The sequence below is a fragment of the Maribacter antarcticus DSM 21422 genome (assembly GCF_000621125.1).
Lineage (GTDB): Bacteria > Bacteroidota > Bacteroidia > Flavobacteriales > Flavobacteriaceae > Maribacter > Maribacter antarcticus.
The window spans coordinates 57,672-115,342 of sequence record NZ_JHZC01000008.1 but is presented as its reverse complement, the minus strand read 5'-3'; the positions used below and the strand labels follow the sequence as shown (position 1 = coordinate 115,342).

Annotated in this window: 56 protein-coding genes and 1 pseudogene (1 of these 57 only partly in view); 24 read left to right on the top strand and 33 right to left on the bottom strand. The window is 37.6% G+C overall.

Annotated elements, in window-relative coordinates:
- The 3 genes from Q360_RS0109000 to uvrC all read right to left on the bottom strand — a co-directional run.
- Positions 1-776 carry the 5' portion of a DUF3108 domain-containing protein gene (locus tag Q360_RS0109000; protein WP_027076794.1) on the bottom strand. The gene continues 4 nt to the left of window position 1, outside the view, so the window shows 776 of its 780 coding nt (coding positions 1-776); the start codon lies at positions 774-776; its stop codon lies beyond the left edge, outside the window.
- 391 nt (positions 777-1,167) lie between these two features.
- Entirely contained in the window at positions 1,168-3,486 is a 2,319-nt protein-coding gene (locus tag Q360_RS0108995; protein WP_245603232.1) for a patatin-like phospholipase family protein, read from the bottom strand.
- The gene (uvrC, locus tag Q360_RS0108990; RefSeq protein ID WP_027076792.1) at positions 3,464-5,257 is read right to left on the bottom strand and encodes an excinuclease ABC subunit UvrC; all 1,794 of its coding nucleotides are present in this window, start codon (positions 5,255-5,257) and stop codon (positions 3,464-3,466) included. Before uvrC ends, Q360_RS0108995 begins: the two co-directional genes overlap by 23 nt.
- Positions 5,258-5,835: 578 nt before the next feature.
- Between uvrC and Q360_RS0108985 the strand changes: the two genes are divergently transcribed.
- Positions 5,836-6,405, top strand: coding sequence for a 5-formyltetrahydrofolate cyclo-ligase (locus tag Q360_RS0108985; protein ID WP_027076791.1), 570 nt, complete (start codon positions 5,836-5,838; stop codon positions 6,403-6,405).
- Here the strand turns inward: Q360_RS0108985 and Q360_RS0108980 are convergent.
- The 8 genes from Q360_RS0108980 to Q360_RS0108940 all read right to left on the bottom strand — a co-directional run bounded on the left by Q360_RS0108980 (position 6,384) and on the right by Q360_RS0108940 (position 18,326).
- A complete protein-coding gene (locus Q360_RS0108980) occupies positions 6,384-7,055 on the bottom strand; it encodes a lipoprotein signal peptidase (protein WP_027076790.1) in 672 nt (223 codons plus the stop codon). The genes Q360_RS0108985 and Q360_RS0108980 overlap by 22 nt on opposite strands.
- 31 nt (positions 7,056-7,086) lie before the next feature.
- Positions 7,087-7,674 carry a DUF4097 family beta strand repeat-containing protein gene (locus Q360_RS0108975; protein WP_051554646.1) on the bottom strand — a complete coding sequence of 196 codons (588 nt, stop codon included), beginning with the start codon at positions 7,672-7,674 and terminating at the stop codon, positions 7,087-7,089.
- Positions 7,675-7,744: 70 nt separating this feature from the next.
- Positions 7,745-8,128: a TraR/DksA family transcriptional regulator gene (locus Q360_RS0108970; RefSeq protein WP_027076788.1), complete on the bottom strand. Its 384-nt coding sequence runs from the start codon at positions 8,126-8,128 to the stop codon at positions 7,745-7,747.
- Between the two features lie 3 nt (positions 8,129-8,131).
- Complete coding sequence (ileS, locus tag Q360_RS0108965) at positions 8,132-11,530, bottom strand: isoleucine--tRNA ligase (protein ID WP_027076787.1); 3,399 nt, start codon at positions 11,528-11,530, stop codon at positions 8,132-8,134.
- A gap of 842 nt (positions 11,531-12,372) precedes the next feature.
- Positions 12,373-14,784: a TonB-dependent receptor gene (locus tag Q360_RS0108955; RefSeq protein ID WP_027076786.1), complete on the bottom strand. Its 2,412-nt coding sequence runs from the start codon at positions 14,782-14,784 to the stop codon at positions 12,373-12,375.
- A 1-nt stretch (position 14,785) separates the two neighbouring features.
- The gene (gene recO, locus Q360_RS0108950) at positions 14,786-15,505 is read right to left on the bottom strand and encodes a DNA repair protein RecO (RefSeq protein WP_027076785.1); all 720 of its coding nucleotides are present in this window, start codon (positions 15,503-15,505) and stop codon (positions 14,786-14,788) included.
- Positions 15,506-15,641: 136 nt separating this feature from the next.
- Complete coding sequence (gene gdhA, locus Q360_RS0108945; RefSeq protein ID WP_027076784.1) at positions 15,642-16,985, bottom strand: NADP-specific glutamate dehydrogenase; 1,344 nt, start codon at positions 16,983-16,985, stop codon at positions 15,642-15,644.
- A 186-nt stretch (positions 16,986-17,171) separates the two neighbouring features.
- Complete coding sequence (locus tag Q360_RS0108940) at positions 17,172-18,326, bottom strand: cystathionine gamma-synthase (RefSeq protein WP_027076783.1); 1,155 nt, start codon at positions 18,324-18,326, stop codon at positions 17,172-17,174.
- Between the two features lie 83 nt (positions 18,327-18,409).
- On the opposite strand from Q360_RS0108940, the gene Q360_RS0108935 reads away from it, so the two are divergent.
- Entirely contained in the window at positions 18,410-19,156 is a 747-nt protein-coding gene (locus tag Q360_RS0108935; RefSeq protein WP_027076782.1) for a DUF3298 and DUF4163 domain-containing protein, read from the top strand.
- Between the two features lie 2 nt (positions 19,157-19,158).
- Here the strand turns inward: Q360_RS0108935 and Q360_RS0108930 are convergent, their stop codons facing one another.
- Positions 19,159-19,614: a DinB family protein gene (locus tag Q360_RS0108930; protein ID WP_027076781.1), complete on the bottom strand. Its 456-nt coding sequence runs from the start codon at positions 19,612-19,614 to the stop codon at positions 19,159-19,161.
- Between the two features lie 85 nt (positions 19,615-19,699).
- Between Q360_RS0108930 and Q360_RS0108925 the strand changes: the two genes are divergently transcribed.
- Positions 19,700-20,053, top strand: a complete 354-nt coding sequence (locus Q360_RS0108925) for an arsenate reductase family protein (RefSeq protein WP_027076780.1) — start codon at positions 19,700-19,702, stop codon at positions 20,051-20,053.
- On the top strand, positions 20,050-20,952 hold the full coding sequence (locus Q360_RS0108920) for a DMT family transporter (protein ID WP_027076779.1): 903 nt from the start codon (positions 20,050-20,052) through the stop codon (positions 20,950-20,952). Before Q360_RS0108925 ends, Q360_RS0108920 begins: the two co-directional genes overlap by 4 nt.
- Here Q360_RS0108920 and Q360_RS0108915 read toward each other — a convergent pair.
- Together Q360_RS0108915 and Q360_RS0108910 are read right to left on the bottom strand one after the other, a co-directional pair.
- Entirely contained in the window at positions 20,949-21,551 is a 603-nt protein-coding gene (locus Q360_RS0108915; RefSeq protein WP_027076778.1) for a GntR family transcriptional regulator, read from the bottom strand. The genes Q360_RS0108920 and Q360_RS0108915 overlap by 4 nt on opposite strands.
- A gap of 57 nt (positions 21,552-21,608) precedes the next feature.
- On the bottom strand, positions 21,609-22,082 hold the full coding sequence (locus Q360_RS0108910) for an acyl-CoA thioesterase (protein ID WP_027076777.1): 474 nt from the start codon (positions 22,080-22,082) through the stop codon (positions 21,609-21,611).
- A 110-nt stretch (positions 22,083-22,192) separates the two neighbouring features.
- On the opposite strand from Q360_RS0108910, the gene Q360_RS0108905 reads away from it, so the two are divergent.
- Both Q360_RS0108905 and Q360_RS0108900 read left to right on the top strand, forming a co-directional pair.
- Complete coding sequence (locus tag Q360_RS0108905; RefSeq protein ID WP_027076776.1) at positions 22,193-23,170, top strand: NAD(P)H-dependent flavin oxidoreductase; 978 nt, start codon at positions 22,193-22,195, stop codon at positions 23,168-23,170.
- Between the two features lie 135 nt (positions 23,171-23,305).
- The gene (locus Q360_RS0108900) at positions 23,306-24,268 is read left to right on the top strand and encodes a YheT family hydrolase (protein WP_027076775.1); all 963 of its coding nucleotides are present in this window, start codon (positions 23,306-23,308) and stop codon (positions 24,266-24,268) included.
- 18 nt (positions 24,269-24,286) lie between these two features.
- Here the strand turns inward: Q360_RS0108900 and Q360_RS0108895 are convergent, their stop codons facing one another.
- Positions 24,287-25,330 carry a lactonase family protein gene (locus Q360_RS0108895; protein WP_245603231.1) on the bottom strand — a complete coding sequence of 348 codons (1,044 nt, stop codon included), beginning with the start codon at positions 25,328-25,330 and terminating at the stop codon, positions 24,287-24,289.
- 588 nt (positions 25,331-25,918) lie between these two features.
- Between Q360_RS0108895 and Q360_RS0108890 the strand changes: the two genes are divergently transcribed.
- The gene (locus tag Q360_RS0108890; protein WP_027076773.1) at positions 25,919-26,791 is read left to right on the top strand and encodes an Ig-like domain-containing protein; all 873 of its coding nucleotides are present in this window, start codon (positions 25,919-25,921) and stop codon (positions 26,789-26,791) included.
- 178 nt (positions 26,792-26,969) lie between these two features.
- Here Q360_RS0108890 and Q360_RS0108885 read toward each other — a convergent pair whose 3' ends face one another.
- The 5 genes from Q360_RS0108885 to Q360_RS0108865 form a co-directional block, all read right to left on the bottom strand.
- Complete coding sequence (locus Q360_RS0108885; RefSeq protein ID WP_027076772.1) at positions 26,970-28,547, bottom strand: SulP family inorganic anion transporter; 1,578 nt, start codon at positions 28,545-28,547, stop codon at positions 26,970-26,972.
- A gap of 248 nt (positions 28,548-28,795) precedes the next feature.
- On the bottom strand, positions 28,796-29,128 hold the full coding sequence (locus tag Q360_RS0108880) for a Dabb family protein (RefSeq protein ID WP_051554645.1): 333 nt from the start codon (positions 29,126-29,128) through the stop codon (positions 28,796-28,798).
- 150 nt (positions 29,129-29,278) lie between these two features.
- On the bottom strand, positions 29,279-30,073 hold the full coding sequence (locus Q360_RS0108875; RefSeq protein WP_027076770.1) for an SDR family NAD(P)-dependent oxidoreductase: 795 nt from the start codon (positions 30,071-30,073) through the stop codon (positions 29,279-29,281).
- Between the two features lie 18 nt (positions 30,074-30,091).
- A complete protein-coding gene (locus tag Q360_RS0108870) occupies positions 30,092-31,771 on the bottom strand; it encodes a sodium:solute symporter (RefSeq protein ID WP_027076769.1) in 1,680 nt (559 codons plus the stop codon).
- Between the two features lie 36 nt (positions 31,772-31,807).
- A complete protein-coding gene (locus Q360_RS0108865) occupies positions 31,808-32,782 on the bottom strand; it encodes a phytanoyl-CoA dioxygenase family protein (protein WP_027076768.1) in 975 nt (324 codons plus the stop codon).
- Positions 32,783-32,960: 178 nt separating this feature from the next.
- Between Q360_RS0108865 and Q360_RS0108860 the strand changes: the two genes are divergently transcribed.
- Positions 32,961-33,815: a helix-turn-helix domain-containing protein gene (locus tag Q360_RS0108860; RefSeq protein WP_027076767.1), complete on the top strand. Its 855-nt coding sequence runs from the start codon at positions 32,961-32,963 to the stop codon at positions 33,813-33,815.
- A 110-nt stretch (positions 33,816-33,925) separates the two neighbouring features.
- A complete protein-coding gene (gene pafA / locus Q360_RS0108855) occupies positions 33,926-35,605 on the top strand; it encodes an alkaline phosphatase PafA (protein WP_027076766.1) in 1,680 nt (559 codons plus the stop codon).
- Between the two features lie 14 nt (positions 35,606-35,619).
- Here the strand turns inward: pafA and Q360_RS0108850 are convergent, their stop codons facing one another.
- Positions 35,620-36,684: a hypothetical protein gene (locus tag Q360_RS0108850; RefSeq protein WP_027076765.1), complete on the bottom strand. Its 1,065-nt coding sequence runs from the start codon at positions 36,682-36,684 to the stop codon at positions 35,620-35,622.
- Between the two features lie 85 nt (positions 36,685-36,769).
- Here Q360_RS0108850 and Q360_RS0108845 point away from each other — a divergent pair, with 85 nt between their 5' ends.
- Positions 36,770-37,459 (top strand): hypothetical protein, encoded by a 690-nt coding sequence (locus Q360_RS0108845; RefSeq protein ID WP_245603230.1) that lies wholly within the window; start codon positions 36,770-36,772, stop codon positions 37,457-37,459.
- 63 nt (positions 37,460-37,522) lie between these two features.
- Here the strand turns inward: Q360_RS0108845 and Q360_RS0108840 are convergent, their stop codons facing one another.
- On the bottom strand, positions 37,523-38,434 hold the full coding sequence (locus Q360_RS0108840; protein WP_027076763.1) for a hypothetical protein: 912 nt from the start codon (positions 38,432-38,434) through the stop codon (positions 37,523-37,525).
- 125 nt (positions 38,435-38,559) lie between these two features.
- On the opposite strand from Q360_RS0108840, the gene Q360_RS0108835 reads away from it, so the two are divergent.
- The 4 genes from Q360_RS0108835 (at position 38,560) to Q360_RS25745 (ending at position 40,815) form a co-directional block, all read left to right on the top strand.
- On the top strand, positions 38,560-39,561 hold the full coding sequence (locus Q360_RS0108835) for an NAD(P)H-dependent glycerol-3-phosphate dehydrogenase (protein WP_027076762.1): 1,002 nt from the start codon (positions 38,560-38,562) through the stop codon (positions 39,559-39,561).
- A 276-nt stretch (positions 39,562-39,837) separates the two neighbouring features.
- On the top strand, positions 39,838-40,386 hold the full coding sequence (locus Q360_RS0108830; protein WP_394331945.1) for an alpha/beta fold hydrolase: 549 nt from the start codon (positions 39,838-39,840) through the stop codon (positions 40,384-40,386).
- A gap of 93 nt (positions 40,387-40,479) precedes the next feature.
- Complete coding sequence (locus Q360_RS25750) at positions 40,480-40,617, top strand: hypothetical protein (RefSeq protein ID WP_156950067.1); 138 nt, start codon at positions 40,480-40,482, stop codon at positions 40,615-40,617.
- Positions 40,618-40,662: 45 nt separating this feature from the next.
- Complete coding sequence (locus Q360_RS25745) at positions 40,663-40,815, top strand: hypothetical protein (protein ID WP_156950066.1); 153 nt, start codon at positions 40,663-40,665, stop codon at positions 40,813-40,815.
- Between the two features lie 179 nt (positions 40,816-40,994).
- Here Q360_RS25745 and Q360_RS0108820 read toward each other — a convergent pair whose 3' ends face one another.
- The 4 genes from Q360_RS0108820 to Q360_RS0108800 all read right to left on the bottom strand — a co-directional run bounded on the left by Q360_RS0108820 (position 40,995) and on the right by Q360_RS0108800 (position 45,188).
- A complete protein-coding gene (locus Q360_RS0108820; protein ID WP_027076760.1) occupies positions 40,995-42,659 on the bottom strand; it encodes a glycerol-3-phosphate dehydrogenase/oxidase in 1,665 nt (554 codons plus the stop codon).
- 67 nt (positions 42,660-42,726) lie between these two features.
- Positions 42,727-44,214 (bottom strand): glycerol kinase GlpK, encoded by a 1,488-nt coding sequence (glpK, locus tag Q360_RS0108815; RefSeq protein WP_027076759.1) that lies wholly within the window; start codon positions 44,212-44,214, stop codon positions 42,727-42,729.
- Between the two features lie 308 nt (positions 44,215-44,522).
- A complete protein-coding gene (locus Q360_RS0108805) occupies positions 44,523-44,759 on the bottom strand; it encodes an antibiotic biosynthesis monooxygenase family protein (RefSeq protein WP_156950065.1) in 237 nt (78 codons plus the stop codon).
- 72 nt (positions 44,760-44,831) lie between these two features.
- On the bottom strand, positions 44,832-45,188 hold the full coding sequence (locus Q360_RS0108800; protein WP_027076757.1) for a hypothetical protein: 357 nt from the start codon (positions 45,186-45,188) through the stop codon (positions 44,832-44,834).
- An 82-nt stretch (positions 45,189-45,270) separates the two neighbouring features.
- On the opposite strand from Q360_RS0108800, the gene Q360_RS0108795 reads away from it, so the two are divergent.
- The 9 genes from Q360_RS0108795 (at position 45,271) to Q360_RS0108755 (ending at position 52,349) form a co-directional block, all read left to right on the top strand.
- Positions 45,271-45,780 carry a CvpA family protein gene (locus Q360_RS0108795; RefSeq protein ID WP_027076756.1) on the top strand — a complete coding sequence of 170 codons (510 nt, stop codon included), beginning with the start codon at positions 45,271-45,273 and terminating at the stop codon, positions 45,778-45,780.
- Positions 45,781-45,994: 214 nt separating this feature from the next.
- Positions 45,995-46,468 (top strand): CAP domain-containing protein, encoded by a 474-nt coding sequence (locus Q360_RS0108790; protein WP_245603229.1) that lies wholly within the window; start codon positions 45,995-45,997, stop codon positions 46,466-46,468.
- A 428-nt stretch (positions 46,469-46,896) separates the two neighbouring features.
- The gene (locus Q360_RS22865; RefSeq protein WP_051554644.1) at positions 46,897-47,265 is read left to right on the top strand and encodes a CAP domain-containing protein; all 369 of its coding nucleotides are present in this window, start codon (positions 46,897-46,899) and stop codon (positions 47,263-47,265) included.
- Positions 47,266-47,364: 99 nt separating this feature from the next.
- On the top strand, positions 47,365-47,904 hold the full coding sequence (locus tag Q360_RS0108780) for a 3-hydroxyanthranilate 3,4-dioxygenase (protein WP_027076754.1): 540 nt from the start codon (positions 47,365-47,367) through the stop codon (positions 47,902-47,904).
- Positions 47,905-48,201 (top strand): DUF1304 domain-containing protein, encoded by a 297-nt coding sequence (locus tag Q360_RS22860; protein ID WP_394331944.1) that lies wholly within the window; start codon positions 47,905-47,907, stop codon positions 48,199-48,201.
- Between the two features lie 59 nt (positions 48,202-48,260).
- Entirely contained in the window at positions 48,261-48,683 is a 423-nt protein-coding gene (locus Q360_RS0108770) for a nuclear transport factor 2 family protein (RefSeq protein ID WP_027076753.1), read from the top strand.
- Positions 48,684-48,743: 60 nt separating this feature from the next.
- Positions 48,744-50,297, top strand: coding sequence for an L-piperidine-6-carboxylate dehydrogenase (gene amaB, locus Q360_RS0108765; protein ID WP_027076752.1), 1,554 nt, complete (start codon positions 48,744-48,746; stop codon positions 50,295-50,297).
- A 576-nt stretch (positions 50,298-50,873) separates the two neighbouring features.
- Positions 50,874-51,764: an OmpA family protein gene (locus tag Q360_RS0108760; RefSeq protein ID WP_027076751.1), complete on the top strand. Its 891-nt coding sequence runs from the start codon at positions 50,874-50,876 to the stop codon at positions 51,762-51,764.
- Positions 51,765-51,794: 30 nt separating this feature from the next.
- The gene (locus Q360_RS0108755; RefSeq protein WP_027076750.1) at positions 51,795-52,349 is read left to right on the top strand and encodes a hypothetical protein; all 555 of its coding nucleotides are present in this window, start codon (positions 51,795-51,797) and stop codon (positions 52,347-52,349) included.
- A gap of 76 nt (positions 52,350-52,425) precedes the next feature.
- On the opposite strand, the gene Q360_RS0108750 is transcribed toward Q360_RS0108755, so the two are convergent.
- The 7 genes and pseudogenes from Q360_RS0108750 to Q360_RS27120 form a co-directional block, all read right to left on the bottom strand.
- The gene (locus tag Q360_RS0108750; RefSeq protein ID WP_027076749.1) at positions 52,426-53,424 is read right to left on the bottom strand and encodes an acyl-ACP desaturase; all 999 of its coding nucleotides are present in this window, start codon (positions 53,422-53,424) and stop codon (positions 52,426-52,428) included.
- A gap of 63 nt (positions 53,425-53,487) precedes the next feature.
- Entirely contained in the window at positions 53,488-54,222 is a 735-nt protein-coding gene (locus Q360_RS0108745) for a metallophosphoesterase family protein (protein WP_027076748.1), read from the bottom strand.
- An 87-nt stretch (positions 54,223-54,309) separates the two neighbouring features.
- On the bottom strand, positions 54,310-54,552 hold the full coding sequence (locus Q360_RS26600; protein WP_245603228.1) for a hypothetical protein: 243 nt from the start codon (positions 54,550-54,552) through the stop codon (positions 54,310-54,312).
- 828 nt (positions 54,553-55,380) lie between these two features.
- A complete protein-coding gene (locus Q360_RS27135) occupies positions 55,381-55,560 on the bottom strand; it encodes a DUF4339 domain-containing protein (RefSeq protein ID WP_316931506.1) in 180 nt (59 codons plus the stop codon).
- Complete coding sequence (locus Q360_RS27130) at positions 55,503-55,724, bottom strand: hypothetical protein (protein ID WP_316931514.1); 222 nt, start codon at positions 55,722-55,724, stop codon at positions 55,503-55,505. The genes Q360_RS27135 and Q360_RS27130 overlap by 58 nt, the downstream gene beginning before the upstream one ends.
- A gap of 33 nt (positions 55,725-55,757) precedes the next feature.
- Positions 55,758-56,087 carry an SPFH domain-containing protein gene (locus Q360_RS27125; RefSeq protein ID WP_027076744.1) on the bottom strand — a complete coding sequence of 110 codons (330 nt, stop codon included), beginning with the start codon at positions 56,085-56,087 and terminating at the stop codon, positions 55,758-55,760.
- A gap of 11 nt (positions 56,088-56,098) precedes the next feature.
- A pseudogene (locus tag Q360_RS27120) lies at positions 56,099-56,305 on the bottom strand (SPFH domain-containing protein).
- A gap of 336 nt (positions 56,306-56,641) precedes the next feature.
- Here Q360_RS27120 and Q360_RS0108720 point away from each other — a divergent pair.
- Positions 56,642-57,586: a carbohydrate kinase family protein gene (locus tag Q360_RS0108720; protein ID WP_027076743.1), complete on the top strand. Its 945-nt coding sequence runs from the start codon at positions 56,642-56,644 to the stop codon at positions 57,584-57,586.
- The last annotated feature ends 85 nt before the right edge of the window (positions 57,587-57,671 follow it).

Sequence of the window (57,671 nt, the reverse complement as noted above, 5' to 3'; positions counted from 1 at the left end):
TCCATTATTATTTTAAACTGATGCTTCAGGCCATTATAGCCGTCCAAGTCTGCCTTTATGGAACCTACCGTCAAATCTGCCTTTATCCTAATAGGAATTCTATTATCATCATTAGAAACCCAGAGCGATAGACTTTCCTCCTCTTTAAAAACTCTGCCAGATTGCACCAAAGGCCTAAACTTATGACATTCTACCTTACCGAATTTGGTGCGTAATACCTCTTTCCCTAAATATTTCAGTTTGAAATTAAAAGCACCATCATCATCATACAACAATTTCATTTCTATACTTTCTCCTTTTACTAGATCATTTGAGTCATAATTATTCCGCAAAAAGTAAAAGGCCGAAATTAAGTCATGAATATCTTCCTCTAGTTCAAAATTAAGCTTTTTCTTGTTTTTCTTATCATTTAGAACGGCTTTGTCTTTCCTGTGATCAAAATTAATTTCGATATCCTTGGTATAACCTCCCTCATCTATTCTCCTAACAAACCTGTATGGCTTGCCATCCTCTTTATCAAAATAACTTTCATAATTATCGTCTACCTTAAAGAAGATACTCGCGAAACCCGTAGTTTCTCCATGGCCCACTACGTGATAAACAGGTTTCCCTCCAATACTTGCGTTTTTAACATGTAATGTTGCGTAGCTGGCATTCAGAAATCCATAGTGCATTCTAAATTTTAACCATTCCCCTGCCTGAAACGCAGGTTTACTTTCCTGTCCAGTCACACCAAAACAAGCAATAAAAAAAACAAGTATATAAACTCTCTTCATAATCTACATTTTAAACTAAAGTTGGAAATATGTGAGCTATCACGTATCCCTTTAACAATAATGTAAACAAATTTTATTCCAAAGTATTGTATAAAAAAAAGCCCGGTTTAAAAACCGGGCTTTTCCTAAATAACCAACCAAACTTTAAATTATGAAAAACCAATACTTAAAGTTGTGAGGGAACCACCCCTCGCTCCCACAAAATTAGAGCATAGGTTAGTAACTAAAGTAGCCTTTAACGTACTTTAACGCTTACGTTAACACTAATTTATAATTCCCATGGATTATTGTGAATTCGTTAAGAAAAAAGAGCGAAAACAAAGTGAATTTAAGATGCCTAAAGTAAGGTCAATGATATTAAACTAGAGGAATTATGTCTTGGAATCCTGATTCAAAACCAGTAACCGATACTAAAAAAAACATTGGAGCGGTCGATTTCTGGAGACCAAGAATAAACAAGTTGTACAGGGCCCAAAAAAGACTCCCAACCATAGCCTAGTCCGTAACCAGAAAAATTAGGAGCGGAAAACCATTCCCCTGTCCTAAAGATATCGTCATCTACATTAGCAAAGTTCGCTGCACCTAGAAAGTGATGCTTTGGAACAAATTCGTAATCCAACCTACCATATGCCTTTACAAAACTATTGCCGGGCAAACTAAGAAAATCATAGCCATAAAAAGGAACAAGGTTATTGATTAGATTGGTTCCAAAGCCGCCAAGCACAAAGTCAAATGAAGCTACGCTAGAGGTTCCCAATTTAAAACCTCCCTCGGTCTCTACGTTTAAAGAAAGATTATCAAGAATAGAAAAAGCTCCGCCCATTCTGGCCTTGGAAACAGAGAAATCCTTGAAATTTTTATTGAAGTCAGAGGAGAGAAGATAATAATGGAAATCACCTTCGAAAAACAATCCACTAGTAGGAAAGTATTTGTCATCATAAGTGTCCAGCTTTAATCCTGTAAATACACTAAAAAAATTACTCCTCTCAAAAAAAGTTCTACCTTTTGCATCATTTAATAGAACTACGGTATTAGTATTTAAAGCATTGGCTTGCGTTAAATCGCCTAAGGTTCTGGTGCTAAATTTTAAAAATTTATATTCCGCACCCAAGGTAAAAGCAAATTCTTCTTGTAAAACGGTCTGAACATATACCTGATTTGTAATATCGGTTACATCTAAGTTTATGGTATTAATGTTTAATCCTGATGGCACCTCAAAATTATTCGATATTAAACTAAAGGCAATTTCTTTTTCAAAATCGTTGTAGCGTGAATTGATTCCAAAACTCCAATAACTTCCTTTGTCTATATAATATTCAAAATTGTACCTTGGATTGTCTCCCAATATAAAATCCATAGAAACTCTATCATCCCTGAACAATAAATTTTTCTTTGTGAAATTTAAGATGGCAGCACTTTTGTACAAATCATCGTAATGAGCTCCTATCCTAAAGAAAGAAGTATTCGCTGCTTCATCTAAACTCAAAATTAAAACGTCAGCTTCACCGTTGGAAACTAGTTTGTAGCGATTTGTTTGGAAATTACCAGTAGCACTTAAGTTTCCCATTCCTTGTTTTAGTTTGCTAAATGTAACAGGCTTTCCTAATTTAAAGCGGAGTTTACCTTTAACATAGCCTCTCGTATGAATATTATCACCTTTAATCAAAAGTCTATTGACGGTAATAGAGTCGCTTTCTTTAAAGGGCTCTACAAAGGGCTTTGCATTCTCTGTGCTTGACGAAATTTGCTGTAGTTCATTAAACCTAGCTATAGCTGCAAGTTCTCCGGCCTTGATGATTTCGTCTGCCTTGTTAAAATCGATTACCGAATATTCTTCGATTTTTGGTTTTATATATATGTCCGTATCGGCAGATTTTTCTACCATATCCGCTACGGTTTGATAATTGTTTATCTGTAAAAGTATTTCTGTTGCGGAGCGCAGCGATTCCCTATCAGACAGTCCATGCTGTACATCTACACCAATAATTATATCGGCCCCCATAGCCCTCACCTTTTCTATAGGATAATTATTGACCACACCTCCATCAATAAGAACTTTATCGTCTAAGATTATTGGCTCAAAAAGTGAAGGAAATGTGCCACTTGCCATAATTACTTCGGGCAAGTATCCGGAATTCAAGATTACTTCATTTCCTGTTTCAATATCTGTAGCAATACACACAAATGGTATGGGCAGTTTGGAAAAATCCTTTATGTCTTTTACATGATATAATATGCGCACCAACTCGTTATAGATGTTTTGTCCGCCAGAGTATGCGGGAGGAACAGAGACCTTAAACCCATCGAAGGGGAGTGTTAAGGCATAGCGTTCAGAATCTTCCTTTTCATAAAAGGTCTTTGCACTTCTAGGTAGGTTGTCCCTTATGAGCCTGGTAAAATCCGTTGCTTGGAATATAGAGTCTAACTGGTGTACCGTATACCCAGAGGCATACAATGCACCAATGATCGCACCCATACTTGTACCTCCAATATAATCTATTTTTACGCCAGCTTCCTCTATTACTTTTAGCGCACCAATGTGGGCCAAGCCTTTGGCTCCACCGCCACTTAAAACAAGTCCAATTTTTTTGTCTCCTGTTTCAATTGTATCCTGTGCTTGCACCGCAGCTACAAAGCATAGCAAAACAATGCAAACCATCCTTACCCCAATGGAAAGTCTATCGCCATTATGTTCTATTAAAAGACCCATATATTAACTTTGCTTTTGAATCTCCTACCACCTCTTTCAAGTTTTCTATGGTAGCTTCCTTTATTCTTTTGACCGATTTAAACCGTTTTAAAAGTTCCTTTGCCGTCTTTTCCCCTACCCCATCAATTTCCTCCAATTCTGAACTAATAGCACTTTTACTTCTCTTATTTCTATGGAGGGTTATCCCAAACCGGTGGGCTTCATTTCTTAGTTGCTGTATGATTTTTAAACTTTCAGACTTTTTATCCAAATATAATGGAATAGGATCCTCTGGGAAATAAATTTCCTCTAGTCGTTTGGCAATACCAATAATCGCTATCTTTCCTCTTAACCCAAGCATATCCAAACTCTTTAATGCAGATGACAATTGCCCTTTACCACCGTCTATCACGATAAGTTGCGGTAGCGGAATTTCTTCTTCCAGTAGGCGTTTATACCTTCTAAAAACAACCTCTTCCATAGAGGCAAAATCGTCAGGGCCAACTACAGTCTTTATATTGTAATGTCTATATTCCTTTTTAGATGGCTTACCATCCCTAAAAACGACACATGCGGCTACTGGATGTGTCCCTTGTATGTTACTGTTATCAAAACACTCTACATGCCTTGGTTCAGAAGAAAGGCGTAAATCTTTCTTCATTTGCCCCATAATCCTATTGGTATGCCTGTCTGGATCAATAATCCTAATTTGATTAAAACGTTCTTGTCTAAAAAATTTAGCGTTACGCTCAGACATTTCTAGAATGCGCTTTTTATCCCCCAATTTAGGAATAGAAACCAGAAGACCCTGCGGTACAGAAACTCTAAAGGGTAAATATATTTCTTTAGACTGGGAGTTAAAGCGCTGTCTTATTTCAACTATAGCCAATTGCAATAATTCCTCATCCTTTTCCGATAATTTCTTTTTTAGCTCCATGGTATGTGACCTTACTATAGAACCATGGGAAAGCTGAAGAAAATTCACGTAAGCGAAAGCCTCATCCGAAATTATGGAGAACACATCAACATTACTTATTTTTGGGTTTACCACTGTAGATTTGACCTGATAGTTCTCCAAAATATCTATTTTCTCTTTTATTTGTTGGGCCTCCTCAAACCGCATCTCATCCGCCAGTTGTTTCATTTGCCCTTTGAAGTAAAGCAGGGATGATCTAAAATTTCCCTTTACGATGTCTCTTATATCTGCTATCTGGCGATCATACTCCTCATTGGACTGCAAGTCTTCACAAGGTCCTTTACAGTTTCCTAGGTGATATTCCAAACACACCTTATATTTTCCACTCTGAATTTTCTCCTTAGAAAGATCGTATTTACAGGTACGCAAAGGGTAAACGCTCTTTATAAGATCTAGTAGGGTTCTGACAGTTTTCATACTAGTGTAAGGGCCATAATATTCAGAGCCGTCCTTAATAACTCGTCTTGTTGGGAAAAGCCTTGGAAAACGTTCATTTTTCAAACATATCCAAGGGTAGGACTTATCATCTTTTAGAAGTACATTATAGCGAGGACGGTATTCCTTTATCAAATTATTCTCTAACAGCAGCGCATCGGACTCTGTAGACACAACGATATGTTTTATTGTGTCGATTTTCTTCACCATCACCCGGGTCTTCCCATACTCGTGGTTTTTGGTAAAATAGGACGTCACCCGTTTTTTTAAATTCTTTGCCTTCCCTACATACAAGATAACATCGTTTGTATCGTAAAATTGATAAACGCCAGGGCCTGTGGGCAGTGATTTTAACTGAATTTCGATAGGAATTTGAGACATACTGAAAACTATACAATGATGATTCAAGAATTTAGCTCAAATTACTTTCTTTTTATAAAATGCGGACTGATTTTATCGATTTTAACGCAAGAAAAGTTCGTTTTCGTCAAAGTCTTACTTAATATCATAAAACCAAAAATAATAACCCTAGTAAAATCGAATGATTTCTAATCAAGATATTCTGATTTTGTTACATTTTAATTACTTAAACTGCAAAAAAGAGGTCTATTCTTATTCAATTTGTTAATTTTTGCATATTGAAGAAAATTTCAATAATTCAGAATAAAACACAATACATTGATTATCAGTATTTTATATTTTTTTATGCAAAGCCACTATTCGCTCAATTGTTAATTTTTTATCAAAATTGTGCATTTAATCGATAAAACTCGACACTTCAAGGATAATTAATAATAATTTTTCTTACATTTAGCATATTGAGAAACCCCTCGTATATGGAAAGTTATATAATCACATTAGGTACGTATCTTATATTAATGCTTTTTTTTAAAGTTTTTTTTGCAGTTGCAGGTAAAGAGTAAAATCCTAGCGGCATCAGTAGAATTAATTCTCCAACTATGTTGAAGAAAGTATTACGCACAACGTACATTTTAAGACGCAATTCACTTAGCCAATCCCAAGGCATCGACCAAAGTATTTCTATTGCCAACAGACTTTTAACGTTACCTGTTTGGAAATTGGATTATTATCATATTTTTTTACCGATAATAGAAAAAAAAGAGATAGACACTTCCGTTATACTCTCTATTTTACAAGGCAAGGATAAACACATATTAATTCCTAAAGTATTAGGTCAAAATAATTTACAACACTTCCTGTTGACCGATAACACTAAATTTGTAGTTAGTAGTTGGGGCGTACCCGAACCTTTAGACGGAATCTCTATTTCAGTAGATAAAATCGATGTAGTTTTTGTTCCTCTTTTGGCCTTTGATAAGAAAGGGCATCGCGTGGGGTATGGAAAAGGATTTTATGACACTTTTTTATCTCAGTGTCGTAAAAACGTTATAAAAATTGGGCTCTCTTTTTTTGAGGCCGAAGAAACAATCACAGATGTTCGCAACGCTGATGTAAGGTTAGACTACTGCGTCACCCCCAATACAATTTATTCCTTTAATACTTTTTGAGCAGCTGTTTCTATTAAGTCGCCTTTATCTGTTTCAATCTCTTCTTTAAAAGCCCTCTTATTGAAGGCTAACAAAATACCCACCCCAGTACTAATGGCAGTATCTGCTATGTTAAAAACTGGTTCAAAAAATCTAAAGTTACGACCTCCTAGGTACGGCACCCAATTGGGCCAAGTAGAGTCTATCATTGGAAAATAGAGCATATCTACCACTTTTCCGTAAAAAACACCACCGTAGGGCTCGTCTGAAAATAAGGAAGCTAGTTCATTATAACTTTCGTTGAAAATCATACCATAAAAAACAGAGTCTATGATATTCCCTAGGGCTCCGGCAAAAATTAATGAGACAGCCACTATTAAGGTCTTCGATGTTTTTTTAAGAATTACATCATACAACCAATAGCCAATACCACAAATCGCAAAGAGTCTAAAAATTGTGAGCACCAACTTTCCTATTCTATCAGAAATCGGAAAAAGATCACTGAGTTTTGCTCCCCATGCAGCACCCTCATTTTCTATAAAGAGAATTTTGAACCAATTAAAAACGTCAATAGACTCTCCTAATATAAAATGGGTCTTAATATAAATTTTACTCCACTGATCTATAACAAGAATCAATAAAATAAGCAGGGCGGACTTTTTTAAACTCATGAAATTTTAATAAAGGACAAAAATAGAAATATTATTTGGGTTTCTTTAGTTCTATATTACCCGTCACTGTAGATAAGTTATAATGGCTTTCTCCAGCAGGTAGAACAACAGGACTCACTAGCCCGTATTTACTGGAAGCCGTTACACTGCCATTTTTTGCCTTTAAAACAATGTTTCCACTCTGTGTCTTAACGGTAACGTTTTGGGAAACCTCATTCAACTCACAGTTCCCGTCTGCCAAAATAATACTTAAATCGGAATAACTACCCGTAGCCATAACCCTAGTATTGGTGCCGTACACCTGAACGTTTTTCCACTTAGGCAAAAATACATGTAAGGCTATAGAAACTACTTTATGGGCACTAAGCTTGTCATTGGGGATAACAAAATTAGACATAAAACCAGCTTCTACACCCAAGGTGCCTCCGTCTTGGTAAACGGCTATCTCAAGGTCTTTGGTGTATTCACCCTCGAATCTAGCTTGTATTACTATTTTATCGGTATTTCCCGTTTCTAACATTACCTCAAAGCAGTTTGCTACATCAATCTGTAGGAGCGTAATGGACGATGCTTTAATCGTTCTTTTTAGCTCTTTCTGGGCTAAAACAAATGAACCCATAAAACATAGTAGAAAAAACAAAAATACTTTCAATACCTATAATTAAAAAACGCCCCGAAAGGCGTTTTAGTTACGATTGTATGTTTTTTGCTTCTATACTCAGGGTAGCGTGAGGAACAAGTTTTAAGCGCTCTTTGTTGATAAGCTTGCCTGTTACTCGACAAACACCATAGGTTTTATTATTTATGCGCAACAAGGCATTTTTTAAATCCCTTATAAATTTTTCCTGACGTATGGCTAGTTGTGTATTCGCTTCCTTACTCATAGTTTCCGAACCTTCTTCAAAAGCCTTAAACGTAGGCGATGTATCATCGGTGCCATTATTGCCATCGTTCATGTACGAACTTTTGAGTAATTCTAAATGCCTATTCGCCTTTACTATCTTTTCTTCGATAAGGATTTTGAACTCAGCCAAATCCTTATTTGCATATCTAATATTTAAATCTTGTGCCATTTTTTAATGTTTTACAATAAACAATTTAGTGTTCACTTCATCAAAAGCAACTTCAGTGCCATTTTCTACGCTATCCTGCAGATTCAGTTCCGCAGTTAGCGTTTCCGTTTTAATATATGCTAAATTACGCGCAACGGCTTGTTCTACAAAACCATCTTTCTGTAAATTAACTACAATTTTATCGGTTACCTCAAAACCGGACTCCTTTCGTAGGTTCTGAATTCTATTTACGAGCTCCCTAGCTATACCTTCTTTTCTAAGGTCTTCGTTAATCGTAATATCAAGTGCTACCGTTATTTTACCAGAACTTGCTACCAGCCAGCCTTCAATATCCTGCGAACTTATTTCTACATCCTGTAACTGTAAAATACTACTTTTATTTTCTATCTGTATGGATATTTCGCCCTCCTTTTCAATTTTTTGGATATCCTCCTGTGAGAATTTGTTTACTGTTGTGGCGACCAACTTCATATCCTTCCCGTATTTAGGTCCTAAAGTCTTAAAATTAGGTTTGATGCGCTTTACCAAGACACCCGACGCATCATCCAATAATTGAATTTCCTTAACGTTTACCTCTGATTTTATAAGATCTGAAACTGCAAGAATGTCTATTCTATCCTGTTCATCCAAAACTGGAATCATTATCTTTTGCAAAGGCTGTCTAACCTTTATTTTCTCTTTTTGACGGATTGAAAGAACTAAGGATGAGATGATTTGCGCCTTGTTCATCTTGGCTTCAAGACCCTTATCAATCAAGCTTATATCCGCTATCGGAAAATCTGCCAAATGCACGCTTTCAAAGGGTTCTGCTTCTGTGGTACCTATCAAGTCTCGATACAACTGATCCATAAAGAACGGGGCTACAGGAGCGGATAATTTCGCCACTGTTACCAAACAAGCGTAAAGTGTTTGATAGGCAGCTATCTTATCCTTTTCATACTCGCCCTTCCAGAAGCGTCTTCTACACAATCGAACATACCAATTACTTAAGTTTTCCTGCACAAAATTAGAAATTGCCCTGGTAGCGCGAGTAGGTTCATAATCTCCATAAGCGTCATCAACTTCCTGTATTAAAGAATTTAATGCTGACAAAACCCATCGATCTATCTCCGTCCGCTCCATAACAGGAACCTTTTCTTCACTAAATGCAAAGGAATCTATATTGGCATATAGTGCAAAAAATGAATAGGTGTTGTACAGGGTACCAAAAAATTTCCGCTTGACCTCAACAATACCCTCCGTATCAAATTTTAAGTTGTCCCAAGGATTGGCGTTACTAATCATGTACCAACGTGTGGCATCCGCTCCATGCTGATTCATAGTTTCAAAAGGATCAGCTGCATTCCCTAAACGTTTGGACATTTTTTTGCCTTCTTTATCCAAAACAAGTCCGTTGGAAACTACATTTTTATAAGCAACGGAATCAAATACCATCGTACCTATTGCATGTAGTGTATAAAACCAACCTCGGGTCTGATCAACGCCTTCAGCGATAAAATCTGCTGGAAAGGATTCTCCTTTGTCAATTAGGTCCTTATTCTCAAAAGGATAGTGCCATTGTGCGTAGGGCATGGAGCCACTATCGAACCAGACATCGATTAAATCGGCCTCTCGTTTCATGGGGTTACCTGATGGGGATACCAAGGTAATCTGATCTACTATATTTTTATGTAAGTCAATTTTATCATAGTTGTCCTCAGACATATCGCCCACTACAAATTCCTCGAAAATATCTTTTCCCAAAACTCCAGCAGCAACTGCTTTTTGCATCTCCGCTTTTAACTCCGCCACAGAACCAATCATAATTTGCTCCATACCATCCTCGGTCCTCCAAATAGGCAAAGGTATTCCCCAATATCTAGACCGGGATAAGTTCCAATCATTTGCATTCGCCAACCAATTACCAAACCTACCCTCACCAGTAGATTTTGGCTTCCAGTTAATGGTTTCATTCAACTCGAACATACGGTCCTTGACATCGGTTACTTTAATAAACCAAGAATCCAAAGGATAATATAAGATAGGCTTGTCCGTACGCCAGCAGTTTGGATAACTGTGCACATACTTCTCTACCTTAAAGGCCTTATTTTCTTCTTTTAACTTAATAGCAATTTCAACATCTATCGACCGCTCTGGTGCTTCGCCATCCTCGTAATATTCATTTTTCACGTATTTGCCGCCAAATTCCTTCAACTCAGGTCTAAACTTTCCTTGTAAATCGACTAAAGGAACGGTATTCTCATTTTCGTCCAAGACCAACATGGGCGGTATTTCTGGTACCGCTTGTTTGGCTACTAAAGCATCGTCTGCACCAAAAGTTGGTGCTGTATGAACTATACCTGTACCGTCTTCCGTGGTTACAAAATCCCCAGAAATCACCCTAAAAGCATTTTCCGCATTTTCATAGGGCAATACATAATCTAAAAGTTGTTCGTATCTAATATTTATAAGGTCCTCCCCTCTAAATTCCTTAACAAGATAGAACGGAATTTTCTTGTCACCACCAATATAATCAAGCAACCCAGTTTTGTCATCCACCTCAAAAAACTTGCCTGAAAATTGTTTTCCAACCAATTTTTTGGCAAGAATAGCGTTCATGGGTTCAAAGGTATATTGGTTGTATGTTTCTACTAAAACATAGTCTATTTTTAAACCTACCGTAAGTGCCGTATTCGACGGTAAGGTCCAAGGTGTGGTCGTCCAAGCCAGAAAATAGATTGTCCCCTCGTTCTGTAAAAAATAGGGAAGCGTTTCTTCTACCGCCTTAAATTGAGCAGTAACGGTCGTATCTGTAACATCTTGGTAGGTTCCCGGCTGGTTAAGCTCGTGGGAGCTAAGTCCAGTGCCTGCTTTGGGTGAATAGGGTTGTATGGTGTACCCTTTATATATAAGTCCTTTATCGTAAATCTGTTTCAACAACCACCATACGGACTCCATATATTTGGGCTTGTAGCTAATATACGGGTCCTCCATATCTACCCAATACCCCACTTGTTCAGTCATGGCATTCCACACATCTGTATAGCGCATGACTGCTTTCTTACAAGCAGCATTATATTCCTCAACAGAAATTTTAGTGCCAATATCCTCTTTGGTAATTCCTAGTTCTTTTTCTACACCTAGTTCTATGGGGAGTCCATGTGTATCCCAACCGGCCTTACGTTTTACTTGGTAGCCTTTCATGGTTTTGTACCGAGGAAAAATGTCCTTAATGGTACGTGCCATAACGTGGTGTATCCCAGGCATTCCATTTGCGGAAGGAGGACCTTCAAAAAATACATAACTATCCTTTCCCTCACGTGTGGAAATACTTTTATCAAAAATGGCGTTGGATTTCCAAAAGGCCAATACCTCGGCCGCAACGTTGGGTAAATCCAATCCTTTATACTCTGCAAACTTCATAAGAAAGGCTTATAGGTCAATAATTTAAGGTTGCAAATTTACTAAATTAGCACGTAGTATTGCACATTTGGAATTGGTAAAACAAAAGCTATTAACTGTTCTCCAATTTTCACCTTATTAAACAGACCTTATTATTAATCTACCACACTGTATATTAGCTTTGTAAAAGAAAGAGTTGTTTGCCAAATACCAAACTTTTTTACTATTGGCTTCTGTCTTTTGTTGTTTGCAGTATTAATATAATTGAAATAATAAAATTTCTATAAAATCACACAAAAAACAGCTAGTTATACCAACGTTTATGAATGAATTGGAAGATAAATCAAATACGTTTTTAATTCTTTTAAAGACGAGAGACCTGTTAAGACAACCCCAAAATAATACTAGTTTTTTGAAAGAGGACACATTTACTAGTGCATTAGTAAATAGCGACTAGTGCGTACTTCCTAGTGAAGTGTACCTCTAGTAACAACTCTTTTAATCCAATTAATATTAATTATCAGTTATATACCTATTCAAACCTTTAAACCTTTAAACCTTAAGGTAAACATCCAAGAATAGATTAAGTGCTAATAGCTCTACGACTTGAATAAATACAAATAAAAAAGTAATTTTAAGATCAGTACTTATGTTAGCTTTAAGCCTTTCTTTTGTTTCTTGTAGAGAAACAGCGGACAAACAAAAGATGCCGCAGAACAAGCAAGTGATGCGGTAGGTAAAGATGCAAAATATACAATTAAAGAAGCAGCCAACAAGGTTACCGATAAAGCTAAAGAAGTTAAAAACTAATCGTCATCCAAAACATACAGTTTTGAAGGCCTAATAAAATCGGGTTTTTTTATTTAAAACTTGTATCCTACACCCAAAATAAGGTTAGTGCCAGGTGCAACTATACCTGAAGAGTAGCTGCGGTACCGCTGATTGGTGAAATTTTCCAAGTTTAGTGACGCAACAACCTTAGGGTTTAAGTTATACTGAAATCTAAAGTTTAGCGTGTACCATGATGGCGAATATGGATTTCCGTTCTTGTCAGATGCGTATATAAAGTTCTTAGATATTTCAGACACCGAAAGGTCATTAAAGGCTAGTTCACCATTATAGTTCAGAAATACACTAGTCCTAAGTTTTTGGTTTTTCCATATGATATGAAAATCGCCAAAAGTTGGCGCAGCGTGCCGTGCAGGCGTATCAGTACCATCGGAATCCTCCTCAATACCTTCTGTTATTGTAAGATTAGACGATAGTGACCAATGATCTGATAGAAAAGCATCCAATCCAAACTCAAAACCATATACATAGGCTTTAGCTGCATTTTGAATAGCCTGTACATTACTCAACTCGCCTTGATAGCGTAGTTCTGAATTTCCATTAAAATAGAAGTCACGTCGAACCAATGCATCTACTAAATATGTGTAATAGGTAGCACCTTTGAATACCAGCTTATCGCCAAAATTTTTTTGTATCCCCAATTCGACATTATATGCATATTCGGGTTCTAAATCTGGATTGGGCACCACGACAGCACCTGGTTCAGAATCGAATATCTTTCCTATATCATCTATATTAGGCGCCCTAAACCCAGTGGACCCATTAAATGTTACTTGTAAATCTGCCTTGGGAAACCAGCTAAAGCCTATACTACCCGTTAGTGCGCCAGTACTTAATTTGGCGTCATCAAAAGGAAATAAATAGAAAGTTTGGTCAAAAATAGCATCGATCCACACATGACTATACCGCAAACCGGACATCAAGGTGAAATTAGGCTTTGCTCTATATTCACTATTTACATACCCTGCTAAACTTTGCCATGAAGAACCATTGGGGTATCTTGTAGGAGCATCCACTATTTCGCCTGTAACAATATTGTTGTTTTCGCCTTGAGAGTGTACTTTATTAAAAATATATTCTCCCCCATAATATAATCTGAAATCTCCTATTTTTCTATTTTCCAAATCTATGTTAACGTTGAAAGCATCCACTTTTTCTTTACTGCTATTCAATGTAACATCTTTAAAATCCCTATTCTTCCTGCTTTCCTCAAAACGCTGATAGGCCGCAGATACTTTAAATCCGTCGTAAAATTTACCCTTCCCCTTTTTATTTACCTGCACATTGCCCATAAACCATTTTTGTGGACCATAAAACCATTCAGCCGAACGTAATCCTAAGCCATCCCTAGAAGGACGAATCAATCTATCATATCTTGGATAATCTGTGGTTTCCGAATAAAAAATACCTGAGCGCAAATCCCAATTGGCGTTTGGTTTAAAGCGCAGTTTTTGCATAAGATTTACTTGGCTGTATCCGGTAGAAACCTGTGTTCTGGGATTTTGGTTAGTAACTAATTCGTCTACACCAACAGACGTGCGCACAAACGAATTCCTTAGGTATGAATCTGGACCATGACTACCCATAACCAAATCCTGAAAACTATTATAGGTAAGACTAGTTAAAGCCGCCCATTTCTTTTTTCCTAAGCCTATCTTAGCGTTTATGGTGTTTTCCGTATTAGCCGATGAAAACCTGTAGTTGGCTCCTCCATACACTCGAAGGCTGTCATTTTCACTAAATTCTGGTGTTTCGGTATAAAAATTCATAACGCCTCCAATGGCGTCACTACCATAAATAACGGAACCGGGACCAAAAATAATTTCCGTGTTTTTTATGGTAAAAGGATCTATGGAAATGACGTTTTGTAAATTGCCTCCTCTAAAAATAGCGTTGTTCATACGTACTCCATCCACGGAAAGCACTAACCTGTTAGTTGAAAAGCCTCTTATCATTGGGCTTCCACCGCCTAACTGGCTTTTTTGCACAAATATTTTTCCGCTATTTTGCAATAAATCTGCAGCGGTTTGCGGAGTAGTAAAAGCAATATCCCTAGCCGCTATTGATACAATTTTGTTAGGGATATCTTTCTTCTGCTGCTCCCATTTAGATACGGACATCACCACTTCGTCCAATTGCTCAGGCTTCATTACCAAGAATGCCTTGTTTCCTTGTTTAAGTATTTGAGATTTTGAGGTTTTGAGCAACTCATAACTAAGATGCTTAATTGAAATACGTTCATTTTTAGAGAAAATAGCTATATCAAAAAGACCATCAAAGTCGGTAAGTGCAACTTTAGACTTATCGGAGTTGTAAATAGCTACATTAGAAATAGCGTCCCCTGTATCGGTATCTAAAACCTTTATCTGCTGTGATTTTACGGCCACAGCAAAAAGAAAAAAGAAAAAGAAAATACGGTTGTACATACTAATTAAAAACTTCGTTTAGAACAGCGACTGACTTGGGTTTTCTGAATCCCTGTAAATGTAACTCAAAGTACAGGACAATAGATTTCAGTAATTCTTGACGGTCTTTTTTTTTCATTTTAATAGTAACAAGTGTATCAAAATTTGTGCCTAAAATTTTCTTGAAGAAGACAAGGTTCTGACCGCTAATTATCGGGTTTAAAGAAGGTCTTAGTATAAATTCCCCCTCCAATAAATCAAAATAACTGGTATCTTGGTTATGCGTGTCCGGATAAAAGCCCAAATACTTGGTTAGCACCATTAAAAAATATAAATGAAAATTAGCAACGTCATCATGTATATCTAACCATTGTAAGGTTATTTCCATGTAATTAAAGAGAGGTATGTTTGCCTCTTCCTCATGAATAGCATTACTTAACATTTCAGCTAAAAATAGGGTGAGGGCATTTTTTGCAACTTGGGTATGTAGCGTTTGATAGTGGTAACTAACCTTTGCCTCCCGAATACTTTCTAAAGTTCCTTTATTCCTATGACTAGCTACCAGTTCTAACTGGGTTAGGGGCTGAAAATAAGCAGCTTTTAACTTTCCCTTCTTAGCTGATAAAACTCCTTTTAACAGGTATGATTTAAGCCCATCCGACACTGTAAAAGCCTTAACGATAAGACTCGTATCACCATATTTTAATGACGTAAGAACAATGGCTTTAGTAGTCACTTGCATTTTGAGCAGCTGTTTTTAGCAAATACAAAAATTGTAGGAATAACTCTTATCAAAGATACTCAATAGGATAGTGCATAAACAAAAAATCTGTAAAGGCTTGGGGCCCTTACAGATTTTACTATTATTGATTTAAGTATTAAATAACTCCCTGCGCCAACATTGCATCCGCAACTTTAACGAATCCAGCAATATTTGCCCCTTTTACGTAGTTACAATACCCATCTTCATCTTTTCCATACTCAATACAGGAATTGTGGATATCTTCCATAATATTGCGTAATCGTTCATCTACTTCTTCACGGGTCCAACTTATACGTAAGGAGTTTTGTGACATCTCCAGACCAGAAGTGGCTACACCACCTGCATTAGAGGCTTTTCCTGGAGCAAAAAGAATTTTCGCTTCATGAAATTCGTAAATAGCTTCTGGCGTAGAAGGCATATTGGCACCCTCTGCAACACAGATACAACCATTTTTAATTAATACTTTTGCGTGCTCGCCATCCAATTCGTTTTGCGTGGCACACGGCAAGGCTATATCACATTTTACATCCCAAGGCGTTCCACCTTTATGAAAGGTGGCAGAACTATACGTATCTACATATTCGGAAATACGACCACGCTTATTATTCTTTAAATCCATTACATAAGCTAGCTTCTTCTCATCAATACCGTCTTTGTCAAAAATATAACCTTGAGAATCTGACAAGGTCAATACTTTGGCTCCAAGATGCAATGCTTTCTCCGCTGCAAATTGTGCAACATTACCGGATCCCGATATCGTAACGTTTTTATCCTTAAAATCCATACCATTGGTCTGCATCATGCTTTGTGCAAAATAAACGGTGCCATACCCAGTCGCCTCTGGGCGAATAAGAGAACCACCCCAAGAACGACCCTTTCCGGTGAGTACTCCAGTAAATTCATTTCTAATCTTTTTATACATCCCAAAAAGGAAACCAATTTCTCTAGACCCAACGCCAATATCCCCAGCCGGGACATCTGTATTAGGCCCAATATGTCTATTTAGTTCCAGCATAAAGGCATGGCAAAAACGCATTACCTCATCATTAGATTTTCCCTTAGGATCGAAATCAGAGCCGCCTTTACCACCTCCCATAGGAAGTGTAGTCAAACTGTTTTTGAACACTTGTTCAAATGCTAAAAACTTTAAAATACTTGCATTTACCGTGGGGTGAAAACGAAGTCCTCCTTTGTAAGGGCCTATGGCAGAGTTCATTTGAATACGGTATCCACGGTTTACATGAATATCCCCGTCATCATCTACCCAGGCTACCCTAAAAGAAATAAGCCGTTCTGGCTCTACCATTCTTAGAAGAATATTCTTCCCGTTATATATTTCATTTTTGGCGATATAGGGTATTACCGTTTCTGCAACTTCTTGCACTGCTTGTATGAACTCAGGCTCGTGACCGTTTCTAGTCCTTACCTCATCCATAAATACTTTTATTTTTGCTTCCATAAAACTATTTGATATCTGTTGATGTTGGTGAATTCTAACTATATCGGCGAAATTATGGTATTATTATAATTTATACACTGATTATTTTACAAATTGATAAATTTTACTAAATTAACACTATTGATTTAACTAATTTGAAATAGAAAAGTGCTTTAAACACTGTAATTATCTGTGGCATATTTTTGATTAGTCTATGGCTTGTTCTAAATCGGCAATAAGGTCCGCTTCATCTTCTATACCAACACTAAGTCTAATTAAGGCATCTACCACCCCGCTTTTTTCACGTTCGAATTTTGGGATACTTCCATGGGTCATGCTTGCTGGGTGGCCAGCCAAACTTTCTACGCCACCTAAGGATTCTGCTAGGGTAAACACCTTCAGCTTTTCAATAATAGCTATGGCATCAGCGTAGCTACTTCCTTTACAGACAAAGGAAATCATACCACCAAAATCCTTCATTTGATTTTTGGCAATATCATGGTTTGGATGATTTTCAAACCCTGGCCAATAAACCTTCTCTATCTTAGGATGATTGGCCAAGTATTTCGCTATGACCCTGCCGTTATCACAATGCCTTTGCATCCGTACATGTAGGGTTTTTATGCCACGTAGCACCAAAAAACTATCCATAGGGCCACAAACAGCGCCACTGGCATTTTGTATGAAATAAAGTTTGTCCGCTAGGTCCTTATCCCTTACCACAAGTGCACCCACCACAACATCTGAATGCCCACCAAGATACTTGGTAGCGGAATGCATTACGATATCAGCACCCAAATCTAAGGGAGTCTGTAAATAAGGGGTGGCAAAAGTATTATCCACCGCCAAAAGTATATTGTGCTTCTTGGCCAACTTTGCAACCGCTCGAATATCTATGATATTCATCATAGGGTTCGTAGGCGTTTCTACCCAGATAAGTTTTGTTTTTGAATTAAGGTATTTGGTTACTTTATCCGCGTTATCCATCCCTACAAAATGAAATACAATACCGAACTTCTCAAAAATCTGTTTGAATAAGCGATAACTTCCTCCATACAAATCATTCGTGCAAATTACTTCATCCCCTGGACCCAATAGTTTGATAACGGCATCTATCGCTGCCAAACCACTTCCAAAGGCCAAGCCGAAAGCTCCATTCTCTATGCTCGCCAAGGAATTCTCCAAAGCCGTTCGGGTAGGATTGGCACTTCTGGAATATGCATATCCCATATGACCTCCAGGTGTTGTTTGAGCGTAGGTAGAGGTTTGATAAATAGGCGGCATAACAGCACCGTAGGCCGTATCGGGTTGTTGCCCCCCATGTATTGTTTTACTGTTGAATCTTAAATTTTTATCGCTCATAATCTATTAATATTGCTATAAATATATTGTTATCTATCGAAGAATACAATGAAGGTGTATTTTTGTACGATATAAAATATCCTATGAAAACCCCTACTGTTTGCTTCCTCCTCGTACTCATTTCATTTGGATGTAAAAAAGATGATAAAATTACATTCGAACCTCTTACCTATTTAAGTGATGAATGTGTAGATTGTGCTCAAGTTAAAATTACAGTTCAAAAAGCCTTGACCGATGCTAAGCTCGACAAGGTCATTAATACCGCTTTAAAGGAAGAAGTAATTTACCTACTCAACTTTAATGAAGACAATGATGCTGCCGATATTGAAAGTGCCATCACATCCTTCACAAAAGGATTTACAGATTTAAAAAACCAATTTGCCGAGGAAGCTACGCCTTGGGTAGCGACTGTTAGCACTGTAGTTTCTTATGAGGATACCAAAATAATTACCCTAAAGCTGGATTCCTATTTGTTTACCGGAGGAGCTCATGGGTATAATACGACGCACTATTTAAATTTTGACAAGGGCAAAGGCCTTGAATTGGATACGGACAACCTATTTAAAAACAAGTCCGCCTTTGAGAACTATGCGGAATCCAAATTTAAAATTCAAGAAGAGATTCCTTCCCAAGACGACATAAATAGCACAGGGTTTATGTTTGAAACGGGCAGCTTTTATCTTCCAGAAAACATTGGCTATACAGAACTGGGAGTTCAATTATTTTATGAGCAATACGAGGTAGCCTCCTATGCAGATGGCCCAATCGTACTCACTATCCCTTACACGGAACTCGAAAGATATTTGGTGTACAGTCCCAAACAAAAATAACCCTATAGCATTTTTCTTAGGGCAAAAATAGATCCAAGGTGTATGCCTTCATGGAAATTATTAAAACTGATGGCATCCTGTACATTGCTCAAAGTTACCTTAGCACTTGTGCTGTATGGTTTAAAATCCTTGAAAAGCCCAGAGTTATAGTCCTCCTGCGTTTTTTTTATCGTTGACACCAACACCTCTGAAATCTGTTTTATTTCAGCTGCTGCTGCTTTACCGTCTGGCACGGTACCTTTCATGAACTTTTCCACAAGTTCCGTTGGCACCAGCATGGGTACACCACTCAACTTATATACCAGTATTTGCTGTGTCACCACTACATGCGCAATGTTCCACCAAATGTTATTGCGAAATCCTTCTGGTATTTTTAAAAGGTCCTCTTTGGTGGTTTTCTCTAAGATTGCTAATAGATTTTTTCTGTTTTGTAAGGTAATTTCCAGCTCGTTCTTCAAAGGATATCAATTTAAATGAATACTAAAAATAGCACATTTAATGATATTTAAGTTTCTTTGCAATGTCGATATTTTAAAGATTAAAATGAAAAAAATATACCACCTTAGTACCTGCTCTACTTGCCAACGCATTTTAGAAGAGCTACAGCCTTTGGAAGGATTTACGCTACAGGATATTAAAACAGAGCCAATCACCCCAGAACAACTGGAAGAAATGCGCGGGTTAACAGACAGTTATCTTGCCCTTTTTAGTAAAAGAGCGATGCTTTTCAGGCAACGTGGACTTCATGAGCAAACCTTGGAAGACGAAGATTATAAAAATCTTATCCTAGAGCAGTATACCTTTTTAAAACGACCGGTTATTATCTTTGAAGAATCCATATTTATAGGTAATAGCAAAAAAACGACTGCCACGGCCAAAGAAGCCATTCATTCGTGAACAGAAGAACACTAGCTATTTTTGCCGCCATAGGTGCCACTACCATTTACGGCGTAAACCATACCATTGCAAAGGAGGTCATGCCTACCTATGTGCAACCTTTAGGATTCATTATCCTCAGGGTTTTAGGTGCCACTATCTTATTTTGGTTGATTTCTTTCTGGGGTCCAAAAGAAAAAATAGACAGAAAGGATTACTTACGCATGGTATTATGTGCCTTCTTGGGCATGGGTTTTAATATGCTGGTTTTCTTTAAAGGACTGTCGTTGTCCACTCCTATAAATAGTGCCGTACTCATTACAACCACTCCCATCATTGTACTTATTTTATCCGCAATTGTAATAAAGGAAAAGATTATAGGGCGGAAGGTCCTAGGGATTGGAATAGGGCTTATAGGTGCTTTAGGACTTATTCTTTTTGGTACGGAAATACGGCAAGACGCACCGAATATACCCTTGGGCAATTTTCTAATTTTGTGTAATTCAATTTTTTATGGTTCTTATTTAATCGTAGCGCAAACATTAATTGTGAAATACCATCCGTTTACCTTCATGAAGTGGCTCTTTACCTTGGGTATTCTTATTTGCATGCCTTTTGGCTATCAAGAATTCAGTGAGATAGTTTGGGCCAAACTTCCTATAGAGGCCTTATGGCGCATTGCCTTTGTGATTGTTGGCACAACGTTCTGTACCTACCTTTTTAACATCTTTGCGCTGACTCAATTAAAAGCCTCCACGCTAAGTGCTTTTGTTTACGTGCAACCATTAATAGGGATTAGCTATGCTATCAGTACTGGGCAGGACCGCTTAACAACCGTTAAAATTATTGCTGCCTGTTTTGTATTATTGGGTGTTTATTTAGCGAGTAAAAAGCCTAAAGCTAAGGAAGGAGTATCTTAGGATAGAAATGCCTGTTTGGAGTTTTCTAAATGGTATCGCATCAACAGCGCTGCTCTTGCCGCATCTCTATTATGAATTGCAGATACCATATCCAAATGCTCTTGCAAAATTTCCTTTAGCGGTCGTTTAAGTCCAATAACCTCCATACACAGCCAAAAATTTCCCTTATCAAAGAGTTCATAGCCATATCTATTACCGCTATTGGCCAGTATGATATCGTGGAAGTGATAATTTATTTTTTGAAAAACCTTAGCACTTAAAGGGCCCTTTTCAAAAGGAACTAACAAATTACGTAAATCATCAATTCTTGCTTGGGTGCCATGTAATGCAAACTGTTTTATAGCCATGGTTTCCAAAGCTATTCTACAGTCAAAAATCTCTAATACATCGGTATATGAAAAATTTCTAACGACCAAACCTTCATCGGATACCGCTATTATTAAACCATTGGTCTGTAATTTTATTAAAGCTTTCTTTAGCGTTTTTTTATCTACTAAAAGTTTTTCGAATAAGCGATTGTAAACAATTCTTTCGCCTCCAATAAGTTCTTTGGAGGCAATCATATCTTTTATAGCTAAGTAAGCAGATTGCACTGACATAGTGGGGACGACCTTCATTCCCTAAAGATAGAAAATATATAGCGTATAATATTACCCTTATAAATGCTTAGGGGTTTTGGCAAACTTACGCGTGTCTTCTTTGGTTAGTATTCTAAAACCATCCGCCTTTTCCACCTCCTCAAATCGCTTCAAAAAACCCTCCGCTAATCCTGTCAATTTTCGGGTCTTTAGGTCTATCCATGAGCCCATCATTTCACAATGGGCAAAATTCTCTCCCTTATGATTATAAAAATTATGATGGAACTCAAAAAACTGGGCGTTCTCACTCAGACCCATAATCTCAATAGAAACCCGTACCGGAAGGCCCGGAAACACCTCCTTAAAATAATAGATGTGCTCATAAAATACCACTGGACCTATGTTATGTTCAGATAAGGTTTTTTGGTCGAATCCTATTTCCATTAAAAAAGTCATACGAGTGTGACCCATATAATTTAGATAGGCCGAGTTGGCTAAATGTCGATTCGCATCCACATCACTCCATCTAATTTCAAATTCCTTCAAGTACATTCTCCTAATTTTTTGCTATGCATGCATAATACCACGCAAAAATAATATAGTTTTGAAGGAGAAGGGAATAATTTGTATTATTTTTCTGCTACTATTTAAATCATAAAACTATGTCTACAAAACCTAATTTTATTAAAGAACTTTCTTTACCTGCCATTGCAGCTCCTATGTTTTTAATATCAGCACCTGAGCTAGTAATAGCATGTTGTAAAAACGGTATTGTTGGTACCTTCCCTGCCTTAAATCAGCGCACCAGCGAAGGCTTTGAGGAATGGCTAATCAAGATAAAAACAGCCCTTCAAAAATTTGAGGAAGAAACCGGCAAAAAAGCAGCTCCGTTTGGAGTAAATCTCATCGTACATGCCACCAACCCTAGACTCGAAGCAGATGTAAAACTTTGTATAAAACACAAGGTACCTGTTATCATTACCTCCTTGGGCGCAGTCTCTACCGTGGTGGATGCAATACACAGTTATGGTGGTATCGTTCTTCACGACATCATTAAGAAAAGACATGCGGAGAAAGCAGCCGAGGCTGGTGTAGACGGGCTTATTCTTGTAGCAGCAGGTGCTGGCGGTCATGCGGGCACTATAAATCCGATGACATTAGTAGCAGAAATTAAAAAATTCTTTCACAAGACCATTATTCTATCTGGATGCATAAGTACAGGTCGCGATATTGCATCAGCCCTACAAATGGGAGCTGACCTAGCCTACATGGGTACGCGTTTTATAAATACCGATGAAAGCAAAGCCACACCGGAATATCGTAAAATGATTATTGATGCTGGTGCCAGCGATGTGGTTTATACCGCATCGATATCTGGCGTACATGCTAACTTTTTAGGAGCCAGTTTAAAAGCTGCGGGGATTACGGAGGAAGACCTAAAAAAAGATGTAAAAATAGATTTTGGAAAGGAATTGGATACTGAAGCAAAAGCTTGGAAAACAATCTGGTCTGCTGGTCAGGGCTCTGCACTGATAGATAATAGCTTGCCTGTGGCGAATCTTATAGCCAGTTTAAAAACTGAATTTAAAGCCGCCATAGAGGAGCAGGCTAAACTTTTGGAAACCTATCCTAAAAATTAAGTTCAAGCTCAATTGTCAAGCTTAAACTCAAAACTGAGTTTGATGCTTTGGCTTTTTAAATGATTGAAACGTATATCCTCAGACATAAATAATCAAGTGTTTTTTGTCCAATAATTGTTAATCAAATACCACAAAATGCCCCTTGTAAACTCTAGCTACAATCCACCAAATTTTTTCAAAAATAGTCATTTGGCTACCATCTATGCCGGACTTTTCCGAGAAGTAAAGGGCCTTGTCCAAACGCGAGAAAGAATCCAATTGCCCGATGGGGATTATTTAGATTTGGATTGGAGCCATTCCGCACAACCACCCAAAAAAATAACGGTTTTATTACATGGCTTGGAAGGCAATGCACAGCGCACGTACATACAGGGCAGTGCTAAAGCATTAAACGAAAACGGATATGATGTTTGCGCCATAAACTTTAGAGGGTGCAGTGGCAAACCTAATACTACCTACCGTTCCTACCATTCCGGTGCCACGGAAGATTTAAAAGCAGTGCTAGAACATGTTTTAAACACTAGAGAATACGCTGAAATTTATCTAAAAGGGTTCAGCCTTGGTGGAAATCTACTTTTAAAATACCTTGGCGAAGGGAATACCATCCCTCCTGAACTTAAGGGTGCCGTTGCAGTTTCCGTGCCGTGCCGATTGGACGACTCTTTACACCAATTATTAACCTTCAAAAACACAGCCTACGCCAAACGTTTCAAAAAAAACCTCCTAAGTAAGTTGAAGTCAAAACAAGCGTTATTTCCATCTAAAATAACCGATGCTGACATTCAAAAAATTAACACCTTAAAAGATTTTGACGATGTTTATACCAGTAGGGCTCATGGTTTTACCGATGCCATGGATTATTATACCCAATGTAGTTGTCGTCAGTTTTTGCCCAACATAAATATACCTTCCCTGATTATAAACGCAGAAAATGATTCTTTTTTGGGCGAAGCATGCTACCCAACTACAGAGGCAAAACACAGCAAACATGTTTATTTAGAAGTTCCTAAATATGGTGGTCATGTGGGGTTTTACGGTGCTGATAATTTTACATATACAGAACGTAGGGCGGTATCTTTTTTTGATGGTTTAAATTAAGGTATGTAACCTATCCCGTTAATCCAAAAACTCCAAACATACAGGACTAGGAAGTTCTAGTTCATGGGTAAAGGTCAAGGTTCCGTTATCCTTACCTCTTTTGTAGACGGTGATATTATTACTACGCTGATTGGCGACCAATAAAAAATTACCACTAGGATCTATGTTGAAGTTACGCGGCCAATCGCCTCGAACATCTTCTCTACCAATCATCGATAATTTGCCTGTTGCTTGGTCTACTGCAAAGATTACTATGGTATTCTCACCTCTATTGGAACCATAAAGAAACCTACCGTCTGATGACAAGCGGATATCTGCACAATAACTATCACCTTTAAAGTCCTTGTCCAAAGTGGACTGCGTTTCTAAAACACCGTACGCACCGGTTTCGTTTCTTTTGTAGGCGGTAATGGTAGAATTTAATTCGTTGATAACATATAAAATAGCGTCGTCCTTACTGAATACAAAATGTCTTGGCCCTGCTTTTTCAGGGAATTTGTGGACTTTCGCTTCCGCTGAATCAACTCCTCCACCCAAAAATGGATATATCCTCAACATATCCAAACCTAAATCTGCCACAAAAAGTTTTCCCTGAGAAAACAGAGCAGAATGGGCATGGGAAGTCTTTGTGCTGTCCAATAGGGTATGGTCTACTACTTGTGGAGTGACCAACTTGCCAGTTACATCAGTCTTAAAAACAGCCACATTACCACCCGAATAATTAGAAACGGCCACCATAGCGCCGTCATCCGAAATACCAATGTGGCAAGGATGTGCTCCAAAACTAGACACCGTATTAAGGGTAGTCAATTGTCCATTATCAATCTTGAATGCCGTTACCGAGCCGTTTTCTCCATCATAAGTGTTCGTTTCATTTACGGCGTATAGGTATTCCTTATTCGGGGATATTTTAAGGAAAGAAGGATTGCCGGTAGTGGCAGCGACCGTTTTATTGGTAAGTTGACCCGTCTCTGTATTAAAGGTGTAACGGTAAATACCTTCGCTATCGCCATCTGTATAAGTGCCTACGAACAAGGTATACGTTTCTTGGGTGTTTTTCATTTCGCAACTGGTTAAGCAAATTAATAGCAGTACTACAAAAGCTAGCAATAACCCTATTTGTTTATTCATTATTTTTTTTATTCAAACCCTAAAATAGGAAGATTTTAAACTTATCTCAACATTATTCCTATAACAATAGAAACAATTCCAAGCTGATAGTATAAACAATAAGATTCTGGGATATTCCGGGCAACCGATGAAAGTTATAAAAGCCAACAGGGTATTATTAAGAAAATGACCAAGCTTTAGCAACATTAGAAAGACCTCGTAAGGGAGTGTAGGAGAAATAAAATTGAGTTTTGGGCAACTGACAGACGTTGAACAGGAAAAACTGAAAGACAAAATAAGAGTACAAGTGCGACTAGATAAGCGGTATGAAATTAACCTTTTTATTTTAGCGGCTATTGGAGTATCTATATTATTCTTTGGTATTTATTGGTTGTTCCCATAAGCACGTCAAACTACAAGAATCTGATTTTAGCCAATTGGGTATCGATAAAAATATCTATTTAATGGGTTTAACCCGTATATATACAATTTCACAACATTATTTATGCTAAGATTACATTCATATTCTACTTTTATACTATGAATAAAGTAATAGCAAAAACTACAGTTACTATTTTTATGCTATTTATCATTTGTTTTTTAATCACTACTAAACTTTGTGCCCAAAAATCAGTTCCTGTAGCTACAGACGATAATTATTCCGCACGTTTAAATCGTGTATTAAGTATTGACGCTATAGCCGGTCTTTTATCTAATGACACCGATGCTAACCCAGGAACTATTTTAAGCGTAAACCCTAACCCGGTAATAGGACCAGCAAACGGTGTCGTTTCTATTTCTAGCGATGGAAGTTTTACGTATTCTCCTAATACCGGTTTTGTAGGCGCAGACCTTTTTCAATACCAAGTATGTGACAATGGAGTACCTAACTCTATAGTATCTCAGTTCGATTTTGACACCAGTACTTTAACTGCTGCTACCTTAGGTCCTAATGCAACTTCTGTAAACCCAAATGCCGTGCAGACTAGTTGTGGAATCCGAATAGGTTCTGGTGGTGGGGGTAGTGCAGGCTTGGATTTTGTAGTGCCAAACACAAACAATATTTTCAATTTTACAGGTTTTAGTATCAACTTTGAATACCAAGATCAAGAAGGAACGGCTGACATTATTACTGCCGGCAATTTCAGGATATATCATATATCTGCAAATGCACTTGGAATTAAGATAAATATTACTGACGGTTCAACAGGGTTTCCAGCATCCTATACACAAATCTTAGGTGGTTTTCTTGGTGGAAGTGCATCTTATACGATTGCGTACAATCCAATTACAGGAGCAATCAACTATACGGCAAACGGGACACTTACGGTTTATAACGTGGCTCCGCCTAACTTCTCCGCTCGACCCCTCATTGGCGTCTTCGCTGACAATTGGAAAATACATGGACAATAGTAGTTCCAATACGCCTTCTCTTTGCAGTATCTCTTTTACTGACACCAGCAGATTATGCAACATAGGCAACGTAGCTATAAATATTGGTGCAAGTTTAATTACAAATAAAAGAATCACTTTTAGAGTTAAACCTGACTAAACTCGATACAAAACGAGCCTATTCAAATTAAACCTACCCCTATTTAGAGTCTACCATTACTTTATAGGTGGGATCTTCGATTACATTTACTTCAATAATATCTTCGGCACTTTCCAACAGGCCAATACAATCCTTACTCAGGTATCGCAAATGTACCTTCTTACCTATTTTGGCATAGCGCTCCGTAATTTTGTTCAAAGCTTCTATACCTGACATATCCGCAACACGACTCTCCTTAAAATCGATTATGACCTCATCTGGGTCGTTTGGTACATCAAATTTTTCGGTGAATAGGGTTGTAGAACCAAAGAACAACGGTCCGTAGATTTCGTAGTGCTTTACACCATCCTTATCCACAAACTTTCTAGCGCGTATCCTTTTTGCATTTTCCCAAGAATAGGCCAAGGCAGAAATGATTACGCCTAACAAAACAGCAACAGCAAGGTTATGCGTAATAGCAGTAATCAAGGTAACTAAAACCATAACCACGACATCCGATTTTGGCATTTTACCAAAGGTCTTGAAACTTGCCCATTCAAAAGTGCCAATTGCCACCATGAACATAAGACCTACTAACGCTGCCATGGGTAATTGCTCAATAAGGCTAGATCCGAACATGATAAACACCAAGAGCATAATGGCTGCTGTAATTCCAGACAGTCTTGCCCGTGCACCAGAAGACGTATTGATCAAACTTTGGCCAATCATGGCACAACCGCCCATACCGGATAAAAATCCGGATAGAATATTTGCCGTACCCTGGGCAACACATTCTCTATTACCACTACCACGGGTATCGGTAATTTCATCTATAATATTTAAGGTCAATAAACTTTCTATAAGTCCGACCCCGGCTACGATTCCAGCATACGGAATAATGATTTTAAAGGTCTCCCAAGTAAATGGTAATTGCGGAATAGACAATGGAGGGAAACCTCCTTTTATAGTTTCGCCTTCGCGCATGGTATCGGCAACGGTAAGGGTTTCTATACCAAAACCAATAACAATACCTGAAACTACCACAATAGCAACTAGTGAAGATGGCACTGTTTTAGTAAGTTTTGGAAGACCCCAAATAATCAGCATGGTCAATACCGTAAGTCCCAGCATCACATACATGGCACTACCACTCAATAAATCTTCTGTTCCTTTTTGATAAAAGTTAGGGAACTGCGCCATAAATATGATAATAGCCAAACCGTTAACAAAACCGAACATTACTGGATGTGGCACCAAACGAATAAATTTACCCAAACGCAATACTCCAGCCAATATTTGAAGTACCCCAGCGAGAATTACGGTCGCAAAAACATAATTGAGGATAGTTTCTGGTTCAATCCCTGGAAAATTTCGTTTTAATTCCAATATCAATCCAACAAAAATAACCGCGACTGCACCTGTTGCACCTGATATCATTCCTGGTCGCCCACCTAGTATTGAGGTGACAAGTGCTAGAATAAACGCTGCATATAGTCCTGTTAATGGTGAAAAACCTGGAATTAGAGCAAAGGCAATGGCCTCTGGAACCAAAGCGAGTGCCACGGTAACCCCTGAAAGGATTTCCGTTTTATAGTCTACCTTTTGTTTGAAATCGAATAAATTAAAATACTTGCGCACGCCTTATGTTTTAGAGGGCGCAAAAGTAGTATTATTTGTTGACACTAACAGAAAGGGAGTGATTATTAACGATTTAGCAATATACCTAGTTATTAATACTAACTATTTGTTTACTAAGGGGTTAAATTTGACAATCTTAATATTTAGGTAACGAGGTGTTTGTGCCTGATTTCTAATATAAATTTAAAACCGTGAGATAGTCTTTGGTGGCAATTAACTCATTGTTTACCATTATTGAATATTACAAATCACTTTGTCCAATAATCAACTACGAATACCTTCTCCAAATGAGGTTGCAAGCTGGCCACAAAAGCCTGATGTTTTGGATGTGGTGTATAAATGCTGTCTCGTTCTTCTTCGGAATTAAAGGTTAGCATATAACAATGAGTAAAATCTTGATGTAAATCTTCTGGACTGTCATTTAAACCCCATTCATAATCTTGTATTACAGAAATATAATTTGGTAGTACATTAAAATTATCGCTTATTTTTTGAACTTCTGCTTCGCTTGCCTCCTCCTTAAATTTAAAAATAACTATATGTCTTAATACCTTTTCATTCTTTTTTACCACTGCTTCCATTTTATTATTTTTATTGATTATCTCCCCGCATGAACTAACGAAGCATGTAAAAATTAGCACGGTACATACTAATAAAACTTGTTTCATAATTTTTACTATTAATTAGAGGTTTATAGTGTTTATTTTAATTTCTTACTTGACTACTACCTATCATAAGATTCCGCCCATACTACCACCGTCTACTTTAATAGCAGCACCATTAGTTGCTGATGAAAGTGGACTTACTAAATAGGTAATCGTATGCGCTACCTCTTCTACGCTTGCAAACCGTTGTAATAGTGATGAAGTCCGTTTTTGAGTAAAGAATTCTGCTTCTATTTGGGTTTTAGTCTTCGATTCCTTTTTTGCTGCATTTTCTAAAAATTGCTCAGCACCTTCAGATAATGTAGACCCAGGTACGATTGTATTAACCGTTACACCTGTACCCTTGGTTAATTGCGCCAATCCTCTAGATACGGCAAGTATCGCAGCTTTTGTCATACTATAGGCAATCATATCTGCTGGTACTAGCGTAGCACATTCACTTGAAACAAATAAGATTCTACCCCAGTCTTTGTCTATCATTTTGGGTAAAAGATATTTTGATAAGCGAACGCCACTCATCACATTTACCTCAAACTGTTGTTGCCAATCAGCATTGGTAGATTCAAAAAAATTCCCGGAAGTATAGATGCCCACATTATTAATAAGGATATCTATGGTGGGTAATTCTTTCTGTAAAGCTTTTATTTCATTTAAATAAAGAAAATCTGCAGCCAAGCCAGAAACTTTGCTTTCAGGAAATTCATCTTGTAATTCTTTAACTACTTTGTCCACCTTTTCTTTACTTCTACCGTTAAGAATAACAAAAGCACCTTCTTTTATCAAAGCTCGTGCGGTTGCAAAACCAATACCAGCAGTAGAGCCCGTAATAAAGGCTGTTTTTCCTTCTAATTCTAAATTCATATTGTGCTACTATTTAAATTAACCTGCAATCCCCCAAGGGCTAAAGAACAGCCATAGAAGCAAGACAGCCACTATTAGGATAACGGTTAATATCGCATCTGATGACCATTTAAATTTTACTCCTGCTTCTCGTTTTTGAAACGTAACCAACTCTAAAAACTCTGGTGATTGTGGTTGTCCCATTTTGCTCACTACCATGAGTATGAAAGCACAAAAGAGAAACAAAAACAATGCAAAGTGTAGGAAATTTATTCCTAGAAATAGCCCTAACAGCGACTCCTCTGCCACTACTATTGTACCCTCATTACTTAAAAATTCTGCTACAAGTCTAAAAATACCAATTACAAAGCCAACCCACAAAGAGACAATGGCTCCTGTTGCATTAATCCATTTATAGAATAATCCAAATAGAAAAACGGCAGCAATGGGAGGAGAAATATACGCCTGTACACTTTGTAAGTAATGAAATATCCCACCCCCCATTAATGATTTCATAAACGGAATCCACCCCAAACTTACCAGGACAAGAACAACGGTAGCAATTTGGCCAAAACGTACCAAATCCATTTGGGAAGCTTTAGGTTTATATTTTTGATAAAAATCAATTGTCAACAAGGTAGAACTAGAATTGAATGCTGATGAGAGCGAACTCATTAGGGCAGCTAACAAACCTGCAATTGCTAACCCCTTTAACCCCGTTGGTAGAAAACCATTAATCATCGCTGGTAGTGCTTGATCCGCATTTTCCATAGAAAAACTTATGTCTCCTTTTTGTAAAAGGGCATAGGCTATTACACCAGGTATAAAAAAGATGAAAACAGGTAATAGTTTTAAATACCCTGCAAAAAGTGCTCCTTTCCTGGCATTATTTACATCCTTAGCTGAGAGTGTTCGCTGTACAATATATTGATCCGTACACCAATACCAAACCCCTAGAATAGGCGCTCCAAATAACATTCCCGTCCAAGGGTATTCTGTATCCCCTGCTGGACGCCAAAGGTTAAAAAACCCTTCTACAGCCGGGTTATTGGAATCTTCAGAAGCTATTGTAATAATCTGAATCATCTCATCCCAGCCGCCTACGGCATGCAAACCAAACAAGGTTACCGCAATGGTACCTAGTAATAAAATGAATGCCTGTACCATGTCTGTATAAATGACTGCTTTTAGCCCTCCCAGGACCGTATAAAATCCGGTAGCAACAACGGTAACAATAGCGCCAGTCCAAAACGAAATACCTATAGTTTCAAAAACTAGTGCTCCTGCAAATATGATGAGTGAAATTTTTGTGATAACATATGCTAATATTGAAATCACAGACAAGTAATTCCTACAAGCTTTCGAGTATCTCTTTTCTAAAAATTCTGGCATGGTATATACACCCGTTCTCAAATAAAAAGGGACAAACACCCAGCCTAATAGAATAAGCACTAACGCGGCTATTATTTCAAAATTTGCCATCGGCATATTGCCTCTGGCGCCAGCTCCAGAAACGCCCAAGATAATCTCAGAACCAATATTTGAAGCAAATAAGGACGCACCTATTACCAGCCATCCCGAGTTTTTGCCTGCAAGAAAATAATCCACAGCACTTCCGGATTCCGATTTGCTTTTCGCTGCCCATTGGGCAATCCATAGTATGATACCAAAATAGATTAAAATAATAGCTATATCCCAATTATTTAGGGTTGAAACCATGTGACTGTTCTATGAAAAATTAATATTCTTATTTGTTTACCATTTTTCTAAACCCAAGAGTTTCTTCCCAAGTACCGATAATGCTGCTGTAGCATATTTGGTGCTTTCCCATTTTCTAGGGTCACCCGGGAAAGCATAGCCCTCTGGTGCAACTCGATTTTTCCAAGAGTTAATTCGCCATTTCTTTAGCTCTTGGTTATCCTCTTCTGCCGGCATCATAGAAATATACTGGGCAACACGCACCTTATCTTTAGACTTATTAGGCCGTATACCATGGGGTTCCGTACTGTTGAAAATAAGTAAATCACCAGCATCCATTTTAACCCTAACTATTTCGTCTTCCAAATCTGAAATGTCTGGCTGAAAACGGTCTCTATCTTCTGGTTGCGTTAATTTCCAAGAATCATACTGGCGATAAAGCCAAGGAATACATTGAAATCCACCCATATTTTCATCGTCCTGATTCGCTAATGCCAATACCCCTTGGACGTTTTGTGGTCGTGTTTCAGGATCATAATCCCAATGGATAAAACCCTTTTTATCTACTCCTGTAGGTAACGGGAAATTAAGGTTAGCTCGGTCTATGGTTACCCATAATTTCTCTGTTCCCCATACATCCACAAACGCATCATAAACACGTTGGGTTTGTCTATTATCCCATAAACGCTGATGGTTGTACACCTCTACCATTCCCGTACCTGTTAATTCTTTCATTTGCATTTCTGCTCGTGGTGGTGCATACCACGTCGCTTTATCATTTGGGTCCTTTTCATCAAATTCCCAAAGAAAATCTGCAGTTTGTTTTGCTTGTGCTACCGGTACCGCATTTTTAATAACGATGTAACCATTGTGCAACCAAAATTGCCAATCAGCTTCACTTAACACCCGCAATGGTTTTCGGTTGGAACGATCGTTTAATTGTTGCTTACTACTGGTGGCAGTAGAGGGATTTCCAGGGATTTCTTTATGACCCGTATTGGCCATTTCTATTTTCCTCTCCTTGTTTTCCATAAGTATATGATTTAAAGTTATTATTCATATTGATAAGGCAAAACTAGAATGAACAACGATCCAATACCACCTTGATATTGATATAATTTTGAACAATATTGATATATATAGTAAATATCGTTAGTTTTATGGTGAATTTTGTTTGTGTTGCAACCAAAAACTCTTTACGTATAGTATCATGAAAATAGCATTAGAAACCATATCGCAAGATTCTAAAAGTTCATTTAGACTCATGCACGACCCTAAATTAAATCACCTTTTTTTCTGGCATTTTCATCCAGAGCTAGAACTCGTTTATATAGAAGGTGCCAACGCAAAAAGACATGTGGGTGACCATATTTCTGAATTTAACGAAAGTGACCTTGTACTCATAGGTTCTAATATTCCTCATCTAAATTTTGACCATGGCATTACCACAAACTATAGACAAGAGGTACTACACATAGCACCTTCTTTTAAGGACCAAACATTAGATGCACTTCCAGAACTAAAACAAATAGACCGTTTATTGGAACTATCCAAATATGGCATTGCCTTTTCCGGAGTAACAAAAACAGAAGTAGGTGCATTGTTAAAAGAACTATACACCTTAGAGCCTTTTGCATTTTTTATGAGCGTGATGACTATTCTAAAACGCTTGTCTACGAGCAAGGAGTTTGAGTTGCTACACAAAACCCCATTCATAAATAAGTACAATGAAAAAGAGCAAAAGCGCCTACGCACCATTTACGCTTTTATAGACGAACGTTACCAAGGTAAAATTTCCTTGGATGAAGTTGCTAGTCTCTGCAACCTTACTAAACCTGCCTTTTGCAGGTATTTTAAAAAGAATACGGGAAGTACTTTTATTCAATTTTTGAATCAATATCGTGTAAGTCAAGCGAAACGCTATTTGTTACTAGGTAACAATGTGACTGAAACCTGCTTTGCCTGCGGGTTCGAAAGCCTTTCCTATTTTAATAGAAGTTTTAAAAAGATAGTTGGGGAGAATCCGTCGGCCTTTAAGAAGAACCTGTCTACTTCCAACGTATGAGAATGGACCTTTATTTAGCACCTATACATTTCTTTTTCTATCTTATTGATGATAGTTTTACACTTTGAACAAGACTAAATAAAAACCTTTTCTGTTATAAATATTACGCCATGAAAAAACTATTTTATTTTTTCCTTTTCTCTCTCCTGGGTTTTACATTTAAAAGTGTAGCTCAAACTAATCCTAAACCAAAGCTTGTGGTTGGAATAGTGATAGATCAAATGAGGGCAGACTACCTGTATAAATATCAAAGCCGGTATGGAGAAGACGGATTTAAAAGACTGCTAAGAGAGGGGTTTAACTTTAAAAACACTAACGTAAATTATATACCCTCTGAAACAGCTCCGGGTCATGCATCAATTTATACGGGAACAACACCGGCCTACCACGGTATTATTGGAAATTCTTGGTATGATAGGCAAACAGCATCTATTGTAGGAACTGTTTCGGATACCGATGAACAGATTGTAGGTTCTGTAGCCGAAAACCCTTATGGTGTTTCTCCAAAAAATATGATGAGCTCCACAATTACTGATGAGCTAAAACTAGCCAGCAATTTTAAGGCGAAAGTCATTAGTATTTCTATAAAAGACAGGGGTGCTATTCTCCCTGGTGGAAAAACTGCAGATGCTGCCTATTGGCATGATTGGGAATCTAGTCCGGGTTATTTTGTTAGCAGCAGTTTTTACATGAAAAAAGTTCCAAATTGGGTGCGTAAATTCAACACTCAAGAAAAATCTAATACGTATTTGAACGAAACTTGGACCACACTATATCCCATAGACACCTATACGGCCAGCGCGGCAGATGATAATACTTTTGAGCCGTCAATTGGTGGAAAATCCAGCCCTACATTTCCATATCATCTTAAGTCTATGAGAAAACAGTATAAGGCGAAAGGAAAAGAATTTCAATTGTTATGGATTTCCCCTAAAGGAAATACGCTACTCACAGAATTTGCCATTCTCGCTTTACAGGAAGAGAAAATGGGAATGGACGATGAAACAGATTTTCTAAATATTAGTTACTCCGTACCGGACGTGGTGGGGCATACTTTTGGACCACAATCCGTAGAAATGGAGGATGTTTTTCTAAGACTCGACCAAGACTTGGCCGTACTCTTTGCTGCATTAGACACGAAGGTTGGGAAAGGTAAGTATACCTTATTTCTTACGGCAGATCATGGTGCTATACAAAATGTGTCTTTGCTAAAAGAAAATAAGCTTGACGCAGCCATTGCCCGTACTATTGCGGACGCTCGCCAATTGGAGGCCTTTTTGGATAAAAAATATGGAAATGGTTCCTGGGTAAAAATGGTAAACGGGAATAATCTATATCTCAAAAAATCTACCATTGATGAAAATAAACTAACTATCCCCGTAGTGCAAAAAGAAGCTGTAAACTTTCTAATGACCTTGCCTGAAGTATCGCTGGCTCTTACTGCCAATGACCTCCAAACACAGGTGTACGAAGAGGGAATTCGAAAAATAATTCAGAACGGGTATTACGCTAAAAGGTCTGGAGATGTATTAGTCACCTATACTTCTGGCACCATAATACACCCCAACACTACTATAGCCGTAGAAAAGGTAAATGGAACGGTGCATGGTTCAGGTTATAGCTATGACACGCAAGTGCCTATGGTTTGGATGGGTGCCGGTATTCCCAAAGGGGAATCTGTAAGAGCCGTAAATCTGATAGACATAGCACCTAGTCTTTCGATGTTTTTGAACATTCCCTTGCCGAGTGCATCACAAGGAAAACCACTTATCGAGTTATTTGAAAAATAAGACACGTATCGTATTTACTTTACCCTTCTAGTATCTAAAATTTCAGTTTTAAACTTGGCGGGGCTTTTTAAAATAGAAAAGAACTCCATAAGATATTTTTTACATTTGGCAAACGCTTTGGGATTATCAAAGTAAACTTCATGGGCGTCCACAATCGCCATCATTTTAACTTGGTTTTTCAAAAACTCATTCCTTATAATGCGAATGGTAACATCTGATCTATTAAAACCTCTGTATAAACGATCGGTAACCGACTCTAAAGGCAACCCTTTCCCTGCTATTTTAGGAACAACAGAGTAACTAACATTACAGAAACCAGACATATCAAAATCGTAGGGAATAGGAATCGACGACCGATTTACAAACAAAATTTTCTGATTGTGTTGATAACCGGTGGAAAAGTCGGTATTCCCAATCATGTATTGAAAAAAGGCATTTCGTATCGAATGTAAAGAATCTTGCTGTAAGGGATGTACATTTCTTTTTAGCTTTTTGCCACCAAACCTGTCCTCTAATTCATCTATATCTTCAATAAAAAAGGCTTTAACATTATGCTTCTCTATTTTTTTACCTCTGGCTTCATTGAAGCTTAAGTCCAATAACCGAGTTTTAAAATGATATTCGGAAACTACCTCAAATAGTTTATAGGCTAATAATTCCTTGATAACATTATCATTGGCATTCGTCTCTTTTAAACAAGGAAAGACCAACTTTAATTCCTTATTTCCTTTAAAAAGAGTTTGTTTGGCATCTTTTTTTTTGATTTTAAATTTAGCAGGAGTAAAATAACAGTTCTTACGTCGAAAATTTCCTCTAGCCCTAATTCTTACAGGAAGTGTTGTCGTGGTATCTAAAACATCACTATACCTTAAGTCAGTATCCAAATAGGTACTATCGTTGGTATGTTTTTTAAGATCTCTATTGCTATAAGATAACTCCACCGGAAGCATTGTGTGTGTAGTAAACAACTTTGACACCTTACCAAGCTTTTTACTTTTACTATCCTTTTGACCAAAGGATGTAAGCGATAAAAAAACACAAAGCGTTAGGAGTCTCAGTTTAATTTGCACCTTATTCATTTTCTATTAACTTTACCCTGAAAGTATTAAAAATTAAATTATCAAACTCTATCTCTCTTCCTTAAATTATAGAACGTTAATAGTCGTGGCTATTTCTGTAGCTGCCGTTTTTGTTTGTTATCACTTTGAAATTTATTTTAATGTTGATTTGACCTTACTAAGCATAGCCATTATTTTCCCTCTTGTATTTACGATAAGAGGATCGTTTAGAAGACGAGAAAAAGCCCTTGAACATTTGAGCCAGTACCGGAGTGCCATGAAAACACTCTCTTATTTTATTACAACAAGCAACTTAAAAGCTGAAGAAGAAATAACATTAAAATTATTGATTCAAAACATCGAGGATAAAACCTTGGGACATTTAAAAAGTGATGAAAGTAATATTACACACTTAGATGCAGAAATTGATAAAGTATATGGTTTTATTTTGGAGAAACGAGAGACTATCCCGAAAGGTCTAAAAGATAAATTGTTTAAATACCTATGTGACTTGCATGAAGCCGTTGACAACCTTAATGGAATTCATGTTCATAGAACCCCAGTTAGTTTGAAGGCCTACTGTAAGGTTTTTATCTATATTTTTCCACTCATATATGCTCCTACCATAATATTCAACATAGGACTAACTTATAACCATTTCGCTGTGTATTTTGTAGTGATACTTACAGAATTCATACTTATTTCTTTGTATAATATACAGGATGATTTAGAATACCCTTTTGATGATAAAGGCTTGGACGATATAAAACTTGACCATTTTAAGGTTTTACGATAGGGTCCAAGTAAAATTGCCTTCATCCATTAGGACAAAGGCAACTTCAAATTAAGCTAAAAAATCTTATTTTCTTTTACGTTTTACATCCATAGTCGGATTATCCGATTTTGTTCTTTTTTTGGCTACACTACCTTTTCCTGACTTTAAATACTCCTGGTATCCCCTACCTCTAAATTCATATATAGTGCCGCTATCTGGGTGATACAATTCTATAGTATTGTCATTTATTACGTAAAGTTCAAAATAGTCACTGCCCATAAAATCATAATCCAATGTCAAGGTCTTTAAACTTGTATCTCCTGCCACATCAAACACTTGGTAGTTGCCTTCAAAGTCCCAACTAAGAGCGCCTAAAGAAGTGCCCGGAGTATCTATTGAAGAACGAAAAAAATCGGGTAAGAACTGTAAGAAGTTCTCTTCATCAAAATCGTTCAAAGCACCTTCTTCACTGGTATAGGATTTCTCCCAAGCATCGTACTCCTGCATGAAATAATTGATGTTATCATAAAACACCATATCGTAATCAAACCTGTTACTTTCGTACCCGCGTAATACATAAGAGGTGTTAGATCTTATATCTAATAATTCAATAGTATTATTGTTTAACGCATATACTTCCAACAACCAAAGTCCGTCTACATCATGGTCTATTTCCACTACACCACGCAATGTGTTATAGTATCCTATATCTATCCCTAAACCGTTACCCGTTTTACCGAGACCAACAATATTATTATTGGCGTACACAGCGCCTCTATCAAAAGATATCGTAAAAGCACGTTGTAGAAAAGGAACCTCTCCGTTACCTCTAGTTTCGTTGATATCTACATACCAAAGGTCAAAAGCCTGCAATACTTGATCTGTATTAAATGCAGATTCTTCTATAAACTGGTCTTCAATAATCACATCCGCATAACATGATACTAACAAATTTGCCATTAGGAAATATCCGAAAAGTAGTTTTATTGTTTTCATATCATTCAGTTTTAATCATTCGATATACACAAAACAAGCACCGTGCCAAAATATATATCCTATTGATTATCAGCGTATAACATTCTTATGCTTGTCCGATGGTTTTGAATCCCTATTTTTAACCCATGAAGAACGAAAACACATTTGCCGTTTTAGGTGGAGGCAGTTGGGCAACCGCTATTGTAAAGATGCTGACTGGTAATGGACGTAAAGTAGGTTGGTATATGCGCAATACCGATGCCATTAATCATATTAAAGCCCAAAAGCACAATCCTAACTATTTGAGTTCCGTAGAATTTCCGGTGCCCCTTTTGGACTTATCTCCTGATATCAATAAAACCATAAGCACCTATGAGGTGCTCATTTTTGCTATCCCTTCCGCATTTTTGAATACGGAATTGGAAAAGCTGACAGCTTCCTTTACCGATAAAATCATCTTTTCGGCCATTAAGGGTATTGTTCCAGAAACTGGACTGATTGTAGGAGAACATTTCCATAGAACCTATGATGTCCCGTTTGAAAGCATTGGCGTGCTTACAGGACCATGCCATGCCGAGGAAGTAGCCTTGGAGCGACTTTCCTATTTGACCTTGGCTTGCGCCGACCCAAAGAAAGCAGTATTAGTGGCCAATGCCTTAAAAAGTGACTATATAAAAACGAAGATTTCTGATGATATCATTGGAACCGAATACGCTGCCATGCTCAAAAATATTTACGCCATTGCCGCAGGAATTGCCCACGGATTGGGGTACGGCGATAACTTTCAAAGTGTATTGATGAGTAACGCCATAAGGGAAATGAATCGCTTTATAAAAAAAGTTCACAAAATGAAGCGGAACATAAACAACTCCGCCTATCTAGGCGACCTTTTAGTAACAGGCTACTCTACCTTTAGTCGTAACCGAATGTTCGGAAATATGATTGGAAAAGGATATACCGTTAAAAGCGCACAAATGGAAATGAGTATGGTCGCAGAAGGGTATTATGCCACCAAAAGCGCGCACCAATTAATGGAGAAACTAGAGAAAAAATCAAAAACACCAATTATAAACACGGTGTTTGAAATTCTATACAAGAATGGAAATGCCAAGCTACTTTTTAAGGAATTAACGGATAAGTTGGATTGATCATTCAACAACACCTATAAGACCAAAGTTTAAAAGATAGTCTCAAGACTCGTATCATGTATTGCATTTTTCGTGCTTTTATCTTGTACCCCGCAAGAAAAACACAAAACGATTGATGGAATTCTAGTAGTGCCTGAAAACTGTCAAAACCCAGATTCCCCAAACCCTCAAACTAGTCTATAAAGTTTTAAAGGCAAAAGACACAACCTCTAGCAAAGCGCCTATAGTTTATTTGCAGGGTGGCCCTGGTGGAGCAACTTTGGTCATGGAAGAAATGTGGAAAATCATCCTTTTAGAATGGATAGAGATATCGTACTAATGGACCAACGGGGAACGGGAGAATCAGAAGCCTTATGTAGTAATATGGGTGCTGAATTATTTGAAATATTAAGACAAGATATTAATTATGAAGCAGAATATGACGCAGCTAAATCCCTATTTTTTGACTGTAAGGAAATCCTTGAAAGTAAAAAAGTAAATTTGGCAGGGTACAGCAGTACTGAAAACGCTGTAGATTTTGAGGAGTTACGCACACTGTTCGGGTACAACAAATGGAATCTACTAGGAACCTCATATGGTTCTAGATTAGGATTGACTATAATGCGCAATTTCCCCAACAGCATACGAAGTGCCGTATTTACTGGATTTGTTGCCCCAGAATCGAATTACATAGAAGATTTTGTCCAGAATTTTGAAAACGCTCTATTTGCCGTTTTAGAAAAATGTAAAGAAGATGAAGATTGTAATAGCCGTTACCCGTATATGAAAAATCGGCTTTTGAAAACATTAAAAAATCTAGAAAGCGACCCTATGTGTTTAGCGTAAAAAGAAAAACTGTTAATTCTGAACGTACAGGATGCTCTGTTTTTAGTACATCAGGCGTTATATGGCCGCTACTCCATTGCAAATATTCCACTAATGATAGAAGCACTAGAAAATAGAGCCAGTGCATCCATTATCGATGCCTTAAGACGGGTAGAATTTATCTATGGATTAGTCAATGTGCCTATGAACTATTCGGTAACAGCCTGCGAGGAACTGCCTTTTATTAGTTAGGATAACTTAAAAAAAACGCTAAGAAACTCTAAAACTGGTTTTAACTTGGCTGTTCTAGGGACAGGAGTCGAACTACTTTCCGAATGGCATCCCTTTAGAGCAAGCGATATTGAAAACCAAGCCGTAATCTCAGAAATTTCGACTCTTTTGGCGTCAGGAAATCTTGATTCGGTTACTCCCGTGCACTATGCAAAATAAACTTTAAAGCATTTAAAAAATGGCTATCATCGCATTTTTGCTAATGATAGCCACGGCATTTCTAATCCCTGTTTTTTTTTAACACCACTAGTTATTTTCTTGATAATCCATTAGAAAGACCCCATATGGATTGTGCATTAGAAACACATCCCATAGAATGGAATTGATACTGCCTTATCTCAAACCCGTTCCATAGAAAAATCAGAATGCTCCCTCAGTACTTTATGTAAGGTTTCTTTCCATTTCAAAATTTGAGCATCGTCTGTTTCAAAAATCGTTTTAAATTCATTTAAAATAGGTTCCATATAGGTTCTTACGCTATCAATGTCAAAATATAACCTACCCGTTCTTCTGATAAAGAAATCCATTGGGTCCTGCACCATTTCATATGCAATTCCAAACTGTAGTTCAGCCAGAATTAGCTTGGTAGGGTTATCTGTTTCTTTTCTGTTTTGATATAGCTCTAGAATCGTATCGGTCTGCTTGCCATAATTCGTAACTAAGAACCAAGCGTCATGTTCTGTAAAACCGTTTGTTTTTATACGCTCATATACGGCAGCTATATATTTTTTAACGTGCTTATATTTTTTGAACTCGTTTCCACAAAGCGGAATATCTTGGGTTGTGCATGGTTTCACTTTAGTTTCAAATTCTTCCTCCATGCCTTTAGCAATGCGGTCCACCACACGTTCTGCCATTTTACGATAGCCTGTAAGCTTACCGCCAGCGATACTAATGAGTCCGGTATCTGAGGTAAATATTTCATCCTTTCGAGATAATTCGGAGACGGATTTACCCTCTTCATGAATCAAGGGTCGCAAGCCTGCCCAAGAAGAAACGATATCTTCCATTTCCAAATTAATTTTCGGAAACATATTGTTTACTGCGGACAGAAGATAAATAGCGTCTGCTAAGTCGGTTTGCACCTTGTCTTTGTCATCGTTATAGTTGGTGTCTGTTGTTCCCACATAGGTTACTTTACCACGGGGAATGGCAAACATCATCCTCCCGTCTGGAACATCAAAATAAACGGATTGCTTTACCGGAAGTTTCTCATATGGGAATACCAAATGTACTCCTTTTGTAAGGTGTAATCGCTTTCCTTTTTTGGAATTGTTCATACTGCGTAGTTCATCTACCCAAGGTCCGGCAGCGCTAACCACATATTTACAATTGATATTAAAATTTTCTCCTAAAACTTCATCTTTTACAATAACTCCTGCTATTTTTTCATCGGTATATATAAAATCAGTAACCGAAGCATAATTCATTGCCGTCACCCCAAATTGTAGGCTAGTTTTAATGTTTTCTATAGTAAGCCTTGCATCGTCTGTCCTATATTCCGCATAATAGCCCGCACCTTTTAAAATCTTTTTAGGCAATAGTGGTTCTAGTTTTAAAGCTTCCTTTTTCTCTAGCATTTTACGCTTGTCCTCACCGGTAACTTGTGCTAAAATATCATACACTTTTAATCCTACGGAGGTAAGCCACTTCCCATAAGAACCGTTTTCTATCAAAGGAAGAAGCATTTTTTCCGGAAGCACTAAATGCGGAGCCAGTTTATGAACAATGGCACGTTCCGAACCTACTTCCTTTACCAACCAAAAATCGAACTGTTTTAAATAGCGGAGTCCTCCATGTATCAATTTGGTAGATTTACTACTAGTGCCAGAAGCAAAATCGTTCTTCTCTACCAGTGCGACTTTAAGACCTCTTGATGCTGCGTCTAAAGCGATGCCTCCTCCAGTAATTCCACCTCCTATAACTACAAGGTCAAACTGTTCTTTGGAGAGTTTTTCAATAGTTTCTATTCTTTTTAGATTTGAAAATTCAATATTCTTCATAGCTTTTTATCTTCGTATTTGAGGCAGGTTTTCACCTACCTTTCCTTAGCTCCTAATTTTTTTTAAATCAGCTTTCTTCCCAGCCTTTGGTGCGCTCTACGGCTTTCTTCCATTTTTTATACAAGCGTTTTCTTTTTACTCGATCAAAAGTAGGTTTGAAAATTTTATTCATAGGTCTATTTTGGTCAATATCCTCTTGTTTCCAGAGTCCTATTTGAATACCTGCTAAAAATGCGGCACCCATTGCGGTAGATTCAATAACTTCCGGTCGGTGCACTTCGGTATCCAAGATATCTGCCTGAAACTGCATTAAATGATTGTTTGCACAGGCACCACCATCTACTCTAAGATTTTGTAGGGGCAATCCCGAGTCATCTTCCATAGCTTTTAAAATATCCTTTGTTTGGTAAGCCAAAGATTCCAAGGTTGCCTTTGCCAAATGTGCCTTTCCTGTATCACGTGTAAGGCCAAAAATCGCCCCACGGGCATACATGTCCCAATGCGGAGCACCAAGGCCCGCGAAAGCCGGAACAACATAAACAGAACTTTCACCGTAAACGGAATCGGCCAAAGCCCCCGTTTCCTTTGCGTCTTTTATAATTTCAAGTCCGTCCCTGAGCCACTGTATTGCTGCACCAGCAATAAACACACTTCCTTCAAGTGCATAATGCACTTTTCCATCTAATCCGTAGGCAATGGTCGTTAAAAGTCCGTTTTTAGAAAATTGTGGTTCCTCTCCAGTATTCATAAGCATAAAACAGCCAGTACCATAAGTATTCTTTGCCATCCCCTTATTAAAACAACCTTGTCCAAATAGGGCTGCCTGTTGATCGCCTGCAATACCTGTAATTGGTATTTTAACGCCATCAATCTCATAATCTCCAAAATGGTGTGCGGAAGGTTTTACAATAGGCAACATCTGTTCTGGAATTTCAAGTTCTGTTAACATGCGTTTGTCCCATTTTAAATCGACTATATCGTAAATCATGGTACGAGAAGCATTAGTATAATCCGTTACATGCTTTTCTCTCTTAGTCATGTTCCATACTAGCCAGGTATCTATAGTACCCATTAATAAATCGCCGTTTTTAGCCTTCGCCTTTGTGCCGGATACATTATCCAATATCCATTTAACCTTGGTTGCGGAAAAGTAGGAGTCTATAACTAAGCCAGTCGTTTTTCTAACATGTTCGGTAAGCCCCTCTCTTTTTAAATGCTCACAAATGTCTGCCGTACGTTTGTCTTGCCAGACGATTGCATTGTAGACCGGTTCGCCGGTATGTTTGTCCCATACTACAACAGTCTCTCGCTGATTGGTTATTCCAATAGCCTTAATCTCCGATAGATTCACATTCTGCTCCGCAAGCAACTGCCTTAAAACTCCTAATTGAGAAGATAAAATCTCATTTGCATCGTGTTCTACCCAACCAGGTTTTGGAAAAATCTGCTGAAACTCCTTTTGAACCATTCCTGTGATTTCTCCTTTTTCATCTACCAGGAGTGCTCGAGAACTAGTAGTACCTTGGTCTAAAGAAACAATATATTTTTTTGACATAATCGTTAAGGATAAGAACTTAAATATACCTTTAATAAAACCGAATTCAAAAGAGAAATGTTACACAAACAATAACGAGTGGTTAAAAAGGGTTCCAACCTGAGTATTATAGAAGTAAACCGATGAATTAGTACGATTTAGCACTTATAGCTGTTGGACGCGAGGCCTAATATGGTCAGTAAAAAACAAGAAACAATTTTGGGTATAATTAAAACCGGAATAGCTGCGCCTTACATCGCTTTAACCTCTGGCTGGTATTACTAGAAAAACACTATAAACTTTATACAAACAATAGTACAGCAAAAGTGTTACTCTTTAAAAAAATGATACTCGCGCTCTACTTTGCATATGCGAACGCTATATTGGTGGCGCCAATCTTCCCTGCCTTTTGTTTGTGCCGTTATGTGCTGGGTATGTTCCTTCCATTTAGCCATGGATTCCAAGCTTTCCCAATAGCATACCGTAATACCTATTTCTGCTCTTGTACTTTCCAAACCTAAAAAACCAGGTTGTTCCTGAGCCAAATCCTCCATTATTTTTGCCATCTCTGCGTATTCTTGAGATCTTGGCACATTAGTAGACGTAAAAATTACCGAGTAATAGGGCTATTTCATATTTTAACTGATAAATTCCCGTTCTAAAAAGTAATCTACAATAGCCTGCTTCATCAAAACGGATTGCTCCCCTGATTTAAGCGGGGGCAACTCTTCTTTTATCGTATAGTGCGGCCAGCCATCTTCATCAAAATAATCGAACACGTAATAGCCATAGGGTTCCAATAACCTACAGATAGCAATATGCATCAAGTCTAACTTATCATCTTTTTTATATTTTTTATGGTACTGCCCCAATTCTTGGACTCCTACCAAATATATAATAGCATCCAATTCCAACGGGTCCCCGTCTGCAAATTGTTCGGATAGCTTAACTACCAAAATCTCCCATCTATCTTTTAACTCTGTGTCCCTTGCCATTTTATACTATTAAAACTACAATTATTTATACGAAAGTAAAGGTACTAATCAATGTTCTATATTTGTTCCAAACTGTTTTCAAATGGTCATATTGGATATAATTTTAGGAATTTTACTCCTTTTGGGATTATGGAAAGGATTTAATAATGGGCTTCTTATAGAATTAGCCTCCATTGTTGCGCTAATTACGGGTATTTATGGAGCCATACATTTTTCTTACATAGCCGGAGACTTCCTTGGCCAACAAATGAATTGGGAAGAACGTTATGTTAATATCGCTGCTTTTATCATAACTTTTATCGGCATCGTAATTACTGTACATTTTGCTGGAAAATTACTTACTAAGGTTGCAAATATTGCCATGTTAGGGCTTTTGAACAAACTAGCGGGAGCCGTATTCGGCACTTTGAAAGTTGCGGTAATCCTAGGAGCGGTTCTGATTTTCTTTGACCGCGTCAACAATAGTGTTCGCTTGCTTTCAGATGAAGTAAAAAATACGTCTATGCTTTATCATCCAGTTAAAGACATTGGCGAACTTGTCTTCGATAATATTCTGCGAGAAGACCTACTAAAACCCGCAGAAAATAGGTAGTCGTTAAACTGCACAAAAAAAGGATTAAAAGTAGATTTTCTACATTTAGTGTCCGTTCATCGAAAAAAAAATGATTTTTACCGCGTCAACATTAAATTTAAGTAATATTACAGTGTTGATATCCCCTATCGACATGAGAACATCAGTACCCATTTCTTATAGACCTACTTCCCTGCGTTGAGCAACCTGCTTACAAATAAAACATTATATGAAAATGAGATCGCAACACGCTGTCTTTGTTTTGTTTGTATTCATTTTTGGTTCCTGCTCAACAGAACCAACCGATGATACACCCAACATAACGGCAACAAACGTAGTAGGTTTGGAACAAGAGGTATTGGATATTGTAAATTCCCATAGGTCTGCATTAGAGACAAACACTTTAATATTTAGTGCTATTGCATACGAATACGCAAATACGCATACTGATTACATGATAAACAAAGGGAGTCTTAGCCATGATAACTTTAGTTCGCGCGCCTCTAGTATAGCATCGAAAGTAGAAGTGCAAATGGTAGCAGAAAATGTAGCTAAAGATTATAGCACCGCCCAAGATGCGTTTATAGGTTGGTACGAAAGCACTAATCATAAAAAAACGATGGAAGGTGATTTTACACATACTGCCGTAAGTGTAAAAGAAGATGAGGATGGTAACTTCTACTACACACAACTCTTTTATAAAGAATGACGAATTTCCCTATAAATTAACACTTTTATGTTTATTAATTGACGCCGTATCGACAATCCTTTTTTATAACAACCGTCTCATGCATTTTTTCTGTGGCTGATGGCCATTTAGCGTTTAAAACATATTATTTTTCCGATGAAAATTGAATGTAGTTAGTCGATAAGCTACTACAGAACATTACCATACCAGTCCGAGAATTACAATACTCATAAAGATATTGTAATGTATTTCGGTTTGCCTACCACTACATTTGCTTCAGCTTAATTTGACAAACCCCAGAAAGAATGAAGCACAAATTAATATATTTAGTAGTACTATCTGTTTTTATACATTCCTGTAGCAGACATTAATTAACACCATTAAATTTTGAACAAGTTGTAGAACTTGAGAAGGAAGTCTTTCTCGTTTCTACTGCTTAACACTATGACATGGAGTCTGAATTATTAAAAATAATAAACAATTGCCGTGTAAGTTTAAATTTGAATGCACTTTATTTTATGGACGCATCTTACAATTTTGACAAGAAGCATTCCAAGCACATGATTTCACAAGGAAATAAAAGCTATGATAATTTTGCAAACCGCGCAGAACAAATTTCTATGAATACTGGTGCCACTTTTGTTGCAGGGAACGTTGCCAAAGTTTACGATACTGCAGTAGAGTCTTTTGAGGCTTGGTTGGAAAGTGATGGACATAGACCTAATATTGAAGGAGACTACACACATTCAGTAATTAGTGTTAAAGAGAACGAAGAAGTTGACCTCTATTTTACAAAGCAATTTTTTAAACAGAACTAGTATTTATAATACTTGAAAAGGCTTAGGAAATCCTAAGGCTTTTTTTTATACCTTGCTTTTAAGTACACTAGCGTCTATTCTTTAATTAAAATTAACACTATGCCTATTAGTCCACCATTTAACTTGAACAAATGGATAGTAGAAAACCGAGATACCTTAAAACCCCCGGTAGGGAATAGAAATCTCTATAAAGATGCAGGAGACTATATTGTTATGGTCGTTGCAGGTCCTAATGCTCGTAAAGACTACCATTATAATGAAACTGAGGAACTATTTTATCAACTAGAAGGGGAAATTGAAGTTCATATTCAAGAAAACGGAAAAAAAAAGACGATGAAACTAGGTGCTGGAGATATGTACCTTCACCCTGCCAAAATCCCACATTCCCCCGTTAGGCACGAAAACTCAATAGGTTTGGTGATAGAGCGTAAACGATCACAAATGAACGTGGATGATGGCTTACTGTGGTTCTGTGATAACTGTAATCATAAACTATACGAAGCCTATTTTAGTTTAAACGATATAGAAAAAGATTTCTTAGGCCATTTTAAGCATTTCTATGCCTCAACAGCTTTAAGGACTTGCGATAATTGTGATACGGTTATGCCGACCGATGAACGTTTTATAAAGGAGGAATAAATGGGAATCACGATTAAAATAATAATTGCATTTATTTCGACACTACATTTATATTTCTTGTGGTTCGAAATGTTCGCATGGACCAGCAGAGGGCCTAAAATATTTAGAAAATTTCCAAAAGACCTCTTTTCACAAACAAAATCAATGGCTGCTAATCAAGGCTTATACAATGCCTTTTTAGCCACAGGACTCTTATGGACGTTTTATAGAAAACGTGGAATGGATTACGAATATTTCGCTTTTCTTTTTAGGTTGTGTAGCAGTTGCAGTAATAGATGGAGGATTGACGGTAAGTAAAAAATATTCTACATTCAAGCACTTCCAGCAATAATTGCGATTTTTCTAATTGTTCTGTCATGAAAGCAGCCCTGTTCAAAATGCTATTTTTACTCATTATCTATTATCCAATTCACACCATAACCGCACAAGAAATGACATCAGAGCAGGTAGTTCAAAAATCAATGGAAAGCTATAATGACAGAAATATAGAAGCTTTTATGTCAGTCATAGATACCGATGTTACATTTCATAATTTTTCTAATGGCTCCATAACCATGCAAGGTAAAGCAGCGTGTAGGGCATTCTATAATGCCCTCTTTGAAGCTTCTCCCAACCTAAAATCGACTGTTCTAACCCGTACCGTTTTTGGAAATAAAATTATAGACCATGAGTATATTACTGGTAGAAACGGTAGCGATGAAGCGATAGAATTAGTCCTCATTTACGAAGTTGAAAGCGAAAAAATAGTAAAGGTTACCGTTCTTCGAAAAGAATCCTAATCAAAAGTATTATTCGTAACTTTGTAAGAATCTAACAATACATATTTAAAAAGTTATAAAATGTCAGAAATAGCTACGGGATTCGGAATTAATAATGCGTTAAAAGCATTAGGAATTAAAGATATTAATGAAGGAACTTCAACAGGTTTAAATAATTTTGCTAACGGAGAGTTAATTGAAAGTTATTCGCCAGTTGATGGTCAGCTAATAGGAAAAGTAAAATCAACGACACGTGCAGATTACGACAAAGTTATGGATGCGGCAACAACCGCATTTTTATCTTGGAGAGATATGCCAGCACCACAACGTGGCGAAATTGTGCGCCAGTTTGGAAACAAACTAAGAGATTTAAAAGAACCTTTAGGGAAATTAGTTTCTTATGAAATGGGTAAATCTTTGCAAGAAGGTTATGGCGAAGTGCAAGAAATGATTGATATCTGTGATTTTGCTGTTGGATTGTCAAGACAATTAAACGGTAAAGTGATTCCATCGGAACGTCCATTTCACGTTATGAGAGAGCAATGGCATCCTATAGGTGTTGTTGGTATTATTTCTGCTTTTAATTTTCCAGTTGCTGTTTGGGCTTGGAATACTGCTTTAGCTTGGATTTGTGGCGATGTTTGCGTGTGGAAAGGGTCTGAAAAAGCACCTTTATGTACTGTCGCTTGTCAAAATATTATTGCAGAAATTATAAAAGAAAATAATTTACCAGAAGGTCTTTCTTGTATCATAAATGGCGATTATAACGTTGGTGAAATGATGACAACAGATACTAGAGTTGCTTTAGTTTCTGCAACAGGTTCTACACGTATGGGCCGCATTGTTGGAAAAACAGTTGCCGAGCGTTTTGGTAAATCTTTATTAGAATTAGGTGGAAACAACGCCATTATTATTACACCAACGGCTGATTTAAAGGTTGTTGTTCCTGGTGCTGTATTTGGCGCTGTTGGAACCTGTGGGCAACGTTGCACATCAACACGTCGGTTAATTATACACGAATCTGTTTATGATAAAGTAAGAGATGCTATTGTTGGTGCTTATGGGCAATTAACTATTGGGAATCCTTTGGATGAAAAAAATCATATTGGACCTTTAATTGATAAGGACTCTGTTCAAACGTATTTAGCAGCTATTGAAAAAGCAAAAGCTGAAGGTGGAAATGTTTTGGTTGAAGGTGGTGTTTTAGAAGGTGAAGGCTACGAAAGTGGTTGCTATGTTAAACCAGCAATTATTGAAGCAGAAAATCATTTTGAAATCGTACAACACGAAACGTTTGCTCCAATTTTATACATCATAAAATATTCTGGTGATGTAGAAAATGCTATCACAGAACAAAACGGTGTAGCTCAAGGTTTATCTTCTGCAATTATGACTAACGAACTAAAAGAAGCTGAGAAATTTTTGTCTTATGCTGGTTCGGATTGTGGCATTGCTAATGTTAACATCGGAACTTCTGGTGCTGAAATTGGTGGTGCTTTTGGAGGCGAAAAAGAAACTGGTGGCGGACGTGAGTCTGGTTCTGACGCTTGGAAAGTATATATGAGAAGACAAACAAATACCGTTAATTACTCTGATGAATTGCCTTTAGCGCAAGGGATTAAATTCGATTTATAAGTAAATATGCCTTTAGTAAATACTATATATTAAAGGGTAGTTTGATCTCTATCTTCAGAAGTCCAACTACCCTTTGATAAAGCTTATGTACCTAATATTAGAATCATACAGATTAAAGTTAGGGAGGCAACAAGGTATTTTCTAAGCTTTTCATTTGCATTTATCCTAGTGTCCTCAAAATAATAGAACTCTACGTTGGCGCATCTGATTCCTGTACACTTGGACATTTTTTTATGTAAATGGAAAAACGACTACTAAACATTAAGCCCTATTGCGAAAATGCAATAGGGCTTTTTAGTAAACCAACTAACTCAAATATATGAATTAATCCTACCTCAGTGCCGCATCATTGTCGGGAGCGGTAAGACATTTCATTTGTTGTATAAAGTTAATCAGAATATCCTTTCCCAATATTTAACTTTATACAATTCAGACCTATGGTTGTATCAATGGAAATAAATTATGTATAGCTGGGAAATTCGCTCTATCCTGATTACTAGCAATTAACGAGTATAATCTGAATAGTATTAAGATTTTTTTAATACATTGTAATCAAACACCAAACCTATATTAACAATGACAAGAACAACTAGGTATCTATTACTGATGTTCCTTGCCATTTTGGTGGGTATGTATTTCTACACTACCTGTTGCAGCGAATGTGGAGCTAGCGAAATCGAGGAGCCTCCAAAAAAAGCGGTAGTCCATGCAACACCAGAGCCAACCTCTTACCTCTTTGCCTTTAGTGATGGTAACTATGCGTCTAACGAAAATAATAACTATTACATTAATGCATCGTCATATGCTATATTGATACCTTTAGATACAAGTACAGAGACTGGCATTAGAAGCCTTAAAAGCTTTTTATCAGAAAATACTGGTAAAGTGATGAACATCACGGGCTACTATAAAAGCGATGAAACAAATGACTCCGCATTCCCCAATCTAGGATTGGCATGTGCCAACGCGGTTAAAAATCATTTGGTCTCCAATGGTATTTCATCAGCAAGTATGAACACCATGGGCAAACTCATGGACGATATGGTGCCGGATGAGGAAATTTACCTTGGCCCCATAGCATACAACATTTCAGGGAAATCAGAAACAGTAGGTCAAGAACTTAAAGCACTATGCGAAAATTTTAAGGTAAATCCACTTGTGCTTTATTTTGATTCAGCGAATGCTTCTATAAACCTATTAACTGAACAACGCCAAAAAGTTACAGACATCTCAAGATATCTGGATAAAGTAGAAGGTACTACTGTAAATATTGTAGGGCAAATTGACAATATGGTCATAGCAGCCACCAATACAAAAATTGGTTTGAACAAAGCTAACTTTGGCAAAGCATATTTCATGAGAAATGGAATTCCAGACGCTAAAATCAACACCTCTTCCAAAGGACAAATAGACCCAGTAGAAAGTAACACCTCGGAAGAAGGAAGAACCGTAGTTACATTAAACTAAATAAACACTAATACTTAAAGGAAGATAAAAATGGATTTTGAAAATATGACTATCTGGTGTTGGATAATTCCCCTCTTAGTAGGAGCAATATGTGGAATTCTTGGTTATTTGCTAGGGCGTGGAGGTGACACAACCATTGACAATTCTACCGAATTAAAACTTCTAGAGGATATAAATTTGCGGCTACAAACCGATTTGGATGCCTGTGATAAAAAAGTAAGTACTAGTGCAAATCTTGGAGCTTCTGCAGCGTCTTTTGCTGCCGGGGAAGCAATAGCATCCTTTCCTTTTGATGCTGCCGTAGCAAAAGCAGTATTAGGCAAGACAATAAAACAAGACGACCTAAAGGTTGTTGAAGGTATTGGTCCAAAGATAGAAGGCATGCTAAAAGATGCAGGTATTAAAACATGGAAATCACTTTCCAAAGCAACCGTTGCCAACTGCCAAAAAGTACTTGACGGCGGCGGAAAACGATACCAAGTGCACGATCCGGCCTCTTGGCCAATGCAATGCAAAATGGCTTACGAAGGAAAATGGAAGCAATTGTTGAAATGGCAAGACGAGCACAATCACGGAAAGTTGTAGCATAATAACCAACCTAAATACAAAAGCCCCAATTCCATATGTAATCGGGGCTTTTGTATGTATATCCTTTTTTCTCTTATAATCTACCGTTTGCCTCTACCCATTTAAAATGGTATTGATCTTCGGGAAACTTCATTCTTGTAGCAATACGCTCCAACCGTTCTGGAAGTTTCATCAAATAATCTCTTGCCTTCTGCGCGTCATCGTTAAGACCTCTAACAGCATCAATTTCCCAGAAACTATTTAGTTTACTTAAAATCTCTATATAATCGTGTGCCGTATAAACCCCCAAGCGTTGTGCGCAGTTAGAGAAATTCTCAAAAGCGGCTCCAATAGTTCCTCCAGACTCTCTTAAAAAATGAGCTGGCATCACAATCTTTTGTTTCATCATATCCGCAAAGGCTAACATCATACCGTTAGGATCATGGTTTAATATGGTTTTTACAAATTCCCTGTATGCCAAATGGTGACGCATTTCATCTCCTGCTATAATGGTACACATTTTACCTAATAGGACATTTCCTTTTTTCTTCGCCATTTGACCCACACGTTTGTGCGAAATATTAGTAGCCAATTCTTGGAACGAAGTATAAACAAAATTTTTATACGGATCCCTGTCGGTTCCAATATCAAAACCATCGGAAATTAAATGTTGGGTGGTAACTTCTATCTCCCTCATGTTTACCCTGCCAGATAAATAAAGGTATTTATTGAGCACATCGCCATGGCGATTCTCTTCTGCGGTCCAAGCGCGTACCCATTTGGCCCATCCATTGGTTTTATTCTCACCATGCTGATCAATACCTACTACATCCATTAACCAAGACTCATAGGTTGGCAAGGCTTCTTCCGTTATGGTATCAGCTACCATGGTAACCCAAAAATCATAACCCAATTCTTTGGATTCTTCGCGCAGTTGCTCTACGTGATCTAAAAAGCCATCACTTTGTGGGTCCGGTAAAAAATCAGTTGGCTGCCAAATATTTTCTGGTTTAATTAGAAAATTATCCATAAAACCTTCCACTTCTGGCTCTATGGCCTGCATTACATCTAATCTTATGTTTTTTTCTGACATATCTCCCTTTTTCATCAAAGTTCGTTATTATTAACCAAATTACGATTAAAACTATCTCAATTTTCAATTTCTACCCTGTTCCGTTGGATAAAAAGTGTGAACAGGACGGCTTTGCCAATATATTTTAGAATCTACATCCAGTATGGTCAGCGGTCCTTTAAACGCTGCTCCGGTATCTATATTCCACACGTTTGCTGCGTTCTGCGGTGTCGTCTTTCCTAATCGTGTAACAGGTGTGTGCCCTATATAAATTTCTTTGTAATGTGACAATCGTTTAGGATAGAGCACATCTCCCAGTTGTAAACTCGGGTTTAAGGAAAGCACCAATTCCCAAAGGGTACGATCCCAGTAAAACGTCACCTCAGAATATTCATAATTCACCCCTTTTAAATTTGTAAACCCCGCATGTAAAAAAAGCCTGTTCCTATCATCAAGATAATAATTTCTTAGCGTTTTATAAAATTCGATGTGTTTGTCCTTCGTTCCTTTGACTATTTGTTTGTACGAATTCACCGTAGCCTCGCCTCCATGCTTAAACCACATTGGATTATCAGATGCCCCAACCAACCATTCATAACAAAGCGCATCATGGTTTCCCCTAAGAAAAACACAATGGTACTTTTGGTCTAATGCTAACAGAAAGTCTACCGTTTCTACAGCTTGGCTCCAGCCGTCTATGTAATCCCCTAAAAAAATTAAGGTATCCTCTGTAGATACTTCAGCTTTTTCCAAGACCTGCTGTAAAGCTTTTAGTCCGGAGTGAATATCCCCGATTACCAAGGTTCTTTTGTCTGTCATTCTGCAAAAATCGCTATTACTCTTATGACCACAAGGATAAAAAGAACTAAAAAGAACATTTTTCGAAAATAATAAGAAGAGTTCCTCTTAAAACCCCTGTTTGGCCGTTGCTATAAAATTGTATTCTTTTCCATTGTATCGATACGAACAGATGTACATAGAAAGTGAAATTTGCTTTAAGGTTTCTTCGGAAAATTTAATCTCTGCATTGGAAATACCTTGTGTATCTCCTTCAATATTCCTTCGCAACCAAATATAAGCCCTGTTCTTGGTCTTTTGGCAAGACTTATGATGGCCTTCTTTGAGCGATACGGTATACTTTTTAGTCACAAAACCTGATAGATACTTAGAATTGAAACCTACCAATTCCTTTAAATTGCAAAAAGCAACACCTACTGGAATATCTCTTCTTTTTTTCTGGGAGACATTGATAAGAATATGCTCTATAATACCATCTATATTGCCGGCTGCATAAAACCATGTGCTTTGTGCACCTGTCGTATTCGCTTTCCTTTGTAACTATTGTAGGTTTGGGTTTCATAATAATAGTCGACTCATTACCCTTGGTAAGAAGCGAAAAGGTTAGTGTCAAAAGTCCATGCAGTCCTTCAGGGTCGAAAGCCGACCTTTTTAAATTTTTCGGAGCAAACCATAGACGGCTTACCTCAACTTTAAAAATACCCCTATCCTGTTTAGCATCCAATTGAAACGGAACCAGGACACCTAGTAATATCCAACCCTCTTACTCAACATCCTCAAGGATAAGAGGTTCGCTGTAATACACACAGTACAGTGATTTATAATTCTCCTCTACATGCTGGTTGGGGCCACAGCTCTTACAATGTAAAAGTTCGATGGTTTCCGTATAGGCGTTTTCTCCCACTATTTTTAGGTAATGGGCAAGCTCCAAATCCTCAAAACTACTTTTGGAAGGTGCTATAAATCCTTCCCAATTGAGCTAATGAGAACCTGATTTAAATTTCAGTTTCGCACCGCAGCTGGCACATGTTTTTTTATATTCTGTTTCTTGGATTTTTTTCCATGGTCGGTATGCTACAGCAAAGGCCTACACAGTTACTTTTTCATGATATGCGATTACTAGGCTGTTACTAACGGCGACAGTGTATTCCTACCCAAGGAGGGTTTTAGTTCGTCCACTTATTTTAACGTGGTCCAATTCGTCATACCCTTCTTCCAAACCAAAGAATCCCTTTTAATGGTCCGATTAGTAAAAAACTCTTTTAGTTTATCAAAAGAAACCGTGCCGCTCTGCTGTCCGTTTACGGCATAAAAACAACTAACCTGAAGCGGAACAGGCGGGGGCGAAGCATGCTGCAAGGGTTGTGGTTGCCCTTCAAAAAGCTGACCTGAGGGGTTGGCGCATTAAGGCTTCCATTTTGTTGTGCCAAAACAAAACCCATTCCGGCACCAGCCGTGCCGACCAAATTTGTAGCGGCCAATTCCAGTGCCTTTGCAGATTTAAACTGTGCCAATTTGGTCATATCCAATTGATCCAAACAGCGATACTCAGAGATTTATTTTTTAAGCTCCTCTGGCATGGAAACATTCTCTATATAAAATTTCTCTAATTCTATTCCTACGCGACCAAACTCTGGTTGCATAACAGTTTGACAAGTTTCGGAGAGCTCGGTGGTATTAGCAGCATATAATTCTATTGCAAAATTTACCTCGCCCATGGTATCCGTAAAACGAGTAACAATCAAACTTTTTAACTGCTCGTTTACCTCATAATTCATAAAATTTCCGTCCGTATGAACAACGAATTTTCCTAAATCAGTTATTCTGAAACTATAGGCTCCAAAAGCACGGATTTCTACTAATCCCAAGCAGTCATCACTTAACATAAACAGATTCTTTATGCCCTATTTTCATCGGCAGATAAACAGGTATTTACAAAATAGACCTCCGATTTAAACGGACTAATAAATCCATATCTCCAACCCTTTAGTGTGTTTAGCATAGCAATATTCTGAGTGTTTCAGGTATACACGACTTCAGTAAAAACATCAACGAATTGGCTTTCGTTGATACATACTGCAGTTTGACCTTCACCAACAATCAACTGGGCATTGCTCTTTATTTCATTCTAATAACGCTCAAAACGGGTGATAATAGTGTCATTGCTAATGTCTAACCATTCGTTAACATCTATAAACTCGTGACTTAGTTTCTTCATAATCTCATCAAATATGTTAATCGCTTGATGTGCTTAAAAGGTTGGAAATCCTAAACATCCAACAAGGGTATAGATATTTAGGTTATTGGTAATGACCGCTTATGTCATTTTCACAACAAGTGAGACCTCGAAAAACGAATAATTAGCAACAAAAAATAGAACAAGCTGTTTTTTCTGTTTACTTTGTATAAGAAAGTGTATTGTCTTGTAAATATTAGCTACATGAAAAAGGTATTTTGTATCGGCGAATTGCTGATAGATTTTGTTGCAGAAAATCAAGGGAATGACTTATCTAAAGCCAAAGAATTTACTAAAAAAGCCGGTGGTGCACCAGCAAACGTAGCTTGTGCCATCAGTAAACTAGCTGGTAAAAGTGTTTTTATAGGCTGTGTTGGAGACGACCCTTTTGGTGCATTTCTTTTGAATATATTAGACAATGTAAACGTAGATATCTCACAGGCACAACAATCCGAAACCTTCACGACCCTAGCCTTTGTATCCATAGATGCAGCTGGAGAGCGAGACTTTGTTTTTAGTCGGGGTGCCGACAGGGAGTTGAAATACGATTCCTCATTAAAAAAGGAATTTAATGGTAATATGGTTCATTTTGGAGCCGCAACAGCCCTGTTGGGAGGAAACTTGGAAGACGCTTACGGACGCTATTTCTTTGACGCACTTACACAAAATTCATTCATTAGTTTTGACCCAAATTATCGTGAGGATCTCTGGAAAAACAAAGAAAAGAAGTTCATTAAAAAATGTATGTCCTTTATCCAAAAATCACATCTATGTAAATTTAGCTTGGAGGAAGCCCAATTGTTATCTGGGAAGACCGATTTGAAAGAAGCTTGTGACGTACTACACGAGATTGGGGCAGAAACGATAGTGGTTACCCTTGGCGGTGAAGGAACCTTGCTTAGTACAAAAAACTACAGAAAAACCATCCCTAGTATTGCTGTAACACCAGTAGATACTACAGGAGCAGGAGATGCCTTTATCGGATGTCTTCTGCAACAGATTGCAGCCCAATCTAATTGGGAAACTATTTTAAAGGAAGAAAATCGCCTTACAGAAATGGTTGCTATGGCCAACAAAGCAGGTGCCGTTACCACGACTAATTTTGGTGCCATAGAGGCATTACCCTATCAAAACCAATTAGTTTCTTAATATGAATCAAACCGCTTTGCATCGCTTAATGACCTCCAAAGGTTCAAAAAAAGTGTAATTAGCCCTAAAGACTTGTGTCAATTAC

Bases quoted from the DNA above. Each gene is read 5' to 3' on its own strand.
- Q360_RS0108995 (WP_245603232.1), bottom strand. From the start codon at position 3,486: ATGGGTCTTTTAATAGAACATAATGGCGATAGACTTTCCATTGGGGTA.
- uvrC (WP_027076792.1), bottom strand. From the start codon at position 5,257: ATGTCTCAAATTCCTATCGAAATTCAGTTAAAATCACTGCCCACAGGC.
- Q360_RS0108985 (WP_027076791.1), top strand. From the start codon at position 5,836: ATGTTGAAGAAAGTATTACGCACAACGTACATTTTAAGACGCAATTCA.
- Q360_RS0108980 (WP_027076790.1), bottom strand. From the start codon at position 7,055: ATGAGTTTAAAAAAGTCCGCCCTGCTTATTTTATTGATTCTTGTTATA.
- Q360_RS0108975 (WP_051554646.1), bottom strand. From the start codon at position 7,674: ATGGGTTCATTTGTTTTAGCCCAGAAAGAGCTAAAAAGAACGATTAAA.
- Q360_RS0108970 (WP_027076788.1), bottom strand. From the start codon at position 8,128: ATGGCACAAGATTTAAATATTAGATATGCAAATAAGGATTTGGCTGAG.
- ileS (WP_027076787.1), bottom strand. From the start codon at position 11,530: ATGAAGTTTGCAGAGTATAAAGGATTGGATTTACCCAACGTTGCGGCC.
- Q360_RS0108955 (WP_027076786.1), bottom strand. From the start codon at position 14,784: ATGTACAACCGTATTTTCTTTTTCTTTTTTCTTTTTGCTGTGGCCGTA.
- recO (WP_027076785.1), bottom strand. From the start codon at position 15,505: ATGCAAGTGACTACTAAAGCCATTGTTCTTACGTCATTAAAATATGGT.
- gdhA (WP_027076784.1), bottom strand. From the start codon at position 16,985: ATGGAAGCAAAAATAAAAGTATTTATGGATGAGGTAAGGACTAGAAAC.
- Q360_RS0108940 (WP_027076783.1), bottom strand. From the start codon at position 18,326: ATGAGCGATAAAAATTTAAGATTCAACAGTAAAACAATACATGGGGGG.
- Q360_RS0108935 (WP_027076782.1), top strand. From the start codon at position 18,410: ATGAAAACCCCTACTGTTTGCTTCCTCCTCGTACTCATTTCATTTGGA.
- Q360_RS0108925 (WP_027076780.1), top strand. From the start codon at position 19,700: ATGAAAAAAATATACCACCTTAGTACCTGCTCTACTTGCCAACGCATT.
- Q360_RS0108915 (WP_027076778.1), bottom strand. From the start codon at position 21,551: ATGTCAGTGCAATCTGCTTACTTAGCTATAAAAGATATGATTGCCTCC.
- Q360_RS0108910 (WP_027076777.1), bottom strand. From the start codon at position 22,082: ATGTACTTGAAGGAATTTGAAATTAGATGGAGTGATGTGGATGCGAAT.
- Q360_RS0108905 (WP_027076776.1), top strand. From the start codon at position 22,193: ATGTCTACAAAACCTAATTTTATTAAAGAACTTTCTTTACCTGCCATT.
- Q360_RS0108900 (WP_027076775.1), top strand. From the start codon at position 23,306: ATGCCCCTTGTAAACTCTAGCTACAATCCACCAAATTTTTTCAAAAAT.
- Q360_RS0108895 (WP_245603231.1), bottom strand. From the start codon at position 25,330: ATGAAAAACACCCAAGAAACGTATACCTTGTTCGTAGGCACTTATACA.
- Q360_RS0108890 (WP_027076773.1), top strand. From the start codon at position 25,919: ATGAATAAAGTAATAGCAAAAACTACAGTTACTATTTTTATGCTATTT.
- Q360_RS0108880 (WP_051554645.1), bottom strand. From the start codon at position 29,128: ATGGAAGCAGTGGTAAAAAAGAATGAAAAGGTATTAAGACATATAGTT.
- Q360_RS0108875 (WP_027076770.1), bottom strand. From the start codon at position 30,073: ATGAATTTAGAATTAGAAGGAAAAACAGCCTTTATTACGGGCTCTACT.
- Q360_RS0108870 (WP_027076769.1), bottom strand. From the start codon at position 31,771: ATGGTTTCAACCCTAAATAATTGGGATATAGCTATTATTTTAATCTAT.
- Q360_RS0108865 (WP_027076768.1), bottom strand. From the start codon at position 32,782: ATGGAAAACAAGGAGAGGAAAATAGAAATGGCCAATACGGGTCATAAA.
- Q360_RS0108860 (WP_027076767.1), top strand. From the start codon at position 32,961: ATGAAAATAGCATTAGAAACCATATCGCAAGATTCTAAAAGTTCATTT.
- pafA (WP_027076766.1), top strand. From the start codon at position 33,926: ATGAAAAAACTATTTTATTTTTTCCTTTTCTCTCTCCTGGGTTTTACA.
- Q360_RS0108850 (WP_027076765.1), bottom strand. From the start codon at position 36,684: ATGAATAAGGTGCAAATTAAACTGAGACTCCTAACGCTTTGTGTTTTT.
- Q360_RS0108840 (WP_027076763.1), bottom strand. From the start codon at position 38,434: ATGAAAACAATAAAACTACTTTTCGGATATTTCCTAATGGCAAATTTG.
- Q360_RS0108835 (WP_027076762.1), top strand. From the start codon at position 38,560: ATGAAGAACGAAAACACATTTGCCGTTTTAGGTGGAGGCAGTTGGGCA.
- Q360_RS25750 (WP_156950067.1), top strand. From the start codon at position 40,480: ATGATAGAAGCACTAGAAAATAGAGCCAGTGCATCCATTATCGATGCC.
- Q360_RS0108820 (WP_027076760.1), bottom strand. From the start codon at position 42,659: ATGAAGAATATTGAATTTTCAAATCTAAAAAGAATAGAAACTATTGAA.
- glpK (WP_027076759.1), bottom strand. From the start codon at position 44,214: ATGTCAAAAAAATATATTGTTTCTTTAGACCAAGGTACTACTAGTTCT.
- Q360_RS0108805 (WP_156950065.1), bottom strand. From the start codon at position 44,759: ATGGCAAAAATAATGGAGGATTTGGCTCAGGAACAACCTGGTTTTTTA.
- Q360_RS0108800 (WP_027076757.1), bottom strand. From the start codon at position 45,188: ATGGCAAGGGACACAGAGTTAAAAGATAGATGGGAGATTTTGGTAGTT.
- Q360_RS0108795 (WP_027076756.1), top strand. From the start codon at position 45,271: ATGGTCATATTGGATATAATTTTAGGAATTTTACTCCTTTTGGGATTA.
- Q360_RS0108790 (WP_245603229.1), top strand. From the start codon at position 45,995: ATGAGATCGCAACACGCTGTCTTTGTTTTGTTTGTATTCATTTTTGGT.
- Q360_RS22865 (WP_051554644.1), top strand. From the start codon at position 46,897: ATGGAGTCTGAATTATTAAAAATAATAAACAATTGCCGTGTAAGTTTA.
- Q360_RS0108780 (WP_027076754.1), top strand. From the start codon at position 47,365: ATGCCTATTAGTCCACCATTTAACTTGAACAAATGGATAGTAGAAAAC.
- Q360_RS22860 (WP_394331944.1), top strand. From the start codon at position 47,905: ATGGGAATCACGATTAAAATAATAATTGCATTTATTTCGACACTACAT.
- Q360_RS0108770 (WP_027076753.1), top strand. From the start codon at position 48,261: ATGAAAGCAGCCCTGTTCAAAATGCTATTTTTACTCATTATCTATTAT.
- amaB (WP_027076752.1), top strand. From the start codon at position 48,744: ATGTCAGAAATAGCTACGGGATTCGGAATTAATAATGCGTTAAAAGCA.
- Q360_RS0108760 (WP_027076751.1), top strand. From the start codon at position 50,874: ATGACAAGAACAACTAGGTATCTATTACTGATGTTCCTTGCCATTTTG.
- Q360_RS0108755 (WP_027076750.1), top strand. From the start codon at position 51,795: ATGGATTTTGAAAATATGACTATCTGGTGTTGGATAATTCCCCTCTTA.
- Q360_RS0108750 (WP_027076749.1), bottom strand. From the start codon at position 53,424: ATGTCAGAAAAAAACATAAGATTAGATGTAATGCAGGCCATAGAGCCA.
- Q360_RS0108745 (WP_027076748.1), bottom strand. From the start codon at position 54,222: ATGACAGACAAAAGAACCTTGGTAATCGGGGATATTCACTCCGGACTA.
- Q360_RS27130 (WP_316931514.1), bottom strand. From the start codon at position 55,724: ATGACCAAATTGGCACAGTTTAAATCTGCAAAGGCACTGGAATTGGCC.
- Q360_RS27125 (WP_027076744.1), bottom strand. From the start codon at position 56,087: ATGTTAAGTGATGACTGCTTGGGATTAGTAGAAATCCGTGCTTTTGGA.
- Q360_RS0108720 (WP_027076743.1), top strand. From the start codon at position 56,642: ATGAAAAAGGTATTTTGTATCGGCGAATTGCTGATAGATTTTGTTGCA.